42 protein-coding genes and 1 pseudogene (1 of these 43 running past the window's edge) are annotated in these 46,258 nt (G+C 63.6%); 23 read left to right on the top strand and 20 right to left on the bottom strand.

Annotated elements, in window-relative coordinates; genetic code table 11:
- Positions 1–1,782, bottom strand: a 1,782-nt coding sequence (locus A5636_RS06895) for a PE family protein (protein ID WP_155763669.1), incomplete at its 3' end; no start/stop codon positions are given.
- Positions 1,783–2,103: 321 nt separating this feature from the next.
- On the opposite strand from A5636_RS06895, the pseudogene ppk2 reads away from it, so the two are divergent.
- A pseudogene (gene ppk2, locus A5636_RS06890) lies at positions 2,104–2,983 on the top strand (polyphosphate kinase 2).
- A 78-nt stretch (positions 2,984–3,061) separates the two neighbouring features.
- Positions 3,062–4,330, top strand: coding sequence for a serine hydrolase domain-containing protein (locus tag A5636_RS06885; protein ID WP_065157947.1), 1,269 nt, complete (start codon positions 3,062–3,064; stop codon positions 4,328–4,330).
- On the opposite strand, the gene A5636_RS06880 is transcribed toward A5636_RS06885, so the two are convergent.
- Entirely contained in the window at positions 4,303–4,992 is a 690-nt protein-coding gene (locus A5636_RS06880; RefSeq protein WP_065157946.1) for an MspA family porin, read from the bottom strand. The two genes, A5636_RS06885 and A5636_RS06880, sit on opposite strands and share 28 nt — an antisense overlap.
- A 187-nt stretch (positions 4,993–5,179) precedes the next feature.
- Here A5636_RS06880 and A5636_RS06875 point away from each other — a divergent pair, with 187 nt between their 5' ends.
- The gene (locus tag A5636_RS06875; protein WP_065157945.1) at positions 5,180–5,452 is read left to right on the top strand and encodes a hypothetical protein; all 273 of its coding nucleotides are present in this window, start codon (positions 5,180–5,182) and stop codon (positions 5,450–5,452) included.
- Between the two features lie 94 nt (positions 5,453–5,546).
- The gene (locus A5636_RS06870) at positions 5,547–6,383 is read left to right on the top strand and encodes an oxidoreductase (RefSeq protein ID WP_065157944.1); all 837 of its coding nucleotides are present in this window, start codon (positions 5,547–5,549) and stop codon (positions 6,381–6,383) included.
- A 15-nt stretch (positions 6,384–6,398) separates the two neighbouring features.
- Here A5636_RS06870 and A5636_RS06865 read toward each other — a convergent pair whose 3' ends face one another.
- Positions 6,399–6,833, bottom strand: coding sequence for a DoxX family protein (locus tag A5636_RS06865; protein WP_065157943.1), 435 nt, complete (start codon positions 6,831–6,833; stop codon positions 6,399–6,401).
- Positions 6,834–6,934: 101 nt separating this feature from the next.
- Here A5636_RS06865 and A5636_RS06860 point away from each other — a divergent pair, with 101 nt between their 5' ends.
- Positions 6,935–7,570, top strand: coding sequence for an HD domain-containing protein (locus A5636_RS06860; protein ID WP_065157942.1), 636 nt, complete (start codon positions 6,935–6,937; stop codon positions 7,568–7,570).
- Positions 7,571–7,623: 53 nt separating this feature from the next.
- Positions 7,624–7,947 carry a DMT family transporter gene (locus tag A5636_RS06855; protein ID WP_065157958.1) on the top strand — a complete coding sequence of 108 codons (324 nt, stop codon included), beginning with the start codon at positions 7,624–7,626 and terminating at the stop codon, positions 7,945–7,947.
- Between the two features lie 126 nt (positions 7,948–8,073).
- Here A5636_RS06855 and A5636_RS06850 read toward each other — a convergent pair whose 3' ends face one another.
- Positions 8,074–9,549: an MFS transporter gene (locus A5636_RS06850; protein ID WP_065157941.1), complete on the bottom strand. Its 1,476-nt coding sequence runs from the start codon at positions 9,547–9,549 to the stop codon at positions 8,074–8,076.
- 243 nt (positions 9,550–9,792) lie between these two features.
- Here A5636_RS06850 and helR point away from each other — a divergent pair, with 243 nt between their 5' ends.
- Both helR and A5636_RS06840 read left to right on the top strand, forming a co-directional pair.
- Positions 9,793–11,994 carry an RNA polymerase recycling motor ATPase HelR gene (helR, locus tag A5636_RS06845; RefSeq protein ID WP_253900522.1) on the top strand — a complete coding sequence of 734 codons (2,202 nt, stop codon included), beginning with the start codon at positions 9,793–9,795 and terminating at the stop codon, positions 11,992–11,994.
- Between the two features lie 102 nt (positions 11,995–12,096).
- The gene (locus A5636_RS06840) at positions 12,097–14,619 is read left to right on the top strand and encodes a glycogen/starch/alpha-glucan phosphorylase (protein ID WP_081287643.1); all 2,523 of its coding nucleotides are present in this window, start codon (positions 12,097–12,099) and stop codon (positions 14,617–14,619) included.
- 25 nt (positions 14,620–14,644) lie between these two features.
- On the opposite strand, the gene A5636_RS27710 is transcribed toward A5636_RS06840, so the two are convergent.
- Positions 14,645–14,788: a long chain fatty acid-CoA synthetase Faa4p gene (locus A5636_RS27710; protein WP_155763670.1), complete on the bottom strand. Its 144-nt coding sequence runs from the start codon at positions 14,786–14,788 to the stop codon at positions 14,645–14,647.
- A gap of 291 nt (positions 14,789–15,079) precedes the next feature.
- Between A5636_RS27710 and A5636_RS06830 the strand changes: the two genes are divergently transcribed.
- Positions 15,080–15,826, top strand: coding sequence for an alpha/beta fold hydrolase (locus tag A5636_RS06830; protein ID WP_065157939.1), 747 nt, complete (start codon positions 15,080–15,082; stop codon positions 15,824–15,826).
- Positions 15,827–15,830: 4 nt separating this feature from the next.
- Here the strand turns inward: A5636_RS06830 and A5636_RS06825 are convergent, their stop codons facing one another.
- The gene (locus A5636_RS06825) at positions 15,831–16,046 is read right to left on the bottom strand and encodes a hypothetical protein (protein ID WP_065157938.1); all 216 of its coding nucleotides are present in this window, start codon (positions 16,044–16,046) and stop codon (positions 15,831–15,833) included.
- A gap of 95 nt (positions 16,047–16,141) precedes the next feature.
- Here A5636_RS06825 and A5636_RS06820 point away from each other — a divergent pair, with 95 nt between their 5' ends.
- The 3 genes from A5636_RS06820 (at position 16,142) to A5636_RS06810 (ending at position 18,311) form a co-directional block, all read left to right on the top strand.
- Positions 16,142–17,143 carry a glycoside hydrolase family 6 protein gene (locus A5636_RS06820; RefSeq protein WP_065157937.1) on the top strand — a complete coding sequence of 334 codons (1,002 nt, stop codon included), beginning with the start codon at positions 16,142–16,144 and terminating at the stop codon, positions 17,141–17,143.
- A 119-nt stretch (positions 17,144–17,262) separates the two neighbouring features.
- Positions 17,263–17,799 (top strand): hypothetical protein, encoded by a 537-nt coding sequence (locus A5636_RS06815; protein WP_065157936.1) that lies wholly within the window; start codon positions 17,263–17,265, stop codon positions 17,797–17,799.
- Positions 17,800–17,837: 38 nt separating this feature from the next.
- A complete protein-coding gene (locus A5636_RS06810) occupies positions 17,838–18,311 on the top strand; it encodes a VOC family protein (protein ID WP_081287642.1) in 474 nt (157 codons plus the stop codon).
- 3 nt (positions 18,312–18,314) lie between these two features.
- Here the strand turns inward: A5636_RS06810 and A5636_RS06805 are convergent, their stop codons facing one another.
- A complete protein-coding gene (locus A5636_RS06805) occupies positions 18,315–18,947 on the bottom strand; it encodes an SAM-dependent methyltransferase (RefSeq protein ID WP_081287639.1) in 633 nt (210 codons plus the stop codon).
- Between the two features lie 10 nt (positions 18,948–18,957).
- Positions 18,958–19,926: an NAD(P)/FAD-dependent oxidoreductase gene (locus tag A5636_RS06800; RefSeq protein WP_065157933.1), complete on the bottom strand. Its 969-nt coding sequence runs from the start codon at positions 19,924–19,926 to the stop codon at positions 18,958–18,960.
- Positions 19,927–19,973: 47 nt separating this feature from the next.
- On the opposite strand from A5636_RS06800, the gene A5636_RS06795 reads away from it, so the two are divergent.
- Positions 19,974–20,549, top strand: coding sequence for a helix-turn-helix domain-containing protein (locus A5636_RS06795; protein ID WP_065157932.1), 576 nt, complete (start codon positions 19,974–19,976; stop codon positions 20,547–20,549).
- A gap of 106 nt (positions 20,550–20,655) precedes the next feature.
- On the opposite strand, the gene A5636_RS06790 is transcribed toward A5636_RS06795, so the two are convergent.
- Positions 20,656–22,647, bottom strand: coding sequence for a PE domain-containing protein (locus A5636_RS06790; RefSeq protein WP_065157931.1), 1,992 nt, complete (start codon positions 22,645–22,647; stop codon positions 20,656–20,658).
- A gap of 403 nt (positions 22,648–23,050) precedes the next feature.
- On the opposite strand from A5636_RS06790, the gene A5636_RS06785 reads away from it, so the two are divergent.
- Positions 23,051–23,860: a DUF1906 domain-containing protein gene (locus A5636_RS06785; RefSeq protein ID WP_065157930.1), complete on the top strand. Its 810-nt coding sequence runs from the start codon at positions 23,051–23,053 to the stop codon at positions 23,858–23,860.
- Positions 23,861–24,114: 254 nt separating this feature from the next.
- The gene (locus A5636_RS06780; RefSeq protein ID WP_065157929.1) at positions 24,115–24,696 is read left to right on the top strand and encodes a dihydrofolate reductase family protein; all 582 of its coding nucleotides are present in this window, start codon (positions 24,115–24,117) and stop codon (positions 24,694–24,696) included.
- A 279-nt stretch (positions 24,697–24,975) separates the two neighbouring features.
- On the opposite strand, the gene A5636_RS06775 is transcribed toward A5636_RS06780, so the two are convergent.
- The 3 genes from A5636_RS06775 to A5636_RS06765 form a co-directional block, all read right to left on the bottom strand.
- Positions 24,976–27,417 (bottom strand): bifunctional aminotransferase class I/II-fold pyridoxal phosphate-dependent enzyme/GNAT family N-acetyltransferase, encoded by a 2,442-nt coding sequence (locus A5636_RS06775; protein WP_065157928.1) that lies wholly within the window; start codon positions 27,415–27,417, stop codon positions 24,976–24,978.
- A gap of 590 nt (positions 27,418–28,007) precedes the next feature.
- Positions 28,008–28,613 carry a nitroreductase family protein gene (locus A5636_RS06770; protein ID WP_065157927.1) on the bottom strand — a complete coding sequence of 202 codons (606 nt, stop codon included), beginning with the start codon at positions 28,611–28,613 and terminating at the stop codon, positions 28,008–28,010.
- Between the two features lie 23 nt (positions 28,614–28,636).
- On the bottom strand, positions 28,637–29,770 hold the full coding sequence (locus A5636_RS06765) for an NAD(P)H-dependent amine dehydrogenase family protein (protein WP_065157926.1): 1,134 nt from the start codon (positions 29,768–29,770) through the stop codon (positions 28,637–28,639).
- 98 nt (positions 29,771–29,868) lie between these two features.
- On the opposite strand from A5636_RS06765, the gene A5636_RS06760 reads away from it, so the two are divergent.
- Positions 29,869–30,777 (top strand): enoyl-CoA hydratase, encoded by a 909-nt coding sequence (locus A5636_RS06760; RefSeq protein WP_065157955.1) that lies wholly within the window; start codon positions 29,869–29,871, stop codon positions 30,775–30,777.
- Between the two features lie 8 nt (positions 30,778–30,785).
- On the opposite strand, the gene A5636_RS06755 is transcribed toward A5636_RS06760, so the two are convergent.
- Positions 30,786–31,805 (bottom strand): acyl-CoA dehydrogenase, encoded by a 1,020-nt coding sequence (locus A5636_RS06755; RefSeq protein WP_065157925.1) that lies wholly within the window; start codon positions 31,803–31,805, stop codon positions 30,786–30,788.
- A gap of 102 nt (positions 31,806–31,907) precedes the next feature.
- Between A5636_RS06755 and A5636_RS06750 the strand changes: the two genes are divergently transcribed.
- Positions 31,908–33,068 (top strand): acyl-CoA dehydrogenase family protein, encoded by a 1,161-nt coding sequence (locus tag A5636_RS06750; protein ID WP_065157924.1) that lies wholly within the window; start codon positions 31,908–31,910, stop codon positions 33,066–33,068.
- Here the strand turns inward: A5636_RS06750 and A5636_RS06745 are convergent.
- Positions 33,057–33,851: a TetR/AcrR family transcriptional regulator gene (locus tag A5636_RS06745; protein WP_065157923.1), complete on the bottom strand. Its 795-nt coding sequence runs from the start codon at positions 33,849–33,851 to the stop codon at positions 33,057–33,059. The two genes, A5636_RS06750 and A5636_RS06745, sit on opposite strands and share 12 nt — an antisense overlap.
- Positions 33,852–34,042: 191 nt before the next feature.
- Between A5636_RS06745 and A5636_RS06740 the strand changes: the two genes are divergently transcribed.
- Positions 34,043–35,230, top strand: a complete 1,188-nt coding sequence (locus A5636_RS06740; RefSeq protein WP_065157954.1) for an amidohydrolase family protein — start codon at positions 34,043–34,045, stop codon at positions 35,228–35,230.
- An 18-nt stretch (positions 35,231–35,248) separates the two neighbouring features.
- Here A5636_RS06740 and A5636_RS06735 read toward each other — a convergent pair whose 3' ends face one another.
- The 4 genes from A5636_RS06735 to A5636_RS06720 are packed head-to-tail and all read right to left on the bottom strand — an operon-like array spanning position 35,249 to position 39,151.
- Positions 35,249–36,073 (bottom strand): enoyl-CoA hydratase/isomerase family protein, encoded by an 825-nt coding sequence (locus tag A5636_RS06735; RefSeq protein ID WP_065157922.1) that lies wholly within the window; start codon positions 36,071–36,073, stop codon positions 35,249–35,251.
- Positions 36,070–37,161, bottom strand: a complete 1,092-nt coding sequence (locus tag A5636_RS06730) for a hydroxyacid dehydrogenase (protein ID WP_065157921.1) — start codon at positions 37,159–37,161, stop codon at positions 36,070–36,072. The genes A5636_RS06735 and A5636_RS06730 overlap by 4 nt, the downstream gene beginning before the upstream one ends.
- A complete protein-coding gene (locus A5636_RS06725; RefSeq protein ID WP_065157920.1) occupies positions 37,158–38,273 on the bottom strand; it encodes a TauD/TfdA family dioxygenase in 1,116 nt (371 codons plus the stop codon). The genes A5636_RS06730 and A5636_RS06725 overlap by 4 nt, the downstream gene beginning before the upstream one ends.
- Before the next feature lie 32 nt (positions 38,274–38,305).
- Positions 38,306–39,151, bottom strand: coding sequence for an HpcH/HpaI aldolase family protein (locus tag A5636_RS06720; RefSeq protein ID WP_065157919.1), 846 nt, complete (start codon positions 39,149–39,151; stop codon positions 38,306–38,308).
- 40 nt (positions 39,152–39,191) lie between these two features.
- On the opposite strand from A5636_RS06720, the gene A5636_RS06715 reads away from it, so the two are divergent.
- Positions 39,192–40,337 (top strand): acetyl-CoA acetyltransferase, encoded by a 1,146-nt coding sequence (locus A5636_RS06715; protein ID WP_065157918.1) that lies wholly within the window; start codon positions 39,192–39,194, stop codon positions 40,335–40,337.
- The gene (locus A5636_RS06710) at positions 40,337–40,765 is read left to right on the top strand and encodes a Zn-ribbon domain-containing OB-fold protein (RefSeq protein WP_065157917.1); all 429 of its coding nucleotides are present in this window, start codon (positions 40,337–40,339) and stop codon (positions 40,763–40,765) included. Before A5636_RS06715 ends, A5636_RS06710 begins: the two co-directional genes overlap by 1 nt.
- Before the next feature lie 104 nt (positions 40,766–40,869).
- Here the strand turns inward: A5636_RS06710 and A5636_RS06705 are convergent, their stop codons facing one another.
- Positions 40,870–42,438, bottom strand: coding sequence for a class I adenylate-forming enzyme family protein (locus A5636_RS06705; protein ID WP_065157916.1), 1,569 nt, complete (start codon positions 42,436–42,438; stop codon positions 40,870–40,872).
- Positions 42,439–42,504: 66 nt separating this feature from the next.
- Here A5636_RS06705 and A5636_RS06700 point away from each other — a divergent pair, with 66 nt between their 5' ends.
- Positions 42,505–43,371, top strand: coding sequence for an SDR family NAD(P)-dependent oxidoreductase (locus A5636_RS06700; protein ID WP_065157915.1), 867 nt, complete (start codon positions 42,505–42,507; stop codon positions 43,369–43,371).
- Between the two features lie 3 nt (positions 43,372–43,374).
- Here A5636_RS06700 and A5636_RS06695 read toward each other — a convergent pair whose 3' ends face one another.
- A complete protein-coding gene (locus tag A5636_RS06695) occupies positions 43,375–44,199 on the bottom strand; it encodes an enoyl-CoA hydratase/isomerase family protein (RefSeq protein WP_065157914.1) in 825 nt (274 codons plus the stop codon).
- A 91-nt stretch (positions 44,200–44,290) separates the two neighbouring features.
- Between A5636_RS06695 and A5636_RS06690 the strand changes: the two genes are divergently transcribed.
- On the top strand, positions 44,291–45,550 hold the full coding sequence (locus tag A5636_RS06690; RefSeq protein ID WP_065157913.1) for a hypothetical protein: 1,260 nt from the start codon (positions 44,291–44,293) through the stop codon (positions 45,548–45,550).
- 8 nt (positions 45,551–45,558) lie between these two features.
- A protein-coding gene (locus A5636_RS06685) for an enoyl-CoA hydratase/isomerase family protein (RefSeq protein ID WP_065157912.1) crosses the window boundary here: on the top strand, positions 45,559–46,258 show its 5' portion. It continues 107 nt past the right edge of the window; the window shows 700 of its 807 coding nt (coding positions 1–700); the start codon lies at positions 45,559–45,561; its stop codon lies off the right edge, out of view.

The raw sequence follows: 46,258 nt of genomic DNA, 5'->3' as shown, positions 1-46,258 counted from the left end.
AGTTCGTCCAAAGGAACTCGCCGCGCGAACAGTGGACACGAACGCCTCGTTGACAGCAGCGCTCCCGCCCTTGCCGCCCTTACCGCCGTCCAGGGGCGTGCCGCCGGAGTTCGCCGGCTGGTCATACCCGGCGCCGCCTATACCGCCGCGGCCACCGTGGCCGCCGTCACCAGCGGCGACATTCGCACCACCGGCATCACCACCGGTACCACCGGTACCGCCCCGACCGCCCTGACCCCCGTCATCTGTCGACGTACCGGTAAGTCCGGTACCCCCGTTTCCGCCGTCACCGGCGCGGCCGCCCGCGCCATCGGCACCTCGGGTGCCACTTACTCCGCCAGCGACGCCGCCGGTGCCGCCACCCCCGCCATCGCCGCCGTCACCGCCATCGCCACCGGCAACGTTGTTCGCACCCCGACCGCCGGCGCCACCCTCACCCGCGGCGCCACCGTTACCGTCAAAGCCGCCGACTCCACCGCTGCCGGCCACCCCGCCGGCTCCGCCGTTACCGCCCCCGCCGCCGTTGCCGCCGTTGACGCCGGTAGTCAAACCGGTCGCGTCGAACCCAGCGCCGCCCGTGCCGCCCTGACCGCCCCGGCCGCCGTTGCCATTGATGCTTCCGCTGCCACCCGTTCCGCCGCCACCGCCATTGCCTCCTTGGCCACCGGAAGCGCCCGGAACCGCCGACCCGTTGTAACCCGCGCCGCCTTGCCCGCCGGCGCCGCCGTCGCCGCCCATACCCGCACTCGCGGATGCGCCTGCCACCCCGAACATTCCGCCGGATCCACCGGCGCCGCCGGTCCCGGCATCACCGCCAGTACCGCCGCCACCGCCAAGACCGCCAGCGGTCAACGAGTTTGGACCGGCGCCGCCGTCAGCACCCAGACCGCCAACACCACCGGCGCCACCGACGCCGCCGGACCCGCCGCCACCGAACAGACCAATGCTGGCGCCGCCGACTCCGCCCGCTCCGCCGACGCCGCCGGAGCCACCCGCCGCTCCCACGCCAAGGGCCACGCCGTCGACACCGGTACCGCCGATGCCGCCGGCGCCACCCGCGCCGCCGGTGTAGAAAGTCAGCGCTCTGCCCAACCCGCCGGCGCCGCCGACCCCGCCTGCACCGGCGGCCAAGGTGTCAGTGCCGCTACCGCCGAGCCCGCCGGCACCACCGGTCCCGCCGAAACCGCCCAAGAACCCGCCGGCACCACCACGTCCACCGACCCCGCCCACCGCACCGGCTGCACCAGAACCGCCGGCTCCACCTAAGCCGCCATTGCCGAAGAACCCGGCGTCACCACCAGCCCCACCGGACTCACCGATGCCGCCCGAACCGCCGTTACCCCCGTTGCCCCACAAGATCCCGCCGGCGCCCCCGGCCGCGCCGGTACCCGGTGCACCATTGGCGCCGTCACCGATCAGCGGCCGACCCAACAACACAGTGGTGGGGGCATTGATGGCGTCCAAGATGGTTCGCTGCACGGCCTCGAGTGGCGAGGCGCCGGCAGCCTCGGCCGCGGCATAGCTGGCCGCGCCCAGGTGCAACGCACGCACCACATCGGCATGAAACACGGACGCCTGCGCGCTCAGCGCCTGATACTCCCGGCCATAGCTGCCCAACAACGAGGCGATCGCCGCAGACACCTCATCCTGTGCCGCTGCCAGCAGCGATGTCGTCGAACCCGCCGCCGCCGCGTTGGCGGCCTGAAGCGCCGTCCCCAAGCCGGTCAGATCCTGCGCGGCGGCCGCCACCGCGTCCGGCGAAACGATCACGAAGGACGACATCTCGATCTCCCGTCGGTAGGGAAATAGCGCCAAATGCCGAGAGCCGACGTGCCGTGCACATCACACTCAGCAAACTCACCGGTCAATACCTCTAGCAGAAACAATCCCGGTATATTAGACGCGTCTTCTCAACAGCGGGATGAATCCCGGCAAATTGTTTGGATTTTTCTGTCTCGCTCATATTCGAGTTCGCGCGGAACGCGTACCGACGGCGATCCCGGGACACGTATGCGTTCGCCACACCCGCGTTCAACGCTGCCCTAGCTATCGTCGAATGATCTGCAGGACAATGTTTTTCGGCTCAGCGCATAGCTTGGAATCATGGCAGAGATAGATCTGGACACCCTTTCAACGCCCGAGCACGGTTACACCGTCGATGACGAGGATGGCGACGAACCTGTCCTGCTCGACCGTCAGGGCAACCCGGTCGAGACCTGGCGCGAACGCTATCCATACGACCACCGGATGTCCCGGGATGAATACGAGTGGCTCAAACGCCGGCTACAGATAGAACTGCTCAAGTTGCAGAATCACAGCAGACGCACCGGCACCCGGCACATGATCCTGTTCGAGGGACGCGACGCCGCCGGCAAAGGCGGCACCATTCAGCGGTTCATGGAGCACCTGAACCCCCGGACCGCCCGGGTGGTGGCACTGGAAAAACCTTCCGAGCGCGAACAGACACAGTGGTACTTCCAGCGTTACGTGACCCACCTGCCGGCCGCCGGTGAAATGGTGCTGTTCGACCGCTCGTGGTACAACCGGGCCGGCGTGGAGAAGGTGATGGGATTCTGCACGCCCGAGCAGCACGCCGAATTTCCTCGAGCAGGCACCGGCATTCGAGAAGCTTCTGGTCAACGACGGCATCAAGCTCACCAAGCTGTGGTTCTCGGTGTCGCCCCACGAGCAACGCACTCGGTTTGCGATTCGCCTTGTCGACCCCGTCAAGCAATGGAAATTCTCGCCGATGGATATGGAGTCGGTGAACAAGTGGGACGCCTACACAGCGGCCAAGGAGGAGATGTTCGCAGCAACCGACACCGACTTCGCGCCTTGGATCGTGGTGAAAAGCAACGACAAGAAGCGGGCCCGCATCAACGCCATGCGTCACCTACTCGACAAATTCGACTACGAGGACAAGGACTACGAACTGGTGGGTGTGCCTGATCCGTTGATCGTCGGCCGCGCGTTGGAAGACTGACCACTGCACACGAAGAATAGTATTTCCACCCGCTGGTAATATGATTCTCATGTTCCAGCGATGCCCGGGTCTCAAATCATGACGCAACTAGCCCTCCTAGAGGCCGGCAACGGGCTGCCAGCACGCGTACACGGTGCCGCCGACCCTCGCTTCTCCTGCGCGGTGCAGACCTTTGCGAAGATATTTTCCGGCGGACCGCGATTCGGCGGCGGAGCCCTGTCGGTGTACGTAGACGGCCAACCGGTTGTCGACGTGTGGACCGGTTGGTCGGACCGGCACGGTGAGGTGCCGTGGACGGCTGACACCGGGACGATGGTCTTTTCCGCGAGCAAGGGCATAGCGGCAACCGTCCTGCACCGGCTCGTCGACCGCGGACAACTCTCCTACGACGCTCCGGTGGCGCAGTACTGGCCGGAATTCGGCGCCAACGGAAAGTCCGAGATCACCGTGCGCGACATGCTCGCGCACAAGTCGGGTTTGTCGGATTTAGGTGGCGTCAGCCAGGAAGAGCTTTTGGACCACCGGCTGATGGAACAGCGCATGGCGGCCGCGCCCGTAGGTCGACACGCGGGCCGGGCGGCCTATCACGCGTTCACCTACGGATGGCTCACGTCGGGACTGGCGCGGGCGATCACGGGCAAGGGCATGCGCGAGTTGTTCCGCACCGAGATCGCCCAGACCCTCGACACCGACGGGTTGCACCTCGGACGTCCGCCGGCCGGGGCGCCAACCACAGCCGCGCAAATCATGTTCCCCCAGAGCACCCGGGCCAACCCACTGTTCGACCTGCTCGCACCCCGGCTTGCGGAGCTGCCGGTGGCCGGCGGTTTGGGCGCCATGTACGTCCCCGGAATCACTTCTTTGATCCAGGGCGACACACCGTTCCTGGACAGCGAGATCCCCTCGGTCAATGCCGTGGTCACCGCGCGCGGGCTGGCCAAGATGTACGGCGCTTTGGCCAACGACGGCCGGATCGACCAAACACAGCTGCTGTCAACCGAATTGGCGGCCGGCCTGCTCGGCAAGACCAGTTTGCGGCCGGACCTGAACTTGATCGTTCCGATGTCGTTCAATCTGGGCTACCACGGGTCACCGGTACCTGGCCTGCTGCGCGGCTACGGGCACGCCGGGCTGGGCGGCACTATCGGTTGGGCCGACCCCGTCACCAAGAGTTCCTTCGCGTTCGTGCACAACCGCCTGATCACGCCGATCCTGTTGGACCAGATACTTTTCGTGCCGCTGATCCTGCCCATCCGCCGTGCCACCACCGCCGCCCATCAACGCGGTTGCAACACCGTGCCGAATCTCGGTGCGCGGTATCAGACCGCCTTGGTCGAACCGACATAGGACAGCACCACGTCGGATTCGTCGGTGATACGGGTCAGGGTCGAGTAGGACCGGACGAACGACTGGCCGACACAGCCGTCGATCTTCATGTGGAACTTGTCGATCATGATCCACGGATTTGGTCCCTTGAATTCCTTCCTGACCACCGGCACCACCACGACGAATCCGGGCTTGAGCCCTACGCTGACCAGGCTATTGGACTGCGCGCTGATTATCGGTAAGAGCTGGAACGGCTCGCCGGGCCCGAACGGCAGTACCGCGCCGAGGGATGGTGAGACGCCGCCGCCGTTGGCCATGGTGACGCCATTGGCGGTGCTCATGTCGATGCCGCAGCCGATCTCATACCCGACTTCGAGAATGCCGTGCGGGGTTTCCGGACCGGTCAGGGAAGCGACGAATATTCCGCTGGACAGGTATTCGCGAGACGATACGGCTGTGGTCAGCGGTGCCACCGGTACGTGTTTCTCGTCTTTCGCCCCGAGTGCCAGGATCCAGCCGTCCGGCGTGGTCAGCCGCGCAGGCGTACCGGGCGCTACCGCACCGTCCGCCGATGCCGCGGCGCCGACCGGCTGTGAGGTGGGATCGGCGGCCGCCGACGGAGGCGCCACCGGTAGCGCGAGACAGACAGCGAGAACCGCAGCACGACGTACGACCGCGGACATGCGCACCACGGATTACACGCTAGGTACAGTTCCGAGGCGGTGAGCGCTTTGCTGGATGACCTGACCGGAGTTGTTGCGCGTTCGTAGCCGGTTTGCGATGAATACTCGGCAGGCTCGGATCGCACACCCGATTGCACGTATAATTGACATGCCCCATCATTTGCGCCAGAAGCGGAGAGGGCGACCAATGAGCCTTCAGAAATTTGCTGCGGGAATTGCCGCCAGCCTGATCGGAGTTGCGGCCGCAATCGGCAGCGCCGGCGTGGCCAACGCGGACCCCGAGGACACGACGCCGCCGTTGATCGAAGACTACTTCGTCGCCATCAACCCGCCGCTGACCCAGGATTACCGCTCAACGGATACGCCCAATAACTTCGGCGTACCCGGCGCCAAAGACTGGACCGGCAGTGGAATGTTTTGCCAGAATCGAGTCGTCAAGTGCCAGAAGATGGGCTTCTAACGAAGAAGCGCTGAAATAGGCTGCATTACAAGACAATCAGCAGTTCTGGTAGGTCTCTTGGCGACCGCGACCGCGACCGGAAGGAACTTTCGAGTTGTCCACCTGGTTCATCACCGGTTGCTCGACAGGGCTTGGACGCGCGTTAGCTGAAGTCGTCATCCACGCCGGCCACAACGCAGTCGTCACGGCCCGCGACGTCGCCACCGTCAACGATCTTGCGGAGGAAACCCCGGACCAGGTGCTGGCAGTGACCATTGACGTGACGGAGCCGGAGCAGGTCAAGGAGGCCGTACAGCAGGCCGAGGAGCGGTTCGGTGGCATCGACGTGCTGGTCAACAACGCCGGCTACGGTTACCGCGCGGCCATCGAAGAGGGCGAAGACGCCGAAGTTCGCGCTCTGTTCGAAACGCATTTCTTCGGCCCGGTCGCAATGATCAAGGCCGTCCTGCCAGGAATGCGCGAACGCGGGTCCGGCGCCATCGTCAACATCTCCTCGATCGGAGTGCAGTTGACCCCGGTCGGGTCGGGTTACTACTCCGCGGCCAAAGCCGCCCTGGAAGGAATGAGCGGTGCTCTACAGGGGGAACTTGCGCCGCTGGGCATTTCGGTCACCGTCGTCGAGCCCGGCGCTTTCCGCACCGATTTCGCCGGACGCTCGCTGAAGCAGTCGGAAACGGTGATCGACGCATACTCCGAGACCGCGGGGCGCCGTCGCAAAGAGAACGACACCATGCACGGCAGCCAAACCGGCGACCCCGCCAAAGCCGCGGTGGCGATCGTCACCGCAGTCGAAGCAAACGAACCGCCCGCGTTCCTACTGTTGGGCCAGGACGCCCTGTTCTCTTACCGTCACATCGCCGAACGGCGCGCCAAGGAAATCGCGGACTGGGAGGAGCTCAGCGCGGGCACCTGTCTCGACGACTGCACGTAGCGGCTCCCAATCCTGTTAACGGGCACGGGACTTCGTTGAGAGCACGCCGTCCATCGAGTACCGTCCCGGGCCCAGGAATACCAGCAGAAAGAAGGCGAAGCTGAACAGGATGGCCGGTGTCCCGCCATTGCCGCCGGGCGGATCACCGATGGGCCACAACGACTGCGGTTGATGCATCCAGAAATAGGCGACCGCCATGTGGCCGGACGCGAGAAAAGCAGCAATCCGGGTGACCAGTCCGGCCGCGATCAACAATCCCGTCACAAGTTCGATGAGCCCGGCATACCAAGCGGGCCACTGCCCTACCGGAATGTCTTGCCCAGAGGCGACCGGCCAGCCGAACAGAATCATGGACCCGTACCCGGCAAAAAGGATGCCGTAGACCAGTCGGAACAGACTCACCACTACGGGCGAGTAGCCCGCGAGGCGCTGGTCGAGATTCGTCGTCATACGACGCACGTTACGGCTCGTCCATCGATGGCCTAATCAGTGGGATATGCGTCGCTTGCGTCACTCACGGCCGAGGTCGGCCAGGTCGTAGCGTCGTCGACATGCAATTACTTCCAGGCCTCGTCGATTCCGCGGTAGCTCGGGCCGCGCTTCAACTGGCCCAATCCACCGAGTCCACATCGGTTTTCAATCACAGTGTTCGTAGTTACCTGTTTGGTGAGCTGCTCGCCGCTCACGAGGGTTTGCGTCAACAGTCCGATTACGACAGCGAGACACTATTCCTAGGCTGTGTCTTACACGATCTCGGCACCGGTAGCGCTGCGCCCGGTAAGCAACGTTTCGAAGTCGAGGGCGCCGACCTGGCGGCCAGGCTGCTGACCGAGCAAGGTTGTGACCGCGCGGTAGTCGATGCCGTGTGGGAGGCCATCGCGCTGCACAGTTCCATGGGCATCGCGAATCGCCGCGGCCCGATCTGCTACCTGGTCAGTGGTGGAGTCGGTATCGACTTCGGCCGAAACGCCGACTTCGTTGATGCCCAGGCCGCCAGGGCGATTCACGCTCAATACCCGCGGCTTGCCATGGCCACCTCGCTGGTGGATGCCATCGCCGTCCACGCCGGGCGCAGTCCCGAGGCGGGAATGCCGTACACCATGGGCGGTGAGGTACTGCGCGAAAGGCGCGATGGCGGCGTCACGGCGCTGGAGCAGATGGCCGCGGCCGGCCGGTGGGGTAGTTGACCGACTCTGCAATCGCCTCGTGTACACCTGAAAGGCACACGAGGAGGCCCGCCATCGCATATCTGTTCCTACTCGTCGCCATCTTCGCCGAAGTCGTGGCCACCAGCCTGCTCAAGAGCACCGACGGCTTCACTCGACTGTGGCCGACGGCCGCCTGCCTCCTCGGATACGCCATCGCGTTCGCACTGCTGGCGCTGTCGATCTCGCGGGGGATGCAAACCGATGTCGCCTACGCGCTGTGGTCGGCGATAGGCACGGCAGCGATCGTGTTGATCGCAGTGACGTTCCTGGGCTCGCCGCTGTCAGTTGCGAAGGTGGTCGGTGTCGGCCTGATCATTGCCGGCGTGGTCACGTTGAATCTCGGTGGGGCGCATTGATTCCCGGGCCCCGAATGTTTCAAAGGCGGGGGCCCAGCATTTTGCCGTCGGCCATTTCAGGGCGATCCGGCACTGCACCGACCAGGCGCGTTCAACCGTGGCCGACGGCCCCGTCAACCTTCGGGCTCAACGATTCTGGGTGCAAGGATCTTGGCACGCATGATTGATCCCCGGCAGAACTTGGGGCGTGACGTCCGCGCCGGTGCGAATGGTCAGCCAGGCGACGCACGCGCCGACCACACACACGGTCGCGGTGAGAAGCATCGCCACCGAATAACCGGGTCCGAGAGGCTGCCCCGGGCCCGCACTGATACCGGCGGCGATGGGCAGTACCGCGATGGCGAGCAATCCGGCGACGCGCGAGATCGCGTTGTTGACACCCGAGGCCGTACCGGCATAGGTGTCGGGAACGGCTGACAAGACGGCTGCGGTCAGCGGGGCGACGGTGATCGCGAGCCCGACGCCGAACACCGCCACGGCCGGCAACACCGCACCCAGGTACGTTGCCCCCGGGGTGATTCGCGCCATCAACGCCAGGCCGATCGAGGCAACCAACGGGCCGACCGTCATGGGGATTCGGGGACCGGTTCGCTGCGCGAATGCACCGGCCAGTGGTGACCCGACCATGGTGATGAGGGTGATCGGCAGTGTCGCCAGGCCGGCCGCGAGCGCTGTGTAGTGCAGACTTTGTTGTAGCTGTAGCACCAACAAGAACAGTGCGCCGCCGACAGCCGCGTATACGGCCAGCGTCGTGAGGTTAGCGCCAGTGAATTGCCGGGAACGAAACAGTCTGAGCGGCAACAGGGGTGACTGCGTGCGACGTTCGATCAGCGGAAAAGCGAGCAACCCTGTGGTGCCGATGATCGCAGCGACCACCGTAACCGGAGTCCAGCCGCGCGACGGCGCCTCAATCAGGGCATAGATCAGGCCGGCCAAGCCGACGGTGACGGTCGCGGCCCCCGCAAAGTCGGGACTGCCGGTCGCCGTCGGATCGCGTGACTCACGCAGATGCCGCAGCGCGATCCACGCCACGGCCACCGCGAGCGGAACGTTCAGAAGGAACACCAAACGCCACGACACGGAGTCCACCAGCCACCCCCCGACGAACGGACCCAGCGCCGTCGTCCCACCAGACATGCCGGCCCAGATTCCCACCGCACGACCACGGTCCTCCTCGGTGATGCCGGCATCAATCAAGGCAAGGCTGCCAGGCACCAGTGCCGCGGCCCCGACGCCCTGCAGCACTCGCGCGCCGATCAGCCACCCACTGCTCGACGCCAGACCGCAGGCGAGTGAAGCCGCCGTGAAGATCGCCAATCCGGCAAGGAAGGCGCGGCGACGGCCGTAGCGATCCCCAGCGGCGCCACCGGACAGCATTAACGCGCTCAGCGTCAACAGGTATCCATCTAGGATCCACTGCTGGTCAGTCAGCCCCGCACCGAAGTCTCGCCCGATGGCGGGCAGTGCGACGTTCACCACGGTGCCGTCCAGAAACGCGATACCCGAGCCGAGGACGGCGGCGGCTATGAGCCAGCGCGCACCCGCCGACGCCAATGGCAGTTGACCTGGCTGAGCGGGTTCGGTGTTGGTTGCCCGGTCCACGGCAGAAATTCTGCGCCATCCCGGGACTCGTCGTGACGTTCTGTGCGAGTTCGGTTGGCGCGGCCGCTAAAAACCTCAGCTGTCCTCGCAGGCTTCGCGCCCAACGCGCTCACCGAGCACTCCCCTTGTGCACAACCCGGAGACCCTGGCTTCCTCTTCCACCGTATCCCGGCCCCGGGGGCTTGCGGCAAGGCCCCGGTGGTGGCGCACAATGACTGGCCGGACGTCAGGGGGAATTGCGAATTGCGCGGATCAGACACGGGTTACGAGGAAGAGTTGCGTGCCGAGCAGAGCTACGTCGACGGGCTCTACGCACGTCTGGACCACGAGCGGGCGCAGGCCAAAGCCCGTTACCGCACGGCGTTGCTGGGAGAGGGCCAGACCGCGATGGATCGTGACGTCGAGGTGCGAGCGCTGGCCAGACGGATGACGCGGCTCGACGTCGCTGACGACGGGCTGTGTTTCGGACGGTTGGACAGTGTCTCCGGAAAGCGTTCCTATATCGGCCGTATCGGCCTGCTCGACGAGACCGACGAATACGAACCGTTGTTGCTCGATTGGCGTGCACCGGCGGCGCGCGCGTTCTACACGGCGACCGCCGCGAACCCGGAGAACATGCGCCGGCGCCGGCAGTTTCACACCCGCGGCCGTCGGGTCGTCGACTTCACCGACGAGGTCCTCGGCCGTCCCGAGGCTGGCGATCAGCGCGCAAGTTCCAGCGACGCCGCCCTGATGGCCGCCGTGAACGCGCCGCGTGGCGACGGGATGGTCGACATCGTGGCCACCATTCAGGCCGAGCAGGACGAGATCATCCGTCTCGATCACGCCGGTGTGCTGGTGATCGAAGGTGGACCGGGTACCGGCAAAACGGTGGTGGCGTTGCATCGCGTCGCGTACTTGCTCTACACCCAACGGGAGCGGATGGAACGTCACGGCGTGCTGGTGATCGGGCCCAATTCGGCGTTCCTCAACCACATCAGCCGAGTGCTCCCCTCGTTGGGCGAGTCCACCGTGGTGTTCATGACGACCGGTGACCTGGTGCCTGGTCTGCAGGTGACGGCCGAGGACGACCCGGCGGTTGCGCGAATCAAGGGCTCGCTGGAAATCCTCGATGTGCTCGCCGCCGCGGTTGCCGACCGTCAGCGCCTACCGCAGGATCCGCTGCTGATCAAACTGTCCGATGTGACGATGCGCATCGACGCGGAGACTGCGGGATGGGCCAGGGAGGAGGCCCGCGCCACCAAGCTGCCGCACAACGCGGCGCGCGCCGCCTTCACCGACATCGTTACGTGGGCGCTGACGGAGCGAGCGATCGGCAAGATCGGCCGGGGCTGGTTGTCGCGTTCGGACCGTGACGCGTGGGAGAAGCTCCGCGAGGAGTTGATCGAGGAACTCGACGACAACGCCGCGTTCACCGGTGCGCTCGACCAACTCTGGCCGATCTTGACCCCGCAGGAGTTGCTGGCGTCCCTGTTGGAGTCCCCAGAGAAGCTGCGTGCGGCAGGTGCCGATCCGGCGCTGTTCCGCGAGGCGGGAGACGCGTGGACGGTATCGGATGTGCCACTCCTCGACGAACTCACCGACCTGCTCGGCGTCAACAAGGCGGCAGAAGAGCTTGCCAAGCGGACCGCCGAGCAGGAACAGCGGGAGGAAGCCGCGTATGCCGCCGGTGTGCTCGATCTGATGGTCAGTCGCGAGGACCTGATGGACGACGAGGACCAACTGCTGGCTCAGGACCTGCTCTACGGTGCGGATCTAGCCGAGAGGTTCATCGAACGTGACACCCGAGATCTGGCTGAACGTGCTGCAGCGGACCGGAATTGGACCTACCGGCATGTCGTGGTGGACGAGGCGCAGGAACTTTCCGAGATGGACTGGCGGGTGCTGATGCGGCGCTGCCCGGCCCGCTCGTTCACGGTGGTCGGTGATCTTGCCCAACGGCGTTCGGCCGCCGGAGCTACGTCGTGGGACACCGTGTTACAGCCCTACGTGCCTAACCGCTGGGTCTACCGCCCGCTGTCGGTGAACTACCGGACACCGGCGGAAATCATGGCTGTGGCCGCCGGGTTGCTCGCGCAGTATGCACCCGGCGTCGTGCCACCCGAGTCGGTGCGCGCAAGTGGCGTCAAGCCCTGGGCCCGACAGGTTACCAACGACGAATTACGCTCTGCCATCGACGAATTCATCCAGGATGAAGCCCGTCGCGAAGGAACCAGCGTTGTGATCGGACCAGCGGACGTGCCCGGCGCGGTAGTCCCCTCGGAAACCAAAGGCCTCGAGTTCGACGCCGTCCTGGTGGTGGACCCGCAGCACATCCTCGCCGGCGGCCCTCGTGGTGCGGCCGAACTCTACGTCGCTCTGACTCGCGCAACCCAGCGCCTTGGGGTGGTGCATCGCGACCCGTTGCCACCCGCGCTGAGCAATCTCGAGCCTCGGTATTCGTAGGTCCGCGTTCACCTTTTCGGACGGCATTCCCGCGTCAGGTGTGAAAACATCGCACCCAGGCTCGGTGCGATGCTGGACGGCCCCTAGGGAGTGGAAATCACGATGACGGATGTCGATCGACCAACCTCTGGCCCGACGACGGCGACCGGCCACCTGGTGGAACCCGCCCGCACTGGTATGCAGGCGCCGGCGCTGCAGCGGGCAATCGCCGACCATCTGCGCTATTCCATCGGTCGCCCCGCCGCAGCGCTGCGGCCCGAGCATTACTACCGAGCGCTCGCGCTGGCAGTGCGAGACCGTATGCAGGACCGGCGGGTGGCGTCCACCCAGGTGTCCCTCGACCTTGGCCGCAAGGTGACCTGTTACCTGTCAGCCGAGTTCCTGATGGGTCCCCAACTCGGCAACAACCTGCTTAACCTGCGGATGGAACGAGCGGCACGGGAAGCGCTGGCGGCCATGGGCCAAAGTTACGACGAGGTGCTGGCGTGCGAGGAGGAACCCGGTCTGGGCAACGGCGGTCTCGGCCGCCTCGCCGCCTGCTACCTGGACTCGCTGGCCACCCTGGAGCGCCCGGCGATCGGCTATGGGATCCGTTACGAGTTCGGCATCTTCGACCAGGAGATTCACGACGGCTGGCAGGTCGAGCAGACCGACAACTGGCTGGACAGCGGAAACCCTTGGGAGATAGCCAAACCCGACGTCAATTACCTGGTCAAGTGGGGCGGCCACGTCGAGCACTACACCGACGACGCGGACGGGAAGGGGGCCCGGGACCGGTCCCGGTGGGTACCGGGTCTGATGCTCAAAGGCGTCGCGTATGACACGCCCATCCAGGGTTACGGCGTCAACACGTGCAACGTGCTGACGTTATGGAGTGCGCGAGCGGTGAAATCGTTTGCGCTCGAGGCGTTCAACACCGGCGACTATTACAAAGCGGTCGAGGACGAGGTGACCTCGGAGACGGTCACCAAGGTGCTCTATCCCAACGACGAGCCCGAGGCGGGCAAACGGCTCCGGCTGCTGCAACAGCACTTCTTCGTGTCCTGCTCGCTGCAACACGTTCTGCACATCATGGATGACCTGGCTGATGTCTCTGTGCGCGAGCTGCCCCAGCGGTTCGCCCTGCAGCTCAACGACACTCATCCCTCGATCGGGGTCGCCGAGTTGATGCGGCTACTGGTCGACGAGCGCCACCTCGATTGGGAGGAGGCCTGGAACATCACGGTCGCGACCTTCGCTTACACCAACCACACACTGCTGCCCGAGGCGTTGGAGACTTGGCCGTTGGAGATGTTCGGTCAGTCGCTACCCCGGCACCTCGAGATCATCTACGAAATCAACCGGCGCTTTCTCGACGAGGTCCGCGTCCGGTTCCTGGGCGACACGGACCGGGTCGGCCGGATGTCGCTGATCGGAGAGGACGGCGGTAAGAACGTTCGGATGGCGCACCTGGCCACCGTCGGCAGTCACGCCATCAACGGAGTTGCGGCATTGCACTCGGAATTGCTGAAAGACAGTGTGCTCAAGGACTTCTACGAGATGTGGCCGGAGCGATTCAGCAACAAGACCAACGGAGTGACGCCCCGTCGCTTCCTGGCGCTGGCCAACCCCGGCCTGCGGGAGCTGCTGGACCGCACCATCGGTGACGGCTGGCTGACAGATCTTGGGCGGTTGCGCGGGCTGGAGCAGTTCGTCGACAACTCGTCCTTCCGCGCGCAGTGGCGAGACATCAAGCGCGGCAACAAAGCCCGCCTCGCATCCTTCATCCGCTCGGCGACCGGTGTGGAACTGAATCCGGACTGGATCTTCGACATCCAGGTCAAGCGAATTCACGAGTACAAGCGCCAGCATCTCAATGTCCTGCACATCATTGCGCTGTACTACCGGCTCAAGCAGAACCCTCAATTGACAATCCCGCCGCGCGCCTTCATCTTTGGCGGCAAAGCAGCGCCCGGCTATTTTATCGCCAAACGGATCATCAAGCTGATCAACGCCGTTGCCGAGACCATCAACGCCGACCCGCAGGTGAACCGGTTCCTCAAGGTCGCGTTCATTCCCAACTTCAACGTCCAGAACGCCCACATGATCTATCCGGCGGCTGATGTGTCAGAGCAGATTTCGACGGCGGGCAAGGAAGCGTCGGGCACCGGCAATATGAAGTTCATGATCAACGGCGCACTGACGGTCGGCACCCTCGACGGCGCCAACGTCGAGATACGCGAAGAGGCCGGGGCGGAGAACTTCTTCCTGTTCGGGATGACGGTGCAGGAGGTCGAAGCACTCAAGACGAGCGGGTACCGCCCCGGGGACTACATCGACAGCAACGACGAGCTGCGAGCGGTGCTCGATCTCATTGCCGGGGGGACCTTCTCGCACGGCGACCCCGAAGTGTTCCGGCCACTGGTGGACAATCTGCGATACCACGACCCATTCCTGGTGCTCGCCGACTTCGCGTCCTATGTGCAATGCCAGGAGCGGGTGAGCGCCGCATGGCAGGACCGGGAAGCCTGGACGAAGATGTCCATCCTGAATTCGGCACGTAGCGGCAAGTTTTCATCGGACCGTGCCATCGCCGAATACTGCGAGGATATCTGGCAGGTCTGGCCACTCACGGTGAAAATCTGATCCCGGAGCGGGAAAGCGTTGGGCGTTAACCGCCTTCGTGCGTGACGTACACCGTCACATACCCGATCGGGATGCCGGTCCGGGATGCGATGCATCTACGCGCCACCAGTTCGACCGCCGTCCGACGGCTGGCCCGGGTAACCTCACCCAATTCGGGGACCCGGATCATCCATCCTTCGGCGTCGCGAGTCACTTCGATGTCGAAGCACTGACCGACCGCCAGGCAATGAACGCGACGAGGGAACCGCTGTGCACGACCGCTGCGCAACGAATGTGAGCGACGCAGTGTGGGCTGGATAGGCATCTGGATAGGCATGGTGTATTCCTGAGTCGATGACGGACCGCGCGCAAGACTAATGCGGCGCGAGGCCAAAACCTAATCGCCGCGACCGAAGAGCCGGAACTACCGGTCTATGCTTATGCCTCGCCACCTGCCGATTTAGTCACGAGGGAGGGCATCGTGCCGGTTGTTCTGGTGCATGGCAATCCGGAGACTGACGCGATCTGGGACCCGTTGGTCGGCGCTCTCGGACGTCGAGACGTGGTGCGGCTGTCACCGCCGGGGTTCGGTGCGCCGCTACCCGATGACTTTCCGGCTACCTACCTGGCCTACCGCGATTGGCTCGAGGCGGAGCTGGAACAGATAGCTGGACCCATCGACCTCGTCGGTCACGACTGGGGCGGGGGCCACGTCGTCAACGTGGTGATGCATCGACCCGAGCTGGTGCGCAGCTGGGCCAGCGACGTAGTCGGCCTCTTTGACCCCGAGTACGTCTGGCATGACATGGCCCAAATCTGGCAGACACCCGAAGCGGGCGAAGAGCTCGTCGAGACCATGATGGCGGGCACCGTTGAGGACCGCGCCGCACAGTTGGCGGGCCTTGGCATCACCCCCGACATTGCGGCGTCGCTCGCCGAGGCGCAGGGACCGGAGATGGGGCGAGCGATCCTGGTGCTCTACCGTTCGGCCCGGCAACCGGCGATCGCCGAGGCAGGTCAGGGCTTGGCGAACGCCGCCGTGCGACCCGGCTTGTCGATACTGGCCACCGAAGACCCCTACGTCGGCTCCGAGGAGATCCGCCGGCGCGCGGCAGCACGTGCCGGAGCTCGCACGGAAGTACTTGACGGGCTGGGGCATTGGTGGATGGTGCAGGACCCTGCCCGCGGAGCGGCGGTGCTGGACCGATTCTGGGCCATGCTCGACTGACCCGTTACGGGATTTGCTGGTCGTCGCGGTTTCGGGTGGCTTCGGCTTCCGAGCGACCCTTCCCGGCGGTCCGGCGGTGTTCGGTGGCAGCGTCGCTGTGCAGGTCGCTTTCGCTGTTAGGGTTCGCGCGTGCGGCCCACTCATGGCCCTCGGCTACCTGCTCGTTCAGCTCTGCGGCGCGATCGCTCGCGGCCGCGGATTGTTGGCCTGAATTCGACATGCCGTAACGAGTAGCCAGGCGGTGGAGTCCCAAACCGGCTCTCCGATCACACCGATAAATTGGCGATCATTGGTCTGGGACGCTAATTTCCTGGGGTGATGTTCTCAGCTGCTGGTGCAGTCACGCGATGGATCGCCCCTTTTCTTGCGGTTTCGGCGATTGCCTGTGTCGGTCTTCTCAGCGACTCGGCGCAGGTCGGCACCGCCTCGGCGGTGCGTTTGACTGCCGATGGCAACCCGCTGGCCGGCATGCCGTTTTACGTCAACCCCAACTCCGCGGCGATGCGCGCTGCCCAGCACGCCGACCCGCCGAGTCCGGAACTGAGTGCCATTGCCAACACGCCGCAGGCGTACTGGGTCGTCCCTGGCTCTTCGGCCGCCACCGTGGCCAAGTACACCGGCGACGCGGCGGCTGCCGGCGCCTTGCCGGTGTTCACGCTTTACGGGATCCCCCACCGCGACTGCGGCAGCTTCGCCGCGGGAGGATTCGGGTCGGCCGGACAATACCGAGGCTGGATCGACGGGATCGCTGCCGATCTCGGCTCTTCGCCGGCTGCGGTCATCGTCGAGCCCGACGCGCTCGCTATGGCCGACTGCCTGTCGGGTGACCAGCGACAAGAACGTTACGACTTGATTCGTTACGCCGTCGAGACGCTGACGCGCAACCCCAATGCGGCCGTTTACGTCGACGCCGGCCACTTGCGCTGGCACAGCGCCGAGGACATGGCCGGCAGGCTCAATCAGGCTGGTGTTGCCCGCGCCCGGGGCTTCAGTCTCAACACCGCGAACTTTTTCACCACTGACGACGAAATCGGTTACGGCGAAGCTATTTCTGGCCTCACCAACGGTTCGCACTACGTGATCGACACATCACGCAACGGAGTCGGGCCAGCTCCTGACTCCGCCCTCAACTGGTGCAACCCCGGCGGACGAGCGCTGGGCACTCCCCCGACGGCGGCTACCGCAGGTGCGCACGCCGACGCCTACCTATGGATCAAGCGTCCCGGTGAATCCGACGGGACCTGCGACAAGGGTGATCCGCCGGCTGGCACGTTCGTAAATCAGTTCGCGATCGATCTGGCCCGGAGATCGGGCTAGCCGTATCCCGCCGGCCTCCGGCAAGGCCGAACTTTTCCTAGCAGCCGTTGGGCATAAAAAGCTCGGCGGCGGGTAAACATACGCCTAATAGTCGCTTTGCAGATCCGGAGGGCTGCACAGTGAGGTGGGTACTCGGTGTGGTGGGCGCCGCGGCGGTGTTGGGGTCACTTTTTGGTCTGACACTGCCGTTGTCGCTGCAAGTCGTCGATCGGAGCGGAGCGCCGATTGCGTGTGGCACAGGCTTCAGTCCTGACCATGCCATCGCGGGCCGCGAGGACGGCGTTAATCGGGATCTATACAACACCTTTGGCGCACCGTACAGCGTCAGCGACTACACGGCTCAGTGCGACGCCGCCGTGGCAACGCGTCGCGGCATTTCGGGCTCGGTGCTGGGGTTCGGCGTCGGATTGCTGGGAGCTTCGGTGTTGGTGGCGTTTCGGGCAGCGGGCTACCTGCGCTTTTCCCGCCGACGCGATGGCTCCCGATGGACCAATGGGAGCTTTCGGCATAAGGCATGGGCAAGGCGATCCCGTGCGACGCGGTTACCGGGGCATGCGGAGCAACGGTTCGTTCGCAATACTCCGCCTGTGGCCATCCGCAATCGCGATGATCTGAATACGGCCCTGTGCAACATCGGCATCCGCGTTCAACACTGAAGCAGCTGCCAATGGTGGCTTACCCCGAGGGAGCACGAATGGGCCAGCCGCCGCCGATCGCAGTGCAAAACTTCTCGCACGTCTGCGTCGGTGTGTCAGACATGGACAAATCGCTGGCGTTCTATACCGCGGTACTGGGCATGGAGGTCGTGTTCGACGTGCAACTGGACGGCCCAGGACTGGATGCGGTGACCGGCGGGGCGGCAGGCAAGGGTCGTATGATCGGCGGGCTGATCGGCGGCGCTATGGTCGAGTTGCTGTTCCTGGGGCCCGTGCCGGCAGTTCCGAACGGCCCCCACGTGGGGTATACCAATATGTCGTTCCGCGTCGGCGATCTCGATGCCGCTTATAACGACATCCGGCGTCATCATCCCCAGGTTCCGGCTGACCCGCCTGTCGATATCGGTGGCGTACGCATGTTCTTCATCCACGACCCGGACGGCACCCCGATCGAGCTGATCGAACTGCCCGGCGGTGCGGTCACGACGGTAGAGCTCTGGCGGCAGGCTTAGCCGCTATCCATCGCCGACCGGCGCAGCAGCATTACGCAGCAGGATCACGTTGTCGAGTATTGCGGCCTGCTGACCTTCGGGCCCAGTGACAGCACGTTCGATGGACTCGACCCGGACGCGTTCCCACACCGTCACGTCAAGGTCGAGCGCTGCCAAAACCTCAGCGGCACTGGGAAAATAATGATCTTGATGTCCGGACCAGGGCGGTGCGGATCCGTGGTCGACGATTATTAGCAACCCACCAGGAGCGACTCTGTCTGCAGCATCCCGCAGCAGCGTCGTGCGATCTAGTGACAACTCCTGCGGTGCGTGCAGGAAATGCGCCGACACCAGATCGAAGGCACCGGCTGGCGCGCCATGCGATAAATCCCTGTGTACGAACTCGATTCGGTCCAGGACACCGTGTTCCTGTGCGTCCGCCCGGGCTCGTTGCAGCGCCACCTCAGAGACGTCGGTCGCTACGACCGACCAGCCGCGTTCGGCAAGCCACACGGCGTCGCCGCCTTCCCCACATCCCAGGTCGAGCGCCCGTCCCGGTGTCAACGTACGGGCTATCTCGGCGAGCCGGACGTTGACGCGACCATTCCACACGCGTGCCCTCGATTTGTAGAGCCGATCCCAGAATTCGCTTGTCATTTCAGCTGTTTCATGCGGCTGCATGCTCGCTCCCCCTCTCTGTGAACGTGGGCCATGGCGGCGTGGGTAATCCCACATCGCCGTTCAACAGGGCCTGTACGATCGCCGCACCCGCGAGTGAGCCACTGGACACCGCCGCCGCCACCTGCGGCATCTGGGCGGCGATGTCCCCTGCGGCGAAGACCCCGGGCACCGACGTGCGTTGGAAGGCATCAACGACGACGGCTTGGGTGGCTACCGGGCTCGCCGCGGAAACAACGACACCGAGTTGAGCGACAAGGGTGGAACACTGATGCATTGTGGTTTCCACCAGTGCGCCTGCCCGCGCTATGCGCGAGCCGTCGCGGAACACGATTGCCGCCAATTCACCCGCAAACGAACGAAATTCCGCGATGGGCCGCTCATCGACCGGCATCCCGGCCGTGTCGAGCAACCGATACTGTTCGGAATCGAACGCGGCGCGCCCGTTGGTGAGGATCACAATGTCGGCGCTCCAGCCGCGCAGAAGCAACGCGGAATGAATTGCCCGTTCACCATTTGCCACCACGGCCAGTGGTCGATCACGGACCTCCCATCCATGGCAGAACGGACAGTGAAATACCGACCGCCCCCATAGCTCGTCAAGGCCGGGGATGCGCGGCCAGCGATACTTCATGCCCGTGGCCAGCAGGACCGTACGGCTACGCTCGCGCCGTCCATCAGCGAGTTCCACGACGAAACCACTCTGGGCTCCAATGATTTCAGTGTCGAGGACGTCGACACTCGGATACTTGGCCAACTCGGTCCGCCCGACGGAATACAACTCGGTGGGCGGTCGCCCGTCGTGACCCAACAGACCACCGATTCCGTGGGAGCTTCGGTTGCTTTGTTCGCCTTGGTCGATGAGAAGGGTGCGGCGCCTGGCCCTGCCGAGTACCAACGCGGCGCTCAATCCCGCGGCGCCGCCGCCCGCGATGACGCAATCCCAGATATCACTCATGCCTGCGAGCTTGCCTGCGCCAGCACTAAATGCCAAACTAATTTGCCATGCAGGCAAACGACGATTCCGTCGACGCACGTGTCAGGCGGCGGCTGCGGGAGTTGCGGACCGAGCGCGGGCTGACATTGGAGGATGTTGCGACCCGCGCCCGCATCGATATCTCGACGCTGTCGCGATTGGAGTCTGGGAAGCGCCGACTAGCACTGGATCATCTGCCGCGGCTAGCCGAAGCGCTCTCGGTCAGCACCGACGAATTGCTGCGTGCTCCCGCCCGCCCAGACCCGCGTGTCCGCTCTGATGCATTCACCCGCGACGGCGTAACCTACTGGCCGCTGACGCGGCAGGGACCCGCCGGTGGATTACACGCCTACAAGATCAGGGTGGGCACACGCAGACGCAAACCCCCCGAACAACTTCCGGTTCACGAGGGTCAGGAATGGATGTACGTGTTGTCTGGACGGATTCGGTTACTGCTGGGGGAACAGGATTTCGTCATCAAACCTGGCGAAGCCGTCGAATTCTCGACATGGACGCCGCACTGGTTCGGCGTCGTCGATGAACCGGCGGAGGCCATAGCCATCTTTGGCCTGCACGGCGAGCGGGTTCACTTACATACCGGATGAAGCTCTCCGCGGGTCCTTCCAGCCGTCGACGCGGGAGTGTAACCCCTGATATCTCAACAACTTTCAGCTAACCCGAACCTTGGGCCCGCGAACAGCGTGACTGGCTCTACGGGTAGAACGGGTTCAGGTCCGGCGCGATGATCTGGTTGCCGGTCACGCCGGTGAGCCGGACAAAGATCTGCGCAGGGATATTTAGCGTCTGGTAGACGCCGGCGCCCAGCCATGACACCGGCAGCTTCAAGAAGTCGGGCACCGCATCGACGATGCCCTGGATCGGGTCGTACACCAGGTAGGGAATCGTGGCCGCGACCGTTCGCGAGTCGAGAATCAGGTTGGTCGGGACATCGGGGTAACCCTGGGCGGCGAAATCGGCGCTGAGCACGCTGAACAGGTTGGTGCCGGTGCCGGGGGGTGCAACAGCGGGATTGACATAGGTGCCGTCGAAGACGGGGGACGTCAGCGGCGCGCCCTGCATATACGCGGGCGGCTGAATGCCGAATTGATCCAAAATCGTTGGCGTCGTGCTGACTATCTGCCACGAGTTGTTGATCCACCCGTCATGGACGTCGTTGCCGGCTTGATCCCACATCATGAATGTCGCTGTCTCCAACGGGGATTGGAACCCGTGGCCGCGGTTGAACTGATTGGGATCGATGTGACCGTGGTCGGTGACGATTAGGGTGGTCCATTCCTCGCCGACGTGGGCGGCCTCATAGTCGGCTACCGCCCCCAATAGGCCACCAGTGCCTGCGGTTTGGTGACCGAGTTGTACGTCCATGTTCCGAAGGGCCGCGGCATACTCCGGGGAGGCGCCGCCGTATTGATGCCCCATTTCGTCGACACCGACGAAGTACGAGAAGATCAGATTGCCCTTATTCGGGTCCGCGGCCATGATCGCGGCCCGGCTCAACTGGGTGACCTCGGCCTGCGATGCGGTCCAGTAAGGGTCGTTCGCCGAGTGCCCGACGAATTGGACGTTGTCTGCGGGGAAGGCCCCTGCGCCGGCGATATCGGTGATGACGGGCCAGTTGCCGATGACTGTGGTGTTGATGTTGTCGCCGAAGGTGCCCTCGAGTTGGTTGTACACCGTCGGCCAATTGTCGTACGTCCACGGCGTGAAGACGTTGTTGGTCACGCCGGCGGTCTCGCTCCAGACACCGGTCTGGATGGTGGTCCACGAGGGGTTTGAGACGGAGGTGTGTCCCACGATCGTCGACGCGGAGGTGGTGCTCTGCTGCATGAACAGGTGGAAGTTCGGCGTGCCGGCGGGGTCGGCCAGGATTCTGCTCAGATTCGTGCCGTCGGTGCCGATCAACAGGAAATTCTCATCCGGTGCGGTGTTGATCAGGTTGAAGAGCGCGGTTGCGTCAGACGGCACGAACAGCACGTCTCCCGCTCCGAATCCGCCGCTGCCGTTGGCGCCGTTGGCGCCGAAGATGGACAGGGCGCGACCGCCGAGTCCACCGAACCCGTAGGTGATGGTGCCGACCCCTCCGGTACCGCCGGCGCCGCCATTGCCCCACAACAACCCGCCTGTGCCGCCGGCACCGCCGATCCCGCGGTTGATGCCGCCGGCACCGCCGATGCCGCCGTTGCCGATCAACCCGGCGTCGCCGCCCCGGCCACCCATTTGGCCGGGCGCACCCGACCCGCCCATTCCGCCATTGCCCCAGAGGATTCCGCCTGCGCCACCGGCTTGTCCGGTTCCGGCCACACCGTTGGTCCCGTCGCCGATCAAGGGGCGGCCCAACAGTAAGTTCGTCGGCGCATTGATCGCACCCAGAATTTGGTCGGCAACGACCTGGAGCTGACCGAGGTTGGCGGCCTCCGCGGCCGCATACGCTCCGCTGGCTCTACTCAACCCCTGCACGAATTGCTCTTGGACCGCTGCCAGCCGCACGCTGATCGCCTGGTACTCCTCGGCGTGGCCGGAAAACAGCGATGCAATCGCCGCCGACACTTCGTCACCAGCAGCGGCCATCAACGTGCTGGTCGGAGCCAACGCCGCCAGGTTCGCCGCTCTGATCGAGGAGGCAATATCCTCCGCACCCGCGGCCGCTGTCGTGATCAGGTCGGTTGTGGCGATTAGATACGACATCGTTGTCCTCCCAGCGCGGCAGTCTCGAACAGGCAAATATTTGCATGATTTCCGCACATTTACACGCAATTCACCGACGCGGGCGCGGCAATGCGGGCTGCCCCCGGCTCGGGACGCCTCGGGCCGCGACGCGGCGCCCGAAGGGCACCAATCGAGACGCACATAGACCGCACATCGGAGTCTTACGGAACCTGTACACGGCGACACTGGACCCCTGCCGTCGACGTATGTGACAAAGCATGGGTCTCACGCCTGGCAGCACGTCCCCCGCGGGATCGGGAATGACCCCCAATGACGGCCCGAACCCGCCGCTCACTCCGGCCGGTAAACCACACAGACCGATTTGGTATCAGCTACGACACACCACTTCTTTTAATCGAAATCGCGTAGTTAACATCGCGCGATGCAGGACCTGTCGTGGGATACGCGCCGGCGGCAAGCACGCCCCCTTGCCCGGCGTGATGTATTTCGGTGCGCCATCGCGATGTCGGTGCTGCCGGGGCTGTATCTGGCATCGGCAAACGCCGCGATCCCGACGGCGGCCGCCGCTGCTCCCAAGCTGATCGACTTCGCCATGCACCAAATTCCCGCTGAGCAGATCCGAGCCGCTGGCTACCACGGGGTGATCAACTACGTCTCGCTGTCGCGTCCCGGCTCGTCTTTCGGCGCCAAGCCGATCACTCGGCCCTACGCCGAGCAGCTGACTGCTGCGGGGCTGATGATCGTCAGCAACTACCAATACGGCAAGCCCGGTGGGACAGCACCATCGGACTTCAAGCGGGGGTTCGCCGGTGGTGTAGCCGATGCCCGCACCGCATGGAAGTTGCATACTGACGCCGGTGGCGGCCATAGCGCTCCGATCTTCTTCACCATCGACGAGGACATCAACCACGACACCTGGAAGACGTTGGCGCTGCAGTGGTTTCGTGGGATCAATTCGGTGTTGGGAGTGCAGCGCACCGGCGTCTACGGCGGCATCGATGTGTGCCAATGGGCCGCCGCCGACGGCGTGATCGGCAACTCGCGCACCCCTGGCCGCCGCTGGGCCTGGCAGACCAAGGCCTGGTCCGGGGACAGGATCGACCCCGCCGCGGTTCTCTACCAACGCGTGGTGAGCACGGCGTCGAACCCAGGCCCGAAAGTCGCGGGGCAAGAAGTCGACGTCAACGACATTCTTGCCGCGGATTGTGGTCAGTGGAACCTACATCCCTGAGGATGCAAGCTCGGATCCATACGGCCGGTTCAGCCCTACAACGCGTTGATCCAGTAGCTGGGCGCGGATACGCCGAAAATCGGGCTGGCGCCACGACCACGCCCGCCGCCTGTCGCCGGTGACGTGACCCATCACGTCGTGGGAGTTGAGAAGCTGGCCCCACCGGCGAGGGGCTGCAGGGCGGCCGGGGCGATGAGTTTCGCCTTGGCGGCCAGTCTGCATCTTCGACAGCACGCCAACTCCAGGAGAGCCTCATGACAGCTACCTATACCTTCGACGTCTTTTCCAGCCTCGACGGCTTCGGTGGCGTCAACGGCGGCGACTGGGGCGGCTACTGGGGCAAACAGGGACCCGAACTGCTCGACCACCGACTGGCGTTGTACAACGCGGAGCAGCGGATGGTATTGGGGGCCAACACATATCGACTATTCGCGCAGATGTTGGCCTCAGCCACCGAGGAATCTGAGGTGCGTGACCCGTGGGTCACCCGAATGCGGAGCCTCCCGGCGACGGTGGTGTCGAACACCCTGGATGGACCGCTTGACTGGCCCAACGCGACCGTCGCAAGCGGTGACGCCGTCGATGTCGTCGCCCGGCTCAAGAAGGAGTCCGACATTCCGATGCGCTCGCACGGCAGTCTGTCAATGAACCGCGCACTGATGGCCGCTGGACTGGTCGACCGCGTCCAGGTGACCCTCTTCCCCGTGATTACGGGTCAGACCGGCGATGACCCGATCTTCAAGGGAGCGGCCGATTTTGACCTCGAGTTGATCGAGGCCCGAACGCTCGACCGCCATATCCAAGAGCTCATTTACCGGCCCACTCTGCATGCCTGAGTCCACCAGGCGCACGTGAAGCAGCTCGCCTGATTGAACGCGTAAACGCGAACGCTGTGGATGAACCTTGGCGGCGGTCATCGCGCGATTCCTTTGCTCGAGCGACTTTTGTTCGGTCCCTCGAAGAATCACGCGATGACCCTCAGCGACCCCGCCACAAGAAGCCGGTCCTCAACTCGTGCACCACCTGGCGGATGAAACGGATTCCATTTGAATGAACATCAAATGTCCTGTCGCCGTTCAGAACCAGCTCATCGTCCTGTGCCGGTGGAAGACCTCCTAATTCACTGCTTGGAGGCCAACTTGTCCAGTGGCTACATCGGCGATTACCTCGCTGAGTAAGGCCCCCGCATAGTCATCGCTCGTCCGTACATACAGACACACCCGTTCGGTGTGCGCGCCGAAGCGGCGCTTTTCGATCTCAGCGTCCATACCCATCCTCAGTTTGCGAAATCCAAGGGAGCGCGCCCGACGGGTCCAGTGCAGGATCATGCTTCGGTAGATGTCGTGATCCCGCCACGCATCGTCCAATCCGCACAGGAATGGGGCGTAGGTGTCACCATGCTTGTGCGCGGCCCAGAACGCAACTGGCTTCCCACAACCACCGGCATCGGCGGCGATGCGCAAAACGCCTAACTCCCAAGCGGCACTACGAAGCATCGCGGGCAAGAGAGTGGTAGGCAGCCGGAACAGGTTGATGCGCAGCTTCTCTTCCATTTTTTCGAAAAGGCTGTGCAGGTGGCGTGTCTCTTCATCTGTCAATGTCGCGAGTCCGACTCCGTGGAAACTTATCTCGGTGGCCTTCACGTGCTCAAAAACCGGCCGCAGCTGATACCGCTTTTTCTTATCGAGCGCCGAGTACCAGGACGCCTCGTCCGCAGCGTCCAGCTCTAAGGTGTGCGCGTCGAGCATAGGCAGCCGAGACATACCCTCGTTCAGCAAGAACGCGTTCAAACTCGTATCTCCGTCGGGCAGGTCACGAAGAATGATCATTCCTGCACCGCTTCGATCCGCCTCTTCCTCAGCGGCAGCCAGAATCAAACTCAGTGCCGGCTCCCATGGACCACTTCGATCCAGGTAAATATGGTTACCCTCGGAAAGTGGGCAACCAGTCATTACCGCCGTGGAGGTGAGATAATACGGATCTGTTATGCGTCTCCTTTCTACCTCACGCGAGACTGCTTCATCTGACAGCATGTCGTCTTTCAAGAGAAGCGTGGTGAGAAATGTCGCGGCGATTATTCGCCCGGCTTTGTCCCGAATCATGATGTAGCGGAATTTCCAGCGGTGTTCGGGCAATGCATTCCCTGAGTGATAGATCGCCTCGACCGCCGCCATCGCATCCCAGCTGCAGTGCGCCGCTGCACCCAGCACGCTATCCCAATCGGAACGATCGACGTCTTGGATCGACATCGCAGTCTCGATTTGCAAGTCGCTGTCAATTGATGCCGCCCCGGTGGCGGCTTCGCGCGGAATCGCCGATGCGAAGCTATCTGCGAGTTGACTTTTCGAAACACCGCATTCGTCCAGGGTTGTGGAGATATGGACTGCAAGTCGCGCGATGGCCCGGTCAATCTCGGCATAAGTGTGCGCATTAGTGACGCTGAATCGAATGCCGGCCCGCTTCATCGGGACAGCTGGGAAAAATGATGGATTCACAAGAATCCCATCGTCAAGCATTCGCCGGGAGACCTCGAAAGCCACGCGAGAAAGACCGCATTGCAGGAAGAAGATCGGCGCTTCATTCACAACGACGGGACTCAGGCCAAGTTCAATAAGGCTCTTGTTGATATAGCTAACCCGGGCCCGCAGCGCTTTCTGCAGATCGGTGATCTCCGGACTGAGATGGATGCGGGCCGAGGCTCGCACAGCGCCCATCATCGGTGGCTGGATGGGTCCGCCGAACATCAGCGGCCCGCCACTGGTGCGGACGAGATCCAGTTCTGCGGGATCTTGAAATATGAGGCAGCCGCCGGCTGCGCCGAAGGCCTTGTTCAACGAGGTCGCAACGACGACCCGTTTATTATCTGGGAACCTGTCGAGGAAGCTACCGCGACCATGGCGCCCGGCCCAGGACATTCCGTGCGCGTCGTCGACGTAGAGCCGCACATTGGGTGCGCACGACAGCGCCTCCTGGAGGATCTCGACCGGTGCCAAGTCGCCGTACATCGAGTACACGCCGTCGACGCAGAGCCACACCGTCCGGTGCTTGTTGGCGAGTTGCCGAATGGTCTCGCACGCTTCGTCGAGACGGTCATGGCGCACCAACTCGACCCGGGTCCCGCTCGTTCTTGCCTGAGCTACCCCGACGTGGACGCTGTGGTGCGCCTGGTGATCCAGGACAATGGCATCCCTTTCGTCGGCCAGAATTGGAAGAGCGGCAATATGTCCCAATGTCGTGGTTGGGGTCAATAAGGCGTGTCCACCGAAAAGGTCGGAGAGGAGACTTTCGGCCTCCTCATAGAGCGGGTTTGAAATGTAAGAGCGAGAGCTTGAAAATTGTGTACCGTACCTTCCTGCCGCATCAACAACTGCGTCTATCAGCGCCTGATGGAACTCTAGCCCCAAGTACGAGCATGACGAGAAGGAGGTCACAGCCCGACCATCTAGGGTCAGGGATCGGCCATTAAGTTGTTTATCTTCACTATTGAGAAATATCAGGCCCCGTTGTCTGGCATCGTCGATGACATCCTTAATCATGCCGATCAGTTTGCTATCCATGCTCCATGCTCCTCAACGTCAATCATCATGAAATTGGGCTACACCGTCCACTTCAGAGACGCGCTCATTCTCCGGACCTCGGAATTAGTTGGTAGGCGACCTCATGAACCCGGTTTGTCAGGTGATTTCAATGCTTCATATATGCGACCCGGCGCGTTGGTTACACGCAGCGCTCGCGTGCTCGCCTGGCAGACCAACTACAGTTTCGATGGAATACATGTCACGGACGGGATCGCGGTCCGCCCCGACCGAGACGCACGATCGCAGCAATAGTCGCAATTAAGCCGCGATGCTCATAGATGCAAACTTCACAGAAAAAGTCCGCGAATTGTTGCACAGTGCACACCCGACAGAGCCGCCGCGGCACCTTCGCCTACCCAGGTCTCCCGCTGCGCGGCAACCGCGGTTCGCAGTACAGCGATCGCGGACACTGGTAATGAGCCAGCCGACTTCGGAGCCGCTCGCTCAGCTCGTCGACGAACTGTGTTGTGCCGCCGCATCGACTAGTTGAATTACGCGTGTATGTGTACGTCGTTCTCCGTCACGACGACGATCGTGTCCCCCGCCGTCAGCCCTTGGTCGGGCGTCACCTACCTGGTCTGCCAGGACGAGTCCCAGCGATCTATCGTCGCCACCTCGGATAACGGCTTGCGCCGCACGGTGTGGTGTCGGCCGCGTGGCCAACCCACCGTCAGCAGGGTCGCGATCTTCCAGTCGTCAGGAATTCCGACCATCGACCGCAGCTCGTCCTCGCAGGACCCGTGCCACAGGGTGATCGCCGCGCCAAGTCCTTGCGCGCGGGCCGCCAGGAGGAAGTTCTGCACCGCAGGAAAAATTGAACCCCCTTGCTGTAGTTCGGTGGTTCCTCGCTGCGGCTGGACACAGAACAGCACCAACACGGGCGCCGCGCCACCAACCCTCATGTGTTCGGCCATCGTTCGCAGTACGCGCGATTTGGGGTCGTCAGCGTCGTGATCATCCATCGATATCGAATAAAACTCGGTCATTACATCCCACGTCTTGCGGGCCGCAGCCGTGACCACCTCACGCAAGCTCTGCGCTCGCAGCACGACAAACTTCCACGGCTGCTGATTGCCTCCGGACGGAGCCCAGCTCGCCGCGCGGAGACATGTGTCAATGATTTCGTCGGAGACCGGTTCATCGCGATACCGCCGCACGCTTGATGCGGTGCGCATGACCTCCCACAGGTCCGCCGAGGTCAACGGGACAGCTTCCTCGCTCGCGACTTAGCCGCCCCGGGCAGCACGCCCTGCCAAGTCCCGCCGCGGACCGGACCGGTGATAAGCGGTAGATCCAGCGTCGACAAGAGACCCGGTGGCGCTGCGATGACTGCCGGAATCGCATTGAGTTCCCGCATCACCGTCGCATACGTCAAACCTCGCATATTGTTTCCCCGTCCGTGCATTTCGACGTCAACCGTGTACGTGGGTAGACCTTCGATGACGACGCGGTAACCGCCGTGCGGCGAGGGGTGCCGCGGCCACTCGGGAGCCGACCCTTCGCCCATGCGGGTGATGTGCTCTAGCACCACCCGCTCCTCACCGTCGACTTTTCCTGCGAGCTTGAATCGCATGCCGCCCATCGTCCCCGGCTCGACCCAACCTGATGCCACTTCGTAACGCTCTGTCGCCAACCATTTTTCGATGGTCGTATCGACGCGGTCGAGCGGCAAGCCGACGCCATCCGCAACTAAATGCACGATCGGCGCCCACAACGCGGCCAGGCGCGCGGTGTCGAACAACGGCGCCGGATGTTCTGGCGGGTGGCCGAATCCCATGAAATCGAACATGATGTCGGGTTGGTTGATCGGGCCGTAGTCGAGTATCTCGAGCATGGTGATGGTGTCGACGCGACTGCTGAATCCCGTCATGGTCAACGCCATGACATCGTTGGCCCAGCCGGGATCCACGCCGCTGTTGAAGAAACTCGTGCCGCCCTCCGCACACGCCGCCGAAATGAGATCGACAGTCTGCTTGTCGGCGGCGGGTGGATAACACATCGGCACCAGCGAGGTACAAACGACGTTCTTCCCGGCGCGCAGACAACGCGCGATGTCCTGGGCTGCGGCGTGATACCGGTAGTCCCCCGAGGCGAAGTAGGCGACCACGTCGGCATCGATAGCCAGAGCCGCATCGACATCACGGGTCGCGATGATGCCCGTCGCCGGCATCCCGCACAGATCGCCCGCATCCTTCGCGTCCTTGGCCTCGGAGTGCACGATCACGCCGACGAGGTCCAATCCCGGATGCGCGATCACCGCGCGCAACGCGCCGACCCCGACTTGACCCGGACCCCACAGGATTACCCGCGGCTTAGCTTGGCAGTCCGTCATGCAGGCCCTTCCCGGTTGATCTCATCCGGTCCGTGAGAACATACCTTCTCAGATATTGATAACACTATTGCCGCAGCAGAAGCACCATGGAGGAAGTCATGAGAGATTACGAGTTCTTGAAGTGGGAGGCGTTCGACGATGGCCAGATCGTTCGAATCTCGCTGAACCGTCCGGAGCAACGCAACGCGCAAAACCGCGGCATGTTGGTCGAACTCGACGAGGCCTTCACGCGCGCTGAGGCCGACGACAACGTCCGCGTCGTCATCCTCGCCGGCGAAGGACCAATGTTCTCGTCTGGCCATGACATCGGCTCGAAGCAGGCTCGTGCCGAGTTCACTCCTGGACCGGACCAGCACCCGACAGCGGCTATCAACGGCGGGAGCCGGGCGGGCGCGGAGAAAATCATGCTGCAGGAGTGGCATTACTTCTTCCAGAACAACCTGCGCTGGCGAAACCTGCGCAAGATCACGATCGCGCAGGTCCACGGAGACGTGTTCTCTGCGGGACTGATGCTGATCTGGGCGTGCGATTTGATCGTGGGAAGCGAAGAGGTGCGCTTCGCGGATGTCGTCGGTACGCGGCTTGGTATGTGCGGCATGGAGTACTTCGGCCACCCATGGGAGTTCGGCCCCCGACGCACCAAGGAACTGATGCTGACCGGCGATGCGATCGACATCGAGGAGGCTTATCGGCTTGGCATGGTCAGCAAGATCTTCAAAAGAGAGGAGCTATCCGACCGCACACTCGACATGGCCCGGCGCATCGCCACGGTGCCGACGATGGCCGCTCTGCTCATCAAGGAGTCGGTCAATCAGTCCGTGGACAACATGGGCTTTTACAACGCCCTGCAGTCCTGCTTCACCCTGCACCAGCTGAACCACTCGCACTGGGTAGGCGTGCGGGATGACAAGGGTGCCGTCGCCGGGGAGCAGCAGGGAGTGCCGAATTGGCGAACCGCTCCTCCGATAGTCCTGTCAGTCAAAGACCAAGTGCGAGCCAACGCGTAGTAGCCCGTTCAGCTCACCGCGGCCCCGTAGCGGGCGTTCGCGACGCGGTCGAGGGCGATGGCCGATTCTCCGAACACCATCGCCCAGCCCCGGACCCGGCGGTAGTACAGCTGGATGTCACCTTCCATGCTGAATCCGTACCCACCATGGATATGGAGGCTGCGCTGTGTCGCGCCGCGGGCAGTCTCGTATGCGAATGCGAATGCCATAGCTGCCAGCTCGGTCGTGCGCTCCGGCTCGTCGGTGAACGCGCACGCCGCCTCGAGCGCCAGCAACAGCGCACCGTCGGCCGCAGTGGCACGGTCCGCCAACGGATGAGACACCGCCTGAAAGGATCCGATCGGGTTCCCGAATGCGCGTCGTTGCTTGGCGTACTCGACGCCCAGTTCGACGGCCTTCTTCGCCGCCCCGGCGAGCGCCGAAGCGGTCAGGGCGAGCCACAGATCCAGTGCATCCGAGAACATTCGCCGTGCAGCGTCTCCCTCGGAAAGAATGACGACGTCGTCGTCGGCCGTGATATCGGCCAGCGGAAGCGACCCGAGATTCTGCACGAGCCGTCGATTTGCGCCAATCGGCACCGCAACCAGTCGCTCGTCGACCAGCGCCACCACCGCGTCCGCGACCGCTCCGGCGGGTACCAGCCGGAGTATGCGGTTCCGTGCGACGCGTGGCCCAAAACTGACCAACTTGTCACCCGTCATCGCTTCAGCCAGCAGACTCGCGCCGGCATCGCCACATGTGGCGAGCAACCTAGCTGCGACGTGCGCCTCGATGACGGGGGCGGAGGCGACCGCCCGACCGTATTGCTCAGCGATCAAGGCCAATTCGAGCTCGGATGCACCCCACCCGTCGGCGGCTTCTCCGACGGCCATCTGTACTGCACCGGTCTCTAGGAGTGCCTTCCACAACCGGGAATCGAAACCCAACGGCTCCGCAGCCCGGACACGCTCACACGTCGACTCGCGCGCATAAATCGCGGCAAAGGAGTCGACGAGCTGGCGCTGTTCGCCGGAAAGGCTCAAGTCCACGCTTAGGTCCCATCACGTGCGGATATCGTTACTCTCATAAATGAGAGTATCATTATCGCCCGGGCAGCCCATGCCTGCTGTGCGACAGATTGGTTCTCATCCATGCACTTTCAGCTCGACCCCGATACCGAGGCATACCGCGACGGAGTTCGCAGCTACCTTGCGAAAGTGATGACGCCCGAGTCCGAGGAGCGTATCTACCGCAGCGGCGTTTCACATGACGACGGTTTCGCCGACGGGCTGGTGAATGAAGGATATTTCGCCCCGAGCTGGGCGGCCGAATTCGGCGGCCAGAACCGCGATGCGTGGGACGAGCAGGTGCTTCGAGAAGAACTCATGCGAGCAGAAGCACCCATGTACCTGTCGGAGACCACTCGGATGGTGGCGTCGATCATCCGCGATGTCGGTACACCGGAGATGAAGGACCGCATCCTTCGCGGTGCTATGAAGGGCGATATCACCATCGCACTTGGCTTCACCGAGCCCGAATGCGGTTCGGATGTCGCGGCGGCGACCACGAAGGCCGTGCGCGACGGTGATCAATGGGTCATCAACGGCTCCAAGATGTTCACCACAAACGGTCACATCGCCGACTACGTGTTCCTACTGGCACGCACGAGTCCCGACAAGCCCAAACACAAGGGGCTCACCATGTTCCTCGTCCCCCGCAACTCCGCGGGATTCGAAGCGCAAGCGGTATGGACCCTTTCTGGCGAACGCACCAACATCACCTTTTACAGCGACGTCCGCATTTCAGACGAGTGGCGGGTCGGCGATGTCGACGACGGCTGGCAGGTGATGGGGCTGTCGCTGCAGGATGAGCACGCCTCCGGGTGGGGTCCGCATCTTTCTCGGCTGCTGCAGCATGCCGAGCAGTGGGCCGCGACCACCGAAGCTGACGACGGTACGCTGCAGCTCGCCAAGACCGATGTACGGCGTCGAATCGCCAGGGTGGCAATGGAAGACGAAGTCTCGAGACTCCTCCTGCGTCGATGCGTCTGGATGACCGAGACCGGCCAGACCCCGATAGCAGAGGGGCCGATGTCCAAAGTGTTCAGCACCGAAGCACTGGTGCGCGCCAGTCAGGACATTATGGAGCTGGTGGGACCGGATGCGGCGCGGAGCTACTTCGAGCCGACGGCGCCGGAGCAAGGCCGGTTCGAATACCTCACGCGGTTCGCATTGGGCACCACAATCTATGCGGGCACAAGCGAGGTGCAGCGCTCTATCATCGCCCAGCGCGGACTGGGCCTACCCCGTTAGCTTCCGAGGCTTGCGAGCCGTGCTTCGCTTCGCCGCGGTCTTAGCGGCAATGGTCTTCGGCTTGGCGGAATCTGCCGGTGGTGTGAGTGCTTGCTTGCACCAGGCCCATAACTGGTCCTCGGCAAGCCCTGCGCCCTTGACCCCCAGGTGGAACACTCCGATTTGGGCAAGTGCAATGAGCGTCGAGTTCAGCAGCGTGGTCAACTGCGCTGGTGTCAAGTCTTTTCGGATCAATCCGGCACGCGAGCATGCGGTGAGGATCTTGGTGAGCAGCTTCTGGTGCGGTTCCCAGATCTTCGCGAAGTCGGCAGGCCGCTCAATTTCCAGGCTCAGGTTGTAGATCGTCATCACTCGGCCGCCGATCGCCTCGGACGACTCGGCCCGGGACAGAAATCCGCGACAGAACGCCTCGAGTTGTTCCATAGGGCCATCTGCCATATCAACTTCATGGCGGATCGCTTCGATGAATTGACTCGTGACGTTCTCGTAAAGCGCGAGCAGGAGTTCTTCCTTGCCCGCAAAGTGTTGATAGAACGCGCGCAGGCTCAGGTTGGAGCGATCGATCAAAGTCTGGATGGTGAAATCGGCGCGCCCAGATTCCTCGACCAACTCCAGCGCCGCGGCAAGGAATCTCGAGCTACGCGCCAGCGCGCGGGCGCGGGCGGCGGAGAGACGCCGCTCTATCGTTCGTTCCTGCCAGCTCGTCGGCATCTCGTCGAGGTCGGCATCGACGATCTCCAGGCTGGCTTCGGTGCCCTGTCCGGGGCGCTTTTTAGCAGTCATGATGGATTGAGAATACGCGTTACCAGCCACATTCGCCCAATCTACCTACACCGGCATGTTGATCCTTTCATCGAAGCATGGCAGTACCGGGCTGGTGGTAGTGCGGCCATGCGATACTGTGGAAACGGCGATTCTCGTCTTCGGTAATGATGGTTTCGCAGGTGCAGGCCCGGCCATCGAAGGAGTCAGCGTTGAGCACAGACATCCGAATTGTCTCTCCAGACGACCATTTGGTTGAGCCCGCCGATCTGTGGACCAGCCGGCTACCTGAGCGCTATCGCGATATCGGACCACGGATTGTTCGTACCCGCGGGCGGATGGATCCATCTGTGACCTCCGATGTCGCTTTCGTCGAGGACGACGAGGGTCGCGACGCGGATATCTGGCACTACGAGGATGCGGTGATCCCGATCCCGCTCATCAGCGCGGCGGCCGGCTATGAGCTCGACGAGCTCACCACTGACCCGATCACCTACGACGAAATGCGCCCCGGTTGCTTTCGTCCCGCTGACCGGCTCGCCGATATGGACATCGCGGGCATCGAGGCTTCGGCGTGCTTCCCCAACACGCTGGTCCGGTTCTGCGGCCAACGCTTTCTGTACGGCAAGGACAAGGAACTCGCCAAGCTCTGCGTTCAGGCCTACAACGACTTTCAGATCGATGAGTGGGGCGGCGGTTCAAACGGTCGGCTGATCCCGCTTGGCATCATTCCGCTGTGGGACGTCGAACTGGCCGCGAAGGAGGTGGACAGGGTGGCCGCCCGCGGCATGCACGCAATTTGCTTCTCCGAACTGCCGGCACGTCTGAATCTGCCGTCCATTCACAGCGGCTACTGGGACCCGTTCTTCGCGGCGTGCGAGCGAAACCAGGTGGGCATCATGCTGCACATCGGGTCGAGTTCATCACTCACGAAGTCCTCTCCCGACTCCCCGCACGTCGTCACCAGCGCGCTGATGGCCGTCAACTGCACCATTGCCATGGTGGACTGGCTGTTCTCGGGCAAGCTCCGGCAATTCCCGAATCTCAAGCTCGCGTTCGCCGAGGCGCAAGCGGGCTGGATCCCCTACTACCTGCAGCGCGTCGACGAGGTCTGGGAGGACCGGCGGGCGTGGGGCGGGATCCACCCCCTGCTGACCGAACCACCGAGCACTCAAGTGCCCGGCCGCGTCTGGTTCTCCACGTTCGGCGACCCGGTGGCCTTCCGCATCCTCGACCTAGTCGGTGAAGACCAGCTCATGTTCGAGACGGACTACCCCCACAACGACACCAACTGGCCGCATAGCCTGGACGTCGCCAACAAGGCGACCGAAGGCCTGGACGAGGAGACCAAGCGAAAGGTGCTGTCCACTAACGCCAAAACGTTTTTCGGCATGGTGTAAGCCTCGCTAAGCGCTGCGCTACAGTGCCTTCCAGTCTGGCTGGCGCTTCTCTAGGAAGGCACGTGGCCCCTCGATTGCGTCCTTTGTCAGGGCCACCTTCATTCGGTAGTTCTCGGCGAGCAATTCGGCTTCGTAAATGGGTAGCGTCAACCCTTTGCGCACGGCCATGCGCGAACCCCGCACCGCCAGAGGTGCATTCGAATTCACGATCCCCGCGATCTCCCACGCCCGATCCATAAGCTGGTCGTGGGCCACCACTTCGGTGAAGACTCCCAAGTCGTATGCCCGCCGCGCGTCGAGTCGCTCGTGCTTGCCCATCAAGATCAGTCGCATCGCCACCGGCAGCGGCAGGATCCGGGCCAGTCTGACTCCTTCGCGCCCGGAGCTCACGCCGATGCTGACATGAGGATCCATCAACGTCGCACGCTCGGACGCAATCGTGATGTCGGCGGTGGTAACCAAATCCATCCCGGCGCCACAAGCGATGCCGTTTACCGCACAGATGATCGGCTTGGTCATCTGAAGCCAGGGCGGCGTCGCCTCCTGCGGCGCATCCCACTGCCGCATCGAGCTGAGGATGGGCTCCCCCTGGTTGTCGATCCCTGCCGCGTTCTCCATGTCGTGGTCGGCAGCCTTGTTTACGTCAGCTCCGACACACAGCGCACGGCCGGCTCCAGTGATGATGACCGTCCAGATGTCCTGGGAGCGTTCGATTTCAGCGTATACCTCGGAAAGCTCCGCGATCATCTCGTCATTGATGGCGTTGAGTACCTCAGGTCGGTTGAGGGTCACGCACGCCGTATGACCCCGCAGCTCGAATTCAAGGGTGTCGTAATTCGTCACCTGCTATGGCTCTCTTTCTTCAAAGCCGTTGCGGCGCTGGGACGAAATCCGAAGATCTCGTTGAATCTGGCACAGTAAAGGGGCCATACATCGGGATTCAGCAGCCGGGGCGGCATCCCGCCCCCGAAGATCACTTGCCATTGGGTCGCGGTGGCGACGGCGATGTCACGGGCGGCTTCCACGGTGATGCCTGCGACGTGCGGTGTGGCAATGACATTGGCCAGGCCCAGCAATGGATTGTCCGGCCGCGGCGGCTCTTCATGGAAGACATCAAGGGCCGCCCCTGCAATGGCTCCGGTGATCAAGGCGTCATACAGCGCGGCTTCGTCGTGAACGGCGCCGCGGGCCGTGGTGATGAAGAATGCGGAAGGCTTCATCGCGGCGAACTGTTCGGATCCGAACAGATCGCGTGTCTCGGCCGTGAGGGGGCAAGTGAGGTGCACAAAGTCGGAGCGCTCGACCAGTTCGCCGAGCTCGACCAGGGTCACACCCCGCTGCTGAGCGGTCGCTTCGTCGACATACGGATCGTGGGCCAGGATCTCCATCCCGAAGGGCGCGCACAACTCCACCAGGCGCCCGCCGATGGCGCCCAAACCGACTACACCAAGCGTCTTTCCCAGCAGTTGACTGCCCCTTAAGCCCAGGCGGTCGCCGAGCGATCCGCTGCGTAGCGCACGGTCGGCGACGGTGATCTTCTTGGCAAGGTCCAGCATGAAGCCGAGCGCGTGCTCGGCGACGGCCTCTGCGCCGGGTCCGGAGTTGTTGCACACCGCGATTCCGGCCCGGGTGCAGGCCTCGACGTCGATCACGTCGTACCCGGCGCCCGCCGAGCAGACGGCCAGCAGCTGCTCACAGCGTTCGACCAGAGCAGGCCCCACCAACCACTGTTCACCTTGGGCAACGGGCGCCACATCAGTGCGCGTAGCAACCTGATATCCGTGGGCGGCTCCCATTGCCGCCCAGTTGCTTTCAGTTGGGGCCGTCAGGTCCAGTTTGATGACGTCAATGTCGGCCGCCTCGAGGATGTCCCCGGCGATGGGATCGGTCCATCGCTCGTAGACCAGCTGTGCAGTTACTCTTTCGCTCATTGCTTGAGTTTGGGCTTCGCCTGGGCCGCCTTGAACATGTCGGCGAGTTCGGCGTTGACGTTCTTGTAGTCGTTGCGCGCGATCGAGCCGTCCCGGCCCGCGACTATGTCATATCCGAGGCGCAGGTCCTTGTTCTCCATGTGGAAGTATTCGCGGCCGATCGGCAGTCGCCGATCTTCGCGCGGCACCTCCATCCATGCGCGCAAGAAGCAGCGGGCCTTCTTGGGATCGTTGCTGCTGACGAAGTCCGAACGCGAATGGCACATCGCGAAGTTGTTGGCGACGGCCGCCTCGCCCGACTCGAGCCGGAACTCGACCTGCTGCTCGATAAGAATGTTGCGCAGCAGTTCGATCGCCTCGGTCTGTTCGGGCGTGAACTCCCGGCCGAGTGTGTGCATCGCCGGCAGGATGCTGCTGTAGGTGAAGTTTATGCAGATCCTGCCGTCGATCTGTGAAAACACCGGGACGTCGTACGGTGTCACGTCCGGTTGGTCATCGGGCTGCTCGCTGCGCCGGTGGTGCGGAAACCCCTGATAGAGCACGGGAAGCAGGTCGGGTCGCTCTTTGAGGATGCGGTTGTGCGCCGCCGGGCCGCTCGCGAACTGGCTTTCACCGCCCTTGGCCGCCGGATACACGCACAGAAGCGACAGGATGTCGGCGGCGTCGTTGTGCATGGCCAGCTCCGCACGTGACTTGGTGCCACGGGCCGGCTGCACGCCGTTCGGCAGCACCTCCTCCTGGACCCGCACCATTCGGTGCCCGAACGAGTTGTTGGACACCAGGTAACCGAGATGGGTACAGAACGCCCAGTAGATGCGCTCGAGGTCCTCGATCGAGTGTTGTTCGACCGGGAACCCGCGCACGCACGCCAGGCCTTTACCAAACATCAGATCCCGGTACAGCCGCGCCAAATCGTCGTCAAGATCGGGGTGGCGGGCATCGTCGGGGGCAATGTCGTCGCGGTCTTTTCTCGACGTCTTGGCCAAGATCGATTCCAAGGCAGCAACATTGCGGGCCGACAGGTCGAAGGCGAAATCCTCCTTGCTCGAGAAGTCTTCGCCAGTCCAGGACATCGGGTCGGCAACTTGCTCGGTGTAGATCGCGGTGGGCATCCGTCCTCCTGTTGTGGTGGCGAGGCTTTCGGCTATCGGCGTTGGCCTTCGGTACTACCTTCGGGGCGGCGGTCCAGCTCTCGCAACGCTTGTGCGCGGGCCGTCGCCGCGTCGGTCATCATCCCGACGTCCGTTCCGGACGAAATGAAACGCAGACCAAGATCTGTGAAGCGTTTCAGCAGGTCAACGGACTTGATACCGGCTATACCCAGCGCCACGCCGCGTGCACGACAAGCCGCCGCGACCGATTCTACTGCATCGCGGAAATGGGCATTCTCATAGTCGCCGTGGATGCCCATTTCGGCCGTCAGATCGCTCGGACCGAGAAGTATCAGGTCGATACCCTCGACAGCGGCGATTGCGTCCGCGGCGTCGACCGCTTTCGGCGTCTCGATCATGACCGCCACCACCGTGCGACGCTCGAGTACATCGGTGAGTTCAGCCGGTGACCTCGGTTGGTAGCCACTGACTGCGTTCGGCCCGGAGATGGAGCGGTGTCCGATGGGAGGAAACCGAGCCGCATCGACGATGGCTGCCGCTTCATCTTTTGAATTCACGTGCGGCACAATGATTCCGATCGCGCCGCTGTCGATGACGCGAGCGATGACACTCGGATCGTGAGACGGCACCCGGACGAGTCCCGAGATGCCTGCTCCCAACGCGCTTGCGCAAAGCATCGCCGCTGTCTCCAGCGACGTGGAAGTGTGCTCGAGGTCGACGTAGACCGCGTCGTACCCGCATGCTGCCGCGATCGCCGGGACGTCGGGGGTGCGCGCGTTCAGCAGCGCCAGGCAAAGAACCAATCCGTCGCCCCGTAATGCTTCCCGCAGTGGTTCCCGCACACGCTCACGGTAACCCACTGAGAACGTTCGTTCCATCAAGTCGTTAATGGCATTATCAATGTGGTAACCATTACCTATGTCAGCGAACCGGGTCGCTATCGTGGGGACCGGCCTGTCGGATTGTGGACGGGTGCCTGACAAGACTGCGATGGCGTTGATGGCTCAATCCTCGCGCCGCGCCATCGCCGACGCCGGTTTGACGAAAAACGACATCGACGGCTTCGGCGGCCATGGGACTGTGCTGCCGCCCATCGAGGTGAGCGAGTACCTCGGCCTGCGACCGTCCTGGGTCGACGCAACCAACGTCGGCGGGTCCTCCTGGGAGGTAATGGCGGGCCACGCGGCAAATGCCATTGCCGCCGGCGCGATCGACGTGGCACTGCTGACGTACGGATCGACGGCGCGCTCCGACGTGAAACGCCGCGTGCGAGCATCGGCGGCGGCCATGACCACCGGCGGCGCCATGCAGTACGAGGCACCGTACGGGGCCACCCTTATCGCAAAGTACGCGATGGCCGCCAGGCGCCACATGCTCGAATACGGCACCACCGCAGAACAATTAGCCGAAGTCGCGGTGGCGGCCCACGAGTGGGCAGCAATGAACGACAATGCTTTTGAGCGTGACCGGATAACGGCCGCGGATGTCGCCGCAGCACCGATGCTGGCCGATCCCTTCACCTCCAAACACGTGTGTCTGCGCACCGACGGTGGCGGCGCTGTCGTGTTGGCGAGCGAGCGAGTGGCGAAGAATTGCGCCAAGGAGCCCGTCTGGATTCTCGGTGCCGCCGACGCGGCATCGCATGTCAGCATGAGCGATTGGGCCGACTTCACCACGTCGGCCGCCGCGCTGTCTGGCCCCCGCGCGTTCGCGCAAGCCGGCGTCGACCCATCCGACGTCGACGTGTGTCAGCTTTATGACTCGTTCACCTCCACCGTGCTACTCACGGTGGAGGACTTGGGCTTCTGCGCCAAGGGCGAGGGCGGACCGTTCATCGCATCGGGTGTGCTGCGTCCGGGTGGGGCGTTACCGACCAACACCGACGGTGGCGGTCTGGCCTCCTGCCATCCGGGTATGCGGGGAATGTTCCTCATGGTCGAAGCGACCCGACAGCTTCGCGGGGAATGCGGGCCCAGACAGGTTGACGACGCGCGTCTGGCATGCGTGCATGCGATGGGCGGATTCTTCACCCACAGCGCGACGATGATCCTCGGGAGGCAATGATGGACGTGCCGGTGGGCGCGAACCGGCCCACCATCGACTGCGACAGCGAATCGTGGTGGCAGGCCATCCAGGATCGCCGACTTATGATCAACGCCTGTTCGGGGTGCGGCCAGAATTCGCTATATGTGCGTCCGTTCTGCCCACACTGTTGGAGCGAGGACGTCGCGCTGGCACCGGCGTCCGGGCGGGCACGGCTGTACACGTGGACCGTGGTGCACCAGAATGCGGCCCCCTTCGATACGCGGACGCCGTACGTGGTGGCAATGGTGGATCTCACCGAGGGGCCACGGCTGATGACGGTCATTGAAGGCTGCGCGGACGAAAGCCTATGTGCCGATATGGAACTCACCATCGCCTTCCGCGATGACGGTGACGGCTTCATCGTCCCGTTCTTCCGGCCGGTCGCAGCAGGTGTTGAACAGGGATGAACAAAGTAGACATCCCGATCAGTGTCGGAGACCATATGGCCGAGCCGCAGGATCCGTCGAGCAAGCTGACCACGAATACGGCTGGCAACTCAGACCGCTGACGCTCAGCCAGTTGCGGCGAGGCGGTCGGCAAGCACCCGCGTCCGGCCCGCCGAGCGCGCAGCGAGCTTGTTGCGCTCAACCTTGCCGTTGGCATTGACCGGCAGCGGCTCGTTCCAGAACACCAGTTCCTCGGGCAACTTGTACTTGGGCAGGCCCGCCGAGATGAGCGCGTCGGTGACCTTCGCAAGCGGCATGTCGATGTGGGCGTCGAGCACCATGGCTACGGCGAGTCGTTCGCCGGTCGTGGCGTCGGCCACCGGGTAGGCCGCGCACTCGCGCACCCCGGCGATCCTGGCGACGGCCTCCTCCACCTCGGCCGCCGCGATCTTCAGCCCGTTGCGAATGATGATGTCCTTCAGTCGCCCGACAATGCGCACCCGGCCTCGCGACATTTCGGCCACGTCACCGGTGCGAAACCAGTCGCCATCGAACGCCCGTGCGTCGTCATCGGCGTCGGTGTACCCGAGGAACATATGCGGCCCCCGAATACAGCACTCGGTCGGATCTGTTGCAGATCCGACTTTTACCTCGACATCCTCCAACGCGACGCCGTCGTCGGCGTGACGCACGTCCGCCGACTCCGACCGCAGACCAGAGGTGCTCACTGGTACTTCGGACGAACCGTAGGCGCGCATCACAATGATCCCGAAATCGTCTTCGATGCGCGTGAGGATCCGCCGGTCCAGCATGGTCCCGCCCAAATACACCGCCTGCAGTGGCACGTCCAGTCCACGCGCCACCGCCTCGTCGAGCAGCCTGTCCAGCAAGCGATCGGGTCCGCCGTACCAAGTCGCATCCGACGAAACCAGCAGCTCGCAGGTTTCGGCGGCATGCCAGTTGGACTCGAGGACGACGGGCGCGCAGAGCATCGGCGCGATGACCAATGCCTGCAGCACTCCGGTCACCGAGGCGAGCGGACTGATAAGAAAGATCCGGTCTGCCGACCCGAGTCCGGCCGCCCCGATGTAATTCGACGACGCCTTCATCAGCGTGCTCTGCGAGTGGACGACACCCTTGGGTGCCGAGGTGGTTCCCGACGTGTAGAGCACGACGCAGGGCTCGTCGGCCGCACGCTGGGGCCGGTACGAAGTCTGCGGTGGGTAATTGGTGTCCAACGCGATCCATGCGAATGGTTCGGACATCACTTTCCGCTGGGCCGCAGGCCAATTCGGCGCAACACCGAGCTCAGCTCCCGTGCGCGCAATGATGTCGGCCACCTGCGCCTCGCCGGCACTGCGAGGGACCAGCAGGACCACGGCATCGAGGCGCAACGCCGCATGGACGGCAACCACTGAATCCACGTCGTTACCCACGACCACAACGGTTGGTGTCGAGGCCCCGACGCCCGAAGCCGCCAAAGCGCCACAGGCCGCATCGATGCGCGCGTCGAGTTCGGCATAGCTGAACTCCGCCCCCCGGGTGCGTAGAGCCAGCTTCTCCGGATGTCGTGCCGCGGCGGCACGAACGACGTCGACGGGCTGACCCGACCACCAGCCTGCCTCGCGGTATTGCTCCCGCAATACCGCGACTCGCCGCTGCGCACACTGCAACAGCGCGGGCACGCCGCTCATCGATGTCCTCAGATGCCCTCCTATGCAAACGATGGTTCTCACTGAGAGTAAATGTAACCTCTCACCATGCCGTCAATGAATTTCGATAATGAAGTAGCCATTGTCACCGGTGCAGGCGGCGGCCTCGGCCGCTGTCACGCCCTCGAACTCGCCCGCCGGGGCGCGCGCGTGGTGGTCAACGACCTGGGCAGTGCAGTGGACGGCACCGGTGCGTCAATATCGGCCGCGCAGGCAGTAGTCGACGAGATCGCGTCGGCGGGCGGCACGGCGATCGCCAACGGCGACTCGGTCGCCACCGAGGAGGGCGGCGCGGCCATCGTGGCGGCCGCCCTGGACACCTTCGGACAGGTCGACATTCTCATCAACAACGCGGGAATCCTGCGTGATGCGGCATTCAAGAACATGACCGCCGAGCAGGTGGAAGCGGTCATTTCAGTTCACCTGTCCGGGGCGTTCCACGTCACCCGCGCGGTTTGGCCGGTCATGCGCGAGCAGAACTATGGACGGATAGTCCAAACGACCTCGGGTACCGGCTTGTTCGGGAACTTCGGGCAGGCCAATTACGGGGCTGCCAAGATGGGGCTCGTCGGCATGATGCACGTGCTCGCCATCGAAGGAGCGCGCAACGGCATCGCGATCAACGCGGTCGCGCCCATCGCACGGACGCGCATGACCGAGACGATCATGGGCGAAGCCGGTAAGGCTATGGATCCTGAGTTGGTGACGCCGGTCGTGGTTTACCTGTCGCATCGCGACTGCGACCGCACCGCTCACATCTATTCGGTGGGAGCGGGCAAGGTCAGACGGGTATTCATCGGCGTGACCAAAGGGGTCGAGAACACCTCGCTCACTGCAGAATCCGTCGCTGAGGCGATCGAGGAGATCGAGGATGCCACGACGTTCACGATCCGCGGTGGGCCGGCCAAGGAATGAAATTCAGCGGCCCCGGAATCGCGGTTCGCGGCGCTCCGCGAACGACTGCAGACCTTCCTGAAGGTCGGCGGTGCGCGATACGGCCTCCTGCGCCCATGCCTCCTGTTCGAAAGCTCGGTCGCGGCCGGACTCCGAGGACACCAACAACAGTCGCTTGGTGTGCCCGAGCATCAACGTAGGGCCGGCCGCAAGCCGGCCGGCCAACTCCCCGGCGACAGCATCGGTAACCTCCGGTGTGACCACGCGATTCACCAGCCCCAACCGCTCACAGCTGGCTGCGTCGACGGGCTCACCGAGCATCAACAACTCCGTGGCTTTGCGCAGGCCCACGATCCTCGTCAGCAGATGGATAGCCCCGGAGTCGGGAAGCACACCGCGGTGCACGAAGGCCGCAACAAGCTTTGCCTCCGTTGACATCACGACGAGATCGCAGGCGAGAACCAGACTGAGTCCTGCCCCAGCTGCGGTGCCCTTCACCGCAGCGATCACCGGCTTATCGCAGTCGAGGATCGATGAGACCAAGCGCTGCCAGCCGTTCTGCAGCATCCGAGCGACGTCCCCTGACCGCTTGTCGGCGACCGGCGGCCCGGGCGCAGATTCAACGGGCAACCCCGCCCCCGCGCAGAAGTGCCGCTGCCCAGTCGCGCCCAGTAACACCGCACGCACCGCTCGGTCGTCGCCAGCACGTTGGAAAGCCTCGGTCAGGGTGTCACGAGCCAACGGTGACAACGAATTTCCCACATTGGGGCGGTCGATGGTGATGCGGCAGACACCGTCTGAACCTACCGACTCCAGGATCCCTGGCTGCTCCTTGCTCAACTCACTCACCCCTGCCGTTAACGGCGTTTCCGCTTTTCGGGTATCTTAATTTCCACACTTGTCCAGGCCACGATATTCGCCGGAACTGAGGAGGCGCGCCGTGACTCGCTCCTCTGAACCGGGCCGAATCACCGATGAGGGGCTGGCCAGGTTGCGCGCCACCATAGGCATCGCCGTTCCGCACACCCAGCCACCGCACTACATCCGCCCCAACGAAGACACTTTCCGCCACGTCGCCGAAGCTTACGGTGACGCCAATCCCATGTGGACCGATCCTGACTACGCCGCAAAGTCGGTGTGGAGTGCATCGATCGCGCCGCCGGCGCTGGTTGGTGGTGACACGTTGATCGGCGAAGACGAAGTCACCGAGCTCTCCGAGCAGGATGGGGCGCTGACCAAAGGCGATCCGCTGCGCGGCGTGCATGCGTTTTACGCGTCGTCCGCACGGGAGTGGTGGGCTCCGCTCCGGGCCAACCACAGAGTATTCAGGCGCAACGGGCTGGTCGCTGCGCTCGACAAGAGTAGTGAGTTCGCCGATCGGGCGATTCACGAGTGGTCGGCGCAAGTCTTCCGCGACGACGAGGGCACCATTCTCGGCGGCCAGTACCGCAACATGATCCGCACCGAGCGCAGCAAAGCCCGCGACCGCAAAAAATACGAGTCAATCGAACTGAAGACCTGGACCGCCGAGGAGATTGCCGAGATCGACGAAAGCTACGCGCGGGAATGCCCGCGTGGTGCCGAACCGCAGTGGTGGGAGGACGTCAACGAGGGTGACCGAATCGGCACACTGACCAAGGGACCGCTCACCGTCACCGACATGGTCTGCTGGCATGTCGGCATGGGCACCGGTATGTACGGGGTGCGCCCCCTGCGGTTGGCGTGGCGCAATCGGCAACGCATTCCCCGCTTCTACACCCCGAACGACCATGGCGTACCCGATGCGCAGCAGCGCGTGCATTGGGAACCGGATGCGGCCCGAAATGCCGGAAACCCCACCACTTTCGATTACGGGCGGATGCGTGAGACGTGGTTGATCCACCTCTGTACGGACTGGATGGGGGACGACGCTTGGTTGTGGAAGCTGGACTGTGAGTTCCGCTTGTTCAACTACGTGGGCGATCTGCACACCATCACCGGCACCGTGACCCGAAAGTACCTTGCCGAAGGCGAACGCCCCGCGGTCGACGTCGAACTCACGGCGACCAACCACCGCAACGAGATCACCGCACCGGGACACGCGACCATCCTGTTACCCAGCCGGGACCGCGGCCCGGTCCGGCTGCCCGATCCGCCCGGCGGAGCGACAAACCTGACGGATCTGCTCACCGCCGTATCAGCTGGATTCGCAGAACGGTGACAGCTGCGATGACATATGCGAGCGTTCCCGGACTTCGAACCGAGCAGCAAGGCCCGGTTCTTCGCCTCACCCTGGACCGGGTCGAGCGGCGTAATGCCGTCAATGACACCATGCTTGACGCATTGATCGAACACCTCGCCGCTGCGGGCGTCGACGAGGCGGTGCGCGTCGTCCGCATCGACGCCGATGGTCCGGACTTCTGCGCAGGTTCGGACCTCATTGCGAACAACGCGAAATCCGAGCGCAAACCGCGAGTGGGCAGTACGCAGCGCCGACTACCGAACAAGGCCAACCGGCTCATCCCGCTGATGCTGGAGACCCAGGTGCCGATCGTCGCCGTGGTCCGCGGCTGGGCGGCCGGCCTGGGATTTCACATCGCTTTGGCTTCCGACTTCTGCGTGGCCGCCGAGGACGCCCGGTTCTGGGAACCGTTCATGGCCCGCGGCTTCACACCCGATAGCGGCGCCGCCTGGCTGCTGCCGCGCCTAATCGGGATGGTGCGCACCCGACAGTTGCTGATGCTCGGTGAGGAAATCTCCGGCGCCACCGCGGCCGACTGGGGCATCATCCACCGCACTTGCGCACCCGTTGAATTGGCCTCTACCGCAGAGGAACTCGTCACCAACCTGGGTGAGGCGCCCACGGTTGCCCTGGGGCTCACCAAGTGGCTGCTACACAGCGGCAACGGACTGGACCTCGACCGCCATC

It is taken from the genome of Mycobacterium asiaticum (assembly GCF_001673315.1).
GTDB classification, from domain to species: Bacteria; Actinomycetota; Actinomycetes; order Mycobacteriales; family Mycobacteriaceae; genus Mycobacterium; species Mycobacterium asiaticum_B.
This window is presented reverse-complemented; position numbering and strand designations above follow the sequence as displayed.

Coding starts and splice junctions, on each gene's coding strand:
- A5636_RS27710 (WP_155763670.1), bottom strand. CDS start 14,788: ATGATCCGGGTCCCCGAATTGGGTGAGGTTACCCGGGCCAGCCGTCGG.
- A5636_RS06720 (WP_065157919.1), bottom strand. CDS start 39,151: ATGGAACGAACGTTCTCAGTGGGTTACCGTGAGCGTGTGCGGGAACCA.
- A5636_RS06825 (WP_065157938.1), bottom strand. CDS start 16,046: ATGTCGAATTCAGGCCAACAATCCGCGGCCGCGAGCGATCGCGCCGCA.
- A5636_RS06770 (WP_065157927.1), bottom strand. CDS start 28,613: ATGCGCACCGCATCAAGCGTGCGGCGGTATCGCGATGAACCGGTCTCC.
- A5636_RS06725 (WP_065157920.1), bottom strand. CDS start 38,273: ATGCCCACCGCGATCTACACCGAGCAAGTTGCCGACCCGATGTCCTGG.
- A5636_RS06715 (WP_065157918.1), top strand. CDS start 39,192: ATGTCAGCGAACCGGGTCGCTATCGTGGGGACCGGCCTGTCGGATTGT.
- A5636_RS06785 (WP_065157930.1), top strand. CDS start 23,051: ATGCAGGACCTGTCGTGGGATACGCGCCGGCGGCAAGCACGCCCCCTT.
- A5636_RS06750 (WP_065157924.1), top strand. CDS start 31,908: ATGCACTTTCAGCTCGACCCCGATACCGAGGCATACCGCGACGGAGTT.
- A5636_RS06780 (WP_065157929.1), top strand. CDS start 24,115: ATGACAGCTACCTATACCTTCGACGTCTTTTCCAGCCTCGACGGCTTC.
- A5636_RS06865 (WP_065157943.1), bottom strand. CDS start 6,833: ATGACGACGAATCTCGACCAGCGCCTCGCGGGCTACTCGCCCGTAGTG.
- A5636_RS06800 (WP_065157933.1), bottom strand. CDS start 19,926: ATGAGTGATATCTGGGATTGCGTCATCGCGGGCGGCGGCGCCGCGGGA.
- A5636_RS06860 (WP_065157942.1), top strand. CDS start 6,935: ATGCAATTACTTCCAGGCCTCGTCGATTCCGCGGTAGCTCGGGCCGCG.
- A5636_RS06745 (WP_065157923.1), bottom strand. CDS start 33,851: ATGACTGCTAAAAAGCGCCCCGGACAGGGCACCGAAGCCAGCCTGGAG.
- A5636_RS06775 (WP_065157928.1), bottom strand. CDS start 27,417: ATGGATAGCAAACTGATCGGCATGATTAAGGATGTCATCGACGATGCC.
- A5636_RS06885 (WP_065157947.1), top strand. CDS start 3,062: ATGACGCAACTAGCCCTCCTAGAGGCCGGCAACGGGCTGCCAGCACGC.
- A5636_RS06875 (WP_065157945.1), top strand. CDS start 5,180: ATGAGCCTTCAGAAATTTGCTGCGGGAATTGCCGCCAGCCTGATCGGA.
- A5636_RS06840 (WP_081287643.1), top strand. CDS start 12,097: ATGACGGATGTCGATCGACCAACCTCTGGCCCGACGACGGCGACCGGC.
- A5636_RS06805 (WP_081287639.1), bottom strand. CDS start 18,947: ATGACAAGCGAATTCTGGGATCGGCTCTACAAATCGAGGGCACGCGTG.
- A5636_RS06790 (WP_065157931.1), bottom strand. CDS start 22,647: ATGTCGTATCTAATCGCCACAACCGACCTGATCACGACAGCGGCCGCG.
- A5636_RS06765 (WP_065157926.1), bottom strand. CDS start 29,770: ATGACGGACTGCCAAGCTAAGCCGCGGGTAATCCTGTGGGGTCCGGGT.
- A5636_RS06880 (WP_065157946.1), bottom strand. CDS start 4,992: ATGTCCGCGGTCGTACGTCGTGCTGCGGTTCTCGCTGTCTGTCTCGCG.
- A5636_RS06795 (WP_065157932.1), top strand. CDS start 19,974: ATGCAGGCAAACGACGATTCCGTCGACGCACGTGTCAGGCGGCGGCTG.
- A5636_RS06760 (WP_065157955.1), top strand. CDS start 29,869: ATGAGAGATTACGAGTTCTTGAAGTGGGAGGCGTTCGACGATGGCCAG.
- A5636_RS06700 (WP_065157915.1), top strand. CDS start 42,505: ATGCCGTCAATGAATTTCGATAATGAAGTAGCCATTGTCACCGGTGCA.
- A5636_RS06705 (WP_065157916.1), bottom strand. CDS start 42,438: ATGAGCGGCGTGCCCGCGCTGTTGCAGTGTGCGCAGCGGCGAGTCGCG.
- A5636_RS06730 (WP_065157921.1), bottom strand. CDS start 37,161: ATGAGCGAAAGAGTAACTGCACAGCTGGTCTACGAGCGATGGACCGAT.
- A5636_RS06710 (WP_065157917.1), top strand. CDS start 40,337: ATGGACGTGCCGGTGGGCGCGAACCGGCCCACCATCGACTGCGACAGC.
- A5636_RS06810 (WP_081287642.1), top strand. CDS start 17,838: ATGGGCCAGCCGCCGCCGATCGCAGTGCAAAACTTCTCGCACGTCTGC.